The following is a 55,590-nucleotide window of genomic DNA, read 5'->3' as shown; positions in this document are numbered from 1 at the left end:
GCTGGATCGTCCGGCTCGCCCCGATCGGCATCATCGGCCTGATCGGCGCCGCGGTCTCGAACTACGGTGACGCCCTGTTCCGGCCGCTGCTGTCCACCACTCTCGCGGTGTACGTCGGCTGCTTGCTGGTGCTGCTGGTGGTCTACCCGATCCTGCTTCAGTTCGTGGCGAAGGTCAGCCCGCTGAAGTTCTTCTCGAAGGCCGGCACGGCGATCCAGTTCGCGTTCGCTTCGCAGTCTTCGGCCGCGACGCTGCCCCTCACCCGGCAGTCCGCCGTGAACCTGGGCGTCCAGCCCGCGTACGCCGCCTTCGCCACTCCGCTGGGCAGCGCCACGAAGATGGACGGCTGCGCCGCGGTGTTCCCCGCGATCGGCGCCATCTTCATCGCGAACCTGTCCGGCGTCTCGCTGAACATCTGGCAGTACGTGGGGATCGTCGTGGTCGCCGTGCTCGGCGCGCTGGCCACCGCGGGCACCACCGGCTGGCTGACCGCGCTGACCCTGACCACCGCGTTCATCGGGCTCGACGCGCAGCAGGTGGCACTCGGGATCGCGCTGATCTACTCGGTGAACCCGATCATGGACATGATGCGGACCGCGACCAACGTCGCGGGTCAGATCGTCGTGCCGGTGGTCGTCGCCCGGAGCGAAGGTCTGCTGGACGACGACGTGCTCAACTCGCCGACGGACCCTTCGCCGACTGCTAACGGCGAAGCGGCTACTTCCGCGAAGGAGCCTGCCACCGCGGGTGCGTGACGCTTTTACTGGTCCGTGAAGGCCCCCTTCACTGCGTCTAGCGCAGTGAAGGGGGCCTTCACGGACTTGGGCTCTCGCAGGTGGGGCGGTGACTGTGTGGAAATCGGGACACTCAACGTCGCTATTTCCACACACCCCTCCTCCCGTCAGAAGTGGTAGCAAAGGTCCCTTGCTCCCCCTCAGGGGCAGGCCCGCAGATCCGCCTTCGTAAGCCGTACATCCGGCCATCCCCGAAGCTCCGAGGGCGCGGTGTACCGGCGCGTACAGCCCACCGAGCCGCGCGCGACGTCGTAGACCTCCGCGAGCACAGGCGCCGCCTGGCATCGCGCCGAGCCGGACTGCGCGCCCGGGCATTCGTGCCGCACGACGATGACGTCCGCGATCCCGTCGGCGGTCACGTCGTTCAGGGCGACCGTCCCGGCGTCGGAGAAATAGGGCTTCCCGGTGTCCCGCCAGATCCCGCCACGCGCGACGAACAACTCGCCCGCCGAGCCGCCGCCCACTTCGCCACGCACCAGGCACACCGGCGTCGCGCCGTCGACGCACCGCAGAGAATCCCCCTTCAGGGTGACCCCCCGGTCGTTCAGCATCAGCGGGTACACGGTGTCCGCCCCGATCCGGACCACTCCCTGCTTGCCCGCGTCGTCGGCCAGCAGCACGACCGGCAGCCCGCCGACGGTCATCGCGCCGATCTCCCGGCAGGCCGAATCGCCGCAGTCGACGCCGGGCGCGCTCGGGGCACCGTCGGACACCGGGGGCACGCCGGGGTCGCCGGCGGGCGTGGGAGCGGCGGGACGGAGCAGGACCACGGTCACGATCACGCCCGCCGTCACCACCACCGCCAGCAGCGCGGTGAGCAGCACGGATCGCGGCGCCCGCGCTTCCTGAGTCCGCATATCCGAGAGCGTAAGTGATCTAGCGCAGAGTGCACGTCTATGTTGTTCCTGTGACGAACCCCGGACTGCCCAGCGCCCTGTTCCTCCCGACGGCGAAAAAGCCGAAGGACTACACGAGCGCGGAGATCGAACTCCGCGCGACCAAGGACGGCCGGATGGCGCTGATCGCCTTCAGTTCCGTGCAGCGACTGGTCGAGTGCTGCGGTCCGCATCAGCCGTGGGCGCTGGTCAAATCCGAGCACCTCGGCCGGGTCCACCAGGCCCAGCCGTACGACCTGATCGTGCTCGATTCCGACCTTCCGGAAGAACTGCGGCACCGCTCGGCGCTGGTATAAACAAAGGTCACTGGGTGGCCTTGCTCTCACTAATCGGGGCGGGAACTTCCGTAAACTGCTGCGGAGCCGCATCGGGGCGGCCCGACGTGCGAACGCAGGAGGTACGGCGTGACCGAGCAGGCCGGCACAGGTGGTCCGGTGACCAAGATCCTGATCGCGAACCGCGGGGAGATCGCGGTACGGGTGATCAGGGCGGCGAAGGACGCCGGGCTGACCAGCGTGGCCGTCTACGCCGACCCGGACCGTGACGCACCCCATGTCCGCCTCGCGGACGAGGCCTTCGCCCTCGGCGGTACCACCGCGGCCGAGAGCTACCTCGTCTTCGACAAGCTGCTCGACGCCGCCAAGCGGTCGGGCGCGGATTCGGTCCACCCCGGCTACGGGTTCCTTTCCGAGAACGCGGATTTCGCCCAGGCCGTGATCGACGCCGGGCTGACCTGGATCGGGCCGAGCCCGCAGTCCATCCGCGACCTCGGCGACAAGGTCACCGCCCGCCACATCGCGCTGCGCGCCGGGGCTCCGCTCGTTCCCGGCACCAAGGACCCCGTCGCGAACGCCGACGAGATCGTCGCCTTCGCCGACGAGCACGGCCTGCCGGTCGCGATCAAGGCGGCGTTCGGCGGCGGCGGCCGCGGGCTGAAGGTCGCCCGCACCCGCGAAGAGATCCCGGAGCTCTTCGAATCCGCGACGCGCGAGGCGATCTCCGCCTTCGGCCGCGGCGAATGCTTCGTCGAGCGCTACCTGGACAAGCCGCGTCACGTCGAGGCGCAGGTCCTCGCCGACCAGCACGGCAACGCCATCGTCGTCGGCACCCGCGACTGTTCGCTGCAGCGCCGCCACCAGAAGCTGGTCGAGGAGGCGCCCGCGCCGTACCTGACCGACGAGCAGCGCAAGCGCATCCACGAATCGGCGAAGGCGATCTGCAAGGAAGCCGGCTACTACGGCGCCGGGACCGTCGAGTACCTCGTCGCCGTCGACGGCACGATCTCGTTCCTCGAGGTCAACACGCGTCTTCAGGTCGAGCACCCGGTGTCCGAGGAGACCACGGGCCTCGACCTCGTGCGCGAGATGTTCCGCATCGCGCGCGGCGAGAAGCTGCGCATCACCGAGGACCCGGAACCCCGCGGCCACTCGATCGAGTTCCGCATCAACGGCGAGGACGCCGGTCGCGGCTTCCTGCCCGCTCCCGGCACCGTGACGAAGTTCGTCGCGCCGAGCGGCCCCGGTGTCCGCGTCGACTCGGGTGTCGAGTCCGGCAGCGTGATCGGCGGCCAGTTCGACTCGATGCTCGCGAAGCTGATCGTCACCGGTTCGGACCGGCGGAACGCGCTCGAGCGCAGCCGCCGCGCGCTGGCCGAGATGGTCGCCGACGGGATGGCGACGGTCCTGCCGTTCCACCGCGTGATCGTGGAAGACCCGGCCTTCGTCGGCGACGAGAACGGGTTCAGCGTGCACACCCGCTGGATCGAGACCGAGTTCGAGAACACCATCGAGCCGTTCGTGGCACCCGAAGCCGCCGAGGCCGAGGATGAGCCGCCGCGGCAGAACGTCGTCGTCGAGGTCGGCGGCCGCCGCCTCGAAGTGTCGCTCCCCGGAGGTTTCTCGCTCGACGCCGGCGGTGGCGGCGGGACGGCCGTGAAGGCCAAGCCGCGCAAACGCGCGGGCGGCACCAAGGCGGCGGTGAGCGGCGACGCGGTCACCGCGCCGATGCAGGGCACCATCGTCAAGGTCGCCGTCGAAGAGGGCCAGCAGGTCGAGGCGGGTGAGCTGGTCGTCGTGCTCGAAGCGATGAAGATGGAGAACCCGGTCACCGCGCACAAGGCGGGCACGGTCACCGGCCTGTCGGTCGAGGTCGGCGCCGCGGTGACGCAGGGCACCCAGCTGTTCGAACTGAAGGACTGACCACGGCCCCGGTGAGTCCACTGTGGACTCACCGGGAACGCCTGGTCAGCAGTACTGCTTCTCCACGTGGATGTCCTGGTCGGTACGGATCTGGTACCACCAGCCCGCCTTGCCCTTCCAGTCCTCGTCCCACCAGAAGCGGGGAAGGTCCAGGTGGACAGCGTCCCCTTGGCCTTGCACTTGACTCCCAGTCCTGGTTCTTCGGAGTCTTCTGGCCGGGCTTGAGGCGCCGCCATTCGGTGCCGGGCTTCGGGCCGTTCGAGTCGAACGACCGGATCGCCCAGATGTCGTGGCCGGACTTGTTGAGCACCGTGCCGCGGATCATGCCGACACAGCCGCCGCGCACCTCGGCTTCGCGGCGACCGCGATCCCGGCCGCCAGCGCGACCGCGACAACGCCTTTGCCCCGACGCGAAAACACTGACGGATGTCGTGGTTGACGAGGTCCCACCCGGCCTACCATCGGACGGGTGAGCGAGGTTCCGTCTCCGCGGCTGCGGATCAGCGATCAGGATCGGGAGTCCGCGCTGACCGCGCTCGGCGAGCACCTGAGCGTCGGCAGGATCGACATCGACGAGTTCGGCGACCGGTCCGCCCTGGTCACCGCCGCCAAGACGCGCGGCGACCTGTCCGAGGTCTTCGCCGACCTGCCCGAACCGCATCCGCGCTACGACACGCCCGGGATCGCCGTGAGCGAGCCGCGGAAGCCGGCGTCGCCGTGGGCGGGCATCTCCCCGCTGCAGCGGGTCATGGGCGCGCTCCTGCCGCTTCTGTTCATCGCCACCATCGTGTTCATCATCGGCACCGGCGCCACCTGGTGGTTGATCGCCATCCCGATCGGGATCAGCGCCGTCGGCGAGGGAATCTGGGGCAAGGGCTGGGAGAACTCCCACAAGAAGCTCGGGAAGCAGCGCCGACGGGAACTCGACGGCTGATCCGGCCGTAGACTCGGGTCGTGAGTGCCGAGAGACCGGACATGCGGCTGAGCGACGCCGAACGCCAAGACGCGCTCGAAGCGCTGGAAGAGCATGTCCGCACCGGCAGACTCGACCTCGACGAGTTCGGCACGCGGTCGGCGAAGGTCAGCGCGGCGAGGATGGTCAGCGAGCTCGAACCGCTCTTCACGGACCTGCCGTCGCCCCGCCCCGGCGCGCTGCTTCCCCTGCCTCCGATGCCCGGTGTCGCGCAGGCGTCCGCGAAGAACGAGGTCCAGCCGTCCAAATGGCTGACGGCCGGCGCGGTGCCGATCGCCGCGGCGGTCGCGATCGCGCTGTTCTTCTTCACCCGCGGGACGTTCCTCGTCTTCCTGCTGCCGCTGGCGGTCGCGCTGATCATGAGCCGCCGTCGCTGATCCCGGAACCCCACCGTCGAGCTTCGGAGGAATCGTCGTGGCCGAGGGGACCGTCCTCTGGTTCGACTCGGAGAAAGGCGTGGGTGCCGTCAGACCGGACGGCTGGGCCAGTCCCCCGGTCCCCGTTCACTACTCCGAGATCCAGATGCGGGGGTTCAAGGAACTCAACGCCGGTCAGCGCGTGTCGTTCGCGATCGAGCAGGGCCCGGGCGGACCGGTGGCGACCCACGTGACCCCGCTCAGCGGCCCGTGGCCCGGCGAACCTTGATCTCCGGCCGGGGTGGTTACCCTCGACGGGTGGAACCGGTGGAGATCAACGCGGGTGAGTACTACCTGCGGCAACTGCGGGCGGACAAGGCCCTCGACGACCGTCCGGCGCTGGTCGCGGCCTTCGCCGACCCGACGCACCGCAAGTACGTCTTGAACTATCGCCTGCGTGACCTCGACGAGGCGACCGAGTACGTCGCGCTGCGCGCCGCCCAGTGGGCGGGTGACGAGCGCTGTTCGTGGGCGGTGGCCGAGCCGACGACCGGGGATCTGCTGGGCGAGGTCGGTCTGCGGGACCTCGATCTCGACTCCGGATACGCGGAGGCGTCGGTCTGGGTGCGCGCGGCGTCGCGGGGCAAGGGGATCGCGAGCACCGCGCTCAACGCGGCCCTGCGCTTCGGTTTCGGTGGGCTCGGCCTGCGCGAGGTCAGCTACCGCTACGAAGAGACCAACGAGGTGTCCGCCTCGGTCGCCCGCAAATGCGGGTTCACCCTGGTCGGGCCCGAACTCGATCCGGCCCCGACCGGGGAACGCCTCATCCGCTGGCGCCGCACCGCCTGACCCCCTTACGCATTTCGTCCTCTGAACGCGGTAGTTGGTGATTCGAACTACCGCATTCAGAGGACGAAATGCGGGAGTCAGAAGGGGTAGGTGGGCGGCGGGTTCCGGACGGTGACCCAGCGGGTCTCGGTGAAGGCCTCGATATTCGCCGCCGCGCCGCCGAAGCGGCTTCCGGTGCCCGAAGCGGCGACGCCGCCGAAGGGGCTGTTCGCCTCGTCGCTGACCGTCTGGTCGTTGATGTGCACGATCCCGGTCGGGACGCGGTCGGCGAGCTCCAGTCCTTTGAGGACATCGCGCGTGACGATCCCCAGCGAGAGCCCGTACTCGCTCGCCGTCGCGAGGCGGACGGCCTCCTCCGCGTCGGAGAACCGCACGACCGGCGCGACCGGGCCGAAGATCTCTTCGGCCACCGCGGGCGCCGTCGGCGGCACGTCGGCCAGCACCGTCGCGGCGTAGAACAGCCGGTCGTACTCGGCGCCGGCGGCGACCCGCGCCCCCGCCGCGACACTGGCCGTGACCAGCTCGTGGATCTTGTCCCGCTGCCCGGCGTCGATGATCGGCCCGAGCGCGACCTCGTCCCGCGCCGGGTCGCCCACCCGCAACGCGGCCGCCTTCGCCGCCAGCCGCTCGACGAAATCGTCGTAGAGCCGCTCGTGCACCAGGTGCCGCCCGGTGGTCATGCAGATCTGGCCCTGGTGGAAGAAGGAGCCGAACGCGGCGACTCCGGCGGCTTCGTCGACGTCCGCGTCGTCGAGCACGATGAGCGCGGAGTTCCCGCCCAGTTCGAGATGTGCCCGTTTCAGGTGCTTCCCGGCGAGTTCGCCGACCTTGCGCCCGGCACCGGTCGACCCGGTGAACGAGATGACCCGGACCGCAGGATGCGTCACCAGCGTCTCGCCGACGTCGGCACCGCCCGGCAGCATCTGCAGCACACCCGGCGGCAGACCGGCTTCCTCGAAGATCCGCGCGAGGACCACGCCGCCGGTGACGGCGGTGCGCGGGTCCGGCTTCAGGATGACCGCGTTCCCCAGCGCGAGCGCCGGGGCGACCGAGCGGATGCCGAGGATGATCGGCATGTTGAACGGCGAGATCACCGTGACGACGCCGGCCGGGACGCGGCGTGCCATCGAAAGGCGCGGCTCTTCACTCGGCAGGAGTTCGCCGTACGGGCGCCCTGGCAGCGCCGCCGCTTCGTAGCATTCCTGCTCCGCGACGTGCAGCGAAAAGCCCGCGACACCCGGCACGGCGCCGACCTCGCGGACGTTCCACCAGCGGATCTCTTCGGCGTGCTCGGACCACAGCCGGGCGGCCTTACGCAGGACGGCGGCACGCTGCACGTGCGGCGTCGCCGCCCAGGCCCGCTGCGCCTCGGCCGCCGTTTCCGCCGCCTTCGCGGCATCCTCGGCCGAGGCGATCCCGATGCTTCCCAGCACCGCGCCGGTCGCGGGCTCCGTGACGTCACGGATGCCGCCGGTCCCGGGCACCCAGGAACCTCCGGCGAAGATCCGGTCCGTCCACGTCGACGAGTCGAGAAACTCCACAAGGCCGCCTTCCTCTCGGAAGGGCCGACGCTATGCCAGATTCACCGGATCAGGCAACGATCTCTGCGCGCTCGGCACACCACGCGGCAGGAACGGTCAACTCACCGGTTCGATGATCCCCGAGCGCGCTTCCGGCGCGGCCGAGCGCAACGCGTCGGCGGCCTCGTCGCTCGGCTGCGACTGGGACTTCCGTTCCGCGTCGACCCGCGCCTTGTACACCTCGACTTCGCGCTTCTCCTCGTCCTTCGACCAGCCGAGCACCTCGCCCACCAGCGTGGCGACCTGCGCGGCGCAGTCGACGCCGCGGTGCGCGTACTCGATCGAGATCCGCGTCCGCCGCGCGAGCACGTCTTCCAGGTGAAGCGCGCCCTCGTGGCTGGCCGCGTAGACGACCTCGACACCGAGGTAGTCCGGAGCGTGCTCCAGCGGCTTCAGCAGTTCCGGACGTCCTTCACCGAGCGCGAGGACCTCGTGGACCATCGAGCCGTACCGGTCGAGCAGATGGCGCACGCGATACGGGTGCAGCCCGTGCTCGCCGGCCAGATGGTCGGCCTGGTTGACCAGCGCGTGGTAGCCGTCGGCGCCCAGCAGCGGCACCTTGTCCGTGATGGACGACTGCGGCCTGCCCGGCAGGTCGACGGCCGCGGCGTCGACGGCGTCGGCCGCCATCACCCGGTACGTCGTGTACTTGCCGCCCGCGATCGCGACCAGTCCCGGCGCGACCCTGGCGACCGCGTGCTCACGCGAAAGCTTCGATGTCTCTTCGCTCTCCCCCGCGAGCAAAGGCCGGAGACCCGCGTAGACGCCTTCGATGTCGTCATGCGTCAGCGGTGTCGCGAGCACGGTGTTGACGTGTTCGAGGAGGTAGTCGATGTCGTGTTTCGTCGCGGCGGGATGCGCGAGGTCGAGGTTCCAGTCGGTGTCGGTGGTCCCGACGATCCAGTGGTTGCGCCACGGGATGACGAACAGCACGGACTTCTCGGTGCGCAGGATCATGCCCGATTCCGAGACGATCCGGTCGCGCGGGACGACGATGTGCACGCCCTTGCTGGCCCGCACGCGGAACCGGCCGCGGCCGCCCGAAAGGCGCTGCAGTTCGTCGGTCCACACACCGGTGCAGTTGACCACCGCGGAAGCGTGGATCTCGGTCTCGCGGCCGTCCTCGACGTCACGCACGCGGACCCCGGAAATGCGGTCCGCCTCGCGGAGGAAACCGACCACCTGGGTGGAGGTGCGCACCACGGCGCCGTAGTGCGCGGCGGTGCGGGCGACGGTCATCGTGTGGCGCGCGTCGTCGGCTTGCGCGTCGTAGTAACGGATCCCGCCGATCAACGCGGACCGCTTCAGCGCCGGGACCATCCGCAGCGCGCCCGCGCGGCTCAGGTGTTTCTGGCCGGGCACCGACCGCGCCCCGCCCATCGTGTCGTACATCAGCAGACCGGCCGCGGTGTACGGACGCTCCCAGACCCGGTGGGTCAGCGGGTACAGGAAGCTGACCGGCTTCACCAGATGCGGGGCGATCGTCGTCAGCATCAGCTCGCGTTCCCGCAGAGCTTCCCGCACCAGACCGAATTCCAGCTGTTCGAGGTAGCGCAGCCCGCCGTGGAAGAGCTTGCTGGACCGGCTCGACGTGCCCGAGGCGAGGTCGCGCGCTTCGACGAGGGCGACCCGCAGGCCGCGTGTCGCGGCGTCGAGCGCCGTGCCCGCCCCGACCACTCCGCCGCCGATGACGACGAGGTCGAACTTGTTCTCACCCAGCCGCTGCCAAGACTCTTCCCGCTTGAGCGGTCCCAGCCTGGCGGGGCTGTTTTCGGCTTCGCGCTGAGAGCTTGCCACGTGACATTCCTCCTTGTGCCGCTGTGGCTCCAGCATCGCACGATCGGCCGCGACCGGTCCGTTATGCGGGTGACACGTGTGGCGTAACCCTCGTCGATCTTGGAAGGATTGGTTCCCGCGACGCCTGGAAGGAACAAATACGCGACGGTAACGTGCCACGAACGTGGGTCGGCAAGGGCGCCGTAGCACACCGTGTTCGACCCTGCGCGGAATGTCCAAAGTGGAGGTCAAGCGGTGAGTGCAGGAGCCATATTCGTCTGGGAGCTGCTGGGAACGGCGGTCCTGATCCTGTTGGGTAACGGCGTGGTCGCCAACCACGTGTTGCGCAAGAACAACGGCCACAACGGCGGCGTCGTGATGATCACCCTCGGGTGGGCGTTCGCGGTCTTCGCAGGCGCGAGTATCGCCGCCCCCAGTGGCGCGCACATCAACCCCGCCGTCACGCTGGGCCTCGCCATCGCGGACAAGGTCGCCTGGGCGGACGTCCCGATCTACTTCGCCGGGCAGATGGTCGGCGCGATCCTGGGTGCCGTGCTCTGCTGGGCCACCTACAAACTGCAGTTCGACGACCACCCGCAGCGCGACGAGACACTCGGCATCTTCTCGACCGCCCCGCAGATCCCGAACAAGGCGTGGAACCTCGTCACCGAGATCATCGGCACCTTCGTGCTGGTCGCGTGGATCCTGCTCAGCCCGGTCTACGCCAACGCCACGGGTGAGGGCGGCACGCCGAACTTCGGCAACTCCGCGCTCGGTTACGCGGGCGTGGCGTTCGTCGTGCTGGTCATCGGCCAGTCGCTCGGTGGTCCGACCGGCTACGCCATCAACCCGGCCCGGGACCTCGGCCCCCGCATCGCGTACGCGTTCCTGCTGCCCATCAAGAACAAGGCGAACCCGAACTGGGGCTACTCCTGGGTCCCCGTCGCCGGCCCGCTGGTCGGCGCTTCACTGGCCGCCCTCCTGTTCCTCGCCGTCCACAACCTGACCTGAGACTGGAGCTTCGATGACTTCGTACGTAGCCGCGATCGACCAAGGCACCACGTCGACCCGCTGCATGATCTTCGACCACTCCGGCCGGGTGGTCGCCGTCGACCAGCGGGAACACGAGCAGATCTTCCCGAAGGCGGGCTGGGTCGAGCACAACGCCGAAGAGATCTGGGAGAACACGCGGGCCGTCGCCGCGGGCGCGCTGGCCAAGGGCGACCTGGTCGCGAGCGACATCGTCGCGGTCGGCATCACCAACCAGCGCGAGACCACGCTGGTCTGGGACCGCACCACCGGCAAACCGGTGTACAACGCGATCGTCTGGCAGGACACCCGCACCGACAAGATCGTCAGCGACCTGGGCGCGCTCGGCGGCGGGCAGGAGCGCTACCGCGCGAAGGTTGGCCTGCCGCTGGCGACCTACTTCTCCGGACCGAAGATCAAGTGGATCCTCGACAACGTCGACGGTGCCCGCGCGAAGGCCGAAGCCGGTGACCTGATCTTCGGCAACATGGACACCTGGGTGCTGTGGAACATGACCGGCGGGGTCGACGGCGGCGTGCACGTCACCGATCCGACCAACGCGTCGCGGACCATGCTGATGGACCTCGACACGCTGACCTGGGACAGCGAGATCGCCGAGGAGATGACGATCCCGCTGTCGATGCTCCCGGAGATCCGGTCGTCGTCGGAGACCTACGGCAAGGTCCGGGAAAAGGGCGCGCTGGCCGGGGTCCCGATCTCGGGAATCCTGGGCGACCAGCAGGCGGCGACCTTCGGGCAGGCGTGCCTCTCGCCGGGTGAAGCCAAGAACACCTACGGCACCGGCAACTTCATGCTGCTCAACACCGGCACCGAGAAGGTCATGTCGGACAACGGGTTGCTCACCACGGTCTGCTACAAGATCGGCTCGAACGACACGGTGTACGCGCTCGAAGGCTCGATCGCGGTCACCGGTTCGCTCGTGCAGTGGCTGCGGGACAACCTCGGCATGATCGGCTCCGCGGCCGAGGTCGAGCAGCACGCCCGCACCGTCGAGGACAACGGTGGCGCGTACTTCGTGCCGGCGTTCTCGGGTCTCTTCGCGCCGTACTGGCGCTCCGACGCCCGCGGCGCGATCGTCGGCCTCACCCGGTTCGTCAACAAGGGGCACATCTCGCGGGCGGTCCTGGAGGCGACGGCGTTCCAGTCGCGCGAAGTGATCGACGCGATGAACGCCGACTCCGGTGTCCCGCTGAAGTCGCTGAAGGTCGACGGCGGCATGGTCGTCAACGAGCTGCTCATGCAGTTCCAGGCCGACATCCTCGGCGTGCCGGTGATCCGGCCGGTGGTCAACGAGACCACCGCGCTCGGCGCGGCCTACGCGGCCGGGCTCGCGGTGGGCTTCTGGAAGAGCGAGGACGACATCCGCAACAACTGGGCGCAGGACAAGCAGTGGGACCCGTCGATGGACGAGGCCCGCCGCGAGTCCGAGTACCGGAACTGGAAGAAGGCGGTCACGAAGACCTTCGACTGGGTCGACGAAGACTGACCTGACGTCCGTGAAGGCCTCCTTGAGGGACCCTGCGTCCCTCAAGGAGGCCTTCACGGACTGGGCGCATTCAGAGGACTAAATGCGGTCAGCCGAAAGCGCCGCCACCGGTTTGCGGAGCACCGGCGGGCGTGACCTTCACCTGGGGCGGCGTGCCGCACGGCTTCGTCAACGCGGCCGGGACGACCGCGGCCGAGCTCGACGACGGCGGTTCGCTGGACGGGGGCTTGCTGTGCGTGGTCGTTTTCGGCGGTACGCAGACGATTTCGAACTCGGCGGTCGCCGTCCCACTGGCGCCGGGCAGGTGCGGCCAGCCGTCACAACGGAAACTCGCCTTGAACTTGCCGCTCTTCGCCGCGGCTTTCCCGTACCCGACGTAGCTGCCCGAGCCCGGCCGGCCGCCGGGCGTGACCGGTCCGGTCAGGCCCGCCGATGTCACGGCGGTGTAGGTGCCGTGGCAGTTGGCGATGAATGTCAGCGTCTGCCCCGGCGTGACCTTCGCCGGGCGGACCGACAGTTCCGGCGGCGGCGCGGTGGCCGACGCCTGAGGAGCGAGGAGTACTCCCGCCGTCATCGCGAGCAGACCGGCGCCCGCGACGATTCCCTTCATTCCCATGATCTTTCTCCCTCGATGCGAGCCCTCGCATCGAGAACACCATCGGGAAAGGGAATCGGTTGCCTTCAGCGCGCGAGCAACCGGGCGAAAACGATGATGTTGTCGAGATAGTTGCGCGACGCCTTGTCGAAGACCCCGCCGCAGGTGATGAGCCGTAGTTCCGGTTCGGCGGTGTCGCCGTAGACGGCGTCGGTGGGGAACTTGTCCTTCGCCACCCGCTCGACCTTCGTCACCGCGAACTCGGCCGTCGTGCCGTCCTTGCGAGCGACCGAAACCTTGTCCCCGGGCGCCAGTTCCTTGAGCCGGAAGAAGATGCCCTTCTGCTGGTTCCCGTCCACGTGCCCGAGGATCACCGACGGCCCGACCTCCCCCGGGGTCGGCCCGTGCACGTACCAGCCCGCCTGCAACGGCTGGGTCACCGGCGGTACCTCGATGGTGTTGTCCGCGTTGAGCCCGAGCGGGATCAGGCTGGACTTCGCCTCGATCTTCGGCACGTCGATCGACACCGGATCGGCCTTCGGCATCCCCGCGGCGGTCTCGGCCCCGGGCTCGGCGCTCGGCTCCACCGCGGTCCGCTCCGCGCTCGCCGGAGGCGCGGCCTGCTCCCCCGGGCCGGACAGGACGATCGCCAGGGTCGCCAGGACGGCCAGCAGGACGGCCGCGAGCACCAGCGGCGCCCGTCGCGACCATTTCGCTTTCATGTCCACCTCCCGGGGCACGCCACTCCTGGCAAACGCCGCACGCGGCCGGACGGTTGCCCCGCCCGGGTCACGAACTCAGGAAGCCATGCTGCCGTCACCCGCGTGAGCGGCACCTGAAGGCACCTCGCTCACCTGGCGGGGAGGAACGGTGAACGTTGCCGTATAAGACTTTCCGTTGCAGTTGACGGTCAACGGGTAGCTACCGGGCGCGGTACCGTCCTTGAGGGTGACCTCGGCACTGAGGTTCGCCGGGACGCCGATGAGCGGACCGTAGTCGTACTTCCCGATGCTCAGCACCGGCGAAGAGAACGTCGCCGCCTTCGGCGCTTTCAGGCCGCCACCGCCGGGGCATTGGGCCAGCGCCACGTTCGAGTCGCCGTGCACGTACTTGTTGACGAGCCCCAGTTCGTAGGCGGTGTCGTCGTTGAGCTGCACCTTGACACCGGGATCCGGCTCGGGTTCCTGAGCGAGACCGGCCGACGACCCCGCCAGCACCGCCGCACCGATCGCCACCACTCCGGCGAGAACCCTGCGAATCACGGAAGACCCCTAGCTGTCAACGAAACACCGACACGCGCTAGACGCGGGCGCCCCCGCGAGGGTTGCTTCGCCGGAGGCGATCAGTCCAAGTCGTCGTGGCGCATCAACTGGCGGCCCGCCTCGGTGATCGACCCCGACAGCGACGGGTAAACCGAAAATGTCAGTGCCAGATGTTCCACTGTGAGCTGGTTCTGGACGGCGAGCGCGATGGGAAGGATGAGTTCGCTCGCCGTCGGCGCCACGACCACCCCACCGACGACCACGCCGGTGGCGGGGCGGCAGAACAGCTTCACGAAACCGCGTCGCAGGCCTTCCATCTTCGCGCGGGCGTTCGTCGCGAGCGGGAGCATGATGGTGCGGGCGGGCACCTCACCCGAGTCGATCGCCTGCTGGCTGATGCCGACGGTCGCGATCTCGGGGTGGGTGAACACGTTGGCGGCGACGGTCTTGAGCTTGATCGGCGCGACACCCTCGCCGAGCGCGTGCCACATCGCGATGCGGCCCTGCATGCTGGCCACGGAAGCGAGCATGAGCACCCCGGTGCAGTCGCCCGCGGCGTAGATGCCGGGCGCGCTGGTGCGGGAAACACGGTCGACGCCGATGAAGCCGCCGGGGCCGGGCTCGATACCGACCTTCTCCAGGCCGATGTCGGTGGTGTTGGGCACCGAACCGACGGTCATCAGCGCGTGGCTGGCTTCGATCACGCGGCCGTCGGAGAGGTGGATCTCGACGCCCTTTTCGGTGCGCTCGACCTTGTCGGCGCGGGCCTGCTTGACGACCGTGGTGCCACGCTGCGAGAAGACCTCTTCGAGCACGGCGGCGGCGTCGGCGTCCTCGTGCGGGAGCACGCGGTCGCGGCTGGACACGACGGTGACCTTGACGCCCATCTCGGTGTAGGCCGAGGCGAACTCGGCGCCGGTGACACCCGAACCGATGACGGCCAGGTGCTCGGGCAGCTCGCGCAGGTCGTAGAGCTGGCGCCAGTCGAGGATGCGCTCGCCGTCCGGCACGGCGCCGGGCAGCACCCGCGGGGTGGCGCCGGTCGAGATGAGGACGACGTCGGCGTCGAGCACCTCGGTCGAGCCGTCGGGGGCGGTGACGGCGACCTTGTGCGTGGCGAGCCCGGCCTCTTCGTCGTCGAAGCGGGCCTGGCCGATGACGACGCGGACCCCCTCGCGCTGGACGCGGGCGCGGATGTCGGCGGACTGCGCGAGCGCGAGGCCCTTCACCCGGCCGTGGACGGTCGGCAGGTCGACGCTGGTGTCGGCCATGTCGGTGTTGATGCCGAGCTCGCGGAGGTCGTGCATGTTCGCCAGCGCGCCGGAGGAGGCGATGAACGTCTTCGACGGGACACAGTCGTAGAGCACGCACGCGCCGCCGAGGCCGTCACGTTCGACGATGGAGACGTCGGCTCCGTGCTGGGCCGCGACCAGTGCCGCTTCGTAACCGGCGGGGCCTCCGCCCATGATCACGATCTTGGTCACTGGTCTCCTCCTCGCAGCGGTGTCTGTGACTGCGTTTACCGTACGCGGGCGACCGTTGGGCGGATTGAGTGGCCGGACACGGCATGTACGTCCAGCCGGGTGACCGGCGGGTCGCTAGGCTGTCGCCGTGCCGTTGTATGCCGCGTATGGATCCAATATGGAGCCCTCCCAGATGTTGGAGCGCGCTCCCCACTCGCCCATGGCCGGCACCGGCTGGCTGGAGGGCTGGAGGCTGACCTTCGGGGGCGAAGACCTCGGCTGGGAAGGCGCGCTGGCGACCATCGTCGAAGACCCGGCCTCCCGGGTCTTCGTGGTGCTGTACGACGTCACCTCGCTGGACGAACCCAACCTCGACCGCTGGGAAGGCGGGGAGCTGGGCATCCACTCCAAGATCCGGCTCCGCGTGCAGACCATGGACGGCTCCGTGCTGGCGTGGCTGTACGTCCTGGACGCCTACGAGGGCGGCCTCCCGTCCGCGCGGTACCTCGGCGTCCTGGCCGACGCGGCCGAGGCCGCCGGCGCCCCCGCCGACTACGTCGACGCCCTCCGCACCCGCCCCTGCCAAGGCATCTCCGGCTGACCCCGCGAGTTACGCCTCCAATCACGCGAGTCGCGCCTCCGATCACGCGAGTTACGCCCCTAATCACGCGAGTCGCGCCGTACGACGCTCGAACGCTCCGCGTAAATCCGCCAGCAACCGCCGTGGATCCCGCAGATCGGCCGCTGTCGCACGGATCGTGATCCACCCGCGCGCCGCCATCCGGACGTCCCGCTCCGCGTCATAGGCCTGTCTGCCCTCATGTGCGGCATAGCCGTCGTACTCCAGGGCGATACGCAGCTCAGGCCACGCCAGGTCGAGCACGTACAGCTTCCGCCCATCGATGGTGGCCACCTCGTACTGGGCGACCGGAACCGGCAGCCCTGCCTCCGCGACGATCAAGCGAAGAATGCTCTCCGGCGGCGATTCGGCCTCGCCCGTCGCGTGCGCGAGCAGCATCTGTGCCCTGTGGATACCTCGTCGGTCCCGGCGGTCGAGAATGCGATCCCGGACGTTGGCGTGCAGGACTCCCCGGTGGTCCGGCGCGAGGTTGTGCAGGGCCTCTTCGAGCGCGGCGAACGCTGTTCGCTTGTCGCCGTCGCAGAGGTGGTCGGCCAGGGCGCGGTCCAACGGGAACACGGGAAGTCCGTCCAGTTCCAGCGCATCGGCCGGGTGGAATTCCGCCCTGTGCACCACCAGCCCAGACCTCGATTGGACTCGTCTCGAGTAGGGAACGGTCAGGTGGACGACCGTGCTGTCAGCAGCCGAAATCCCATGCAGGGCAAGAGAAGTAGCGCCGGAAAGCACTGCTGGTGGCCCGACCGCGAGCAGTGCCGCCTGTGCCAGAGTCGGCAACTTGAGCAGATCTGCCGCGTGAACTATCACGCCTCGCCACGGCTGTGCCAGCACACCACGCTTCAGCCCTTCGACGACGGCACGTCGCCCCAAGATCTTGTCGGCCTCGCTACGCAAGACCGCCCCATGTAGTCCTCCCCAGTTGATCACATCTTCGAGAATCGACGACGGGATCAGCCTTGGGAAGGGCGCGTTTCCCGCGCTGTGGATAACTCACCCAGGCTGTGGACAACTCTGTGCACGGGTGTTCGGGCCCGTTAGGACCGAACACCCGTGCACAGGGACGGAACTCGCGTGATTGAAGCCGTAACTCGCGTGATTGAAGGCGTAACTCAGGCCAGGGTGGCCAGGGCGGTGTGGACCAGCGTGCGGACACCGCACAGCAGCGAACGCTCATCGAGGGTGAAGGTCGGGCGGTGGATGTCGGCCATCGGGCCTTCACCGGACCAGACGCCGAGGCGTGCGAAGGCGCCCTGGACGTGCTCCAGGTACCACCCGAAGTCCTCGCCGCCGGACGACTGCTCGGTCCCGGCCACGGCGGTCTCGCCCAGCGCGGCCTCGACGCCGGCCCGCATCAGCGCGTGCGACTCCGGGTCGGAGACGACCGGCGGCACGCCGCGGCGGTAGTCGAGGGAGAACCCGACCCCGGTCGGCGCGAGTAGCGACTCCACCGAAGCCGCGACGAGCGGCTCCAGCATCGTCCAGACCTCGTGGTCGGCGGTGCGGAGCGTGCCACGCAGCACCCCGTCCTGCGGGACGGCGTTGGCGGCCTGTCCGGCGTGCACCGCGCCCCAGACCAGCACGGTCCCGGACCGCGGGTCGACGCGCCGCGAGAGCACCGCGGGCAGCGACGTGATCACGGTGCCCAGCGCGTGCACCAGGTCCGCGGTCAGGTGCGGCCGCGACGTGTGCCCGCCCGGCGAAGTGAGCCGCAACTCGATGAGGTCGGCGGCCGAGGTCAACGCGCCTTCGCGCAGGCCGACCTTGCCGACCTCGAGCCGCGGGTCGCAGTGCAGCCCGTAGATCCGCTCGACGCCTTCCATCGCACCCGCGGCGATCATGTCCAGCGCGCCGCCGGGCATGACCTCCTCGGCGGGCTGGAAGATCAGCCGCACGCGGCCGGGCAGCTCCGGCGCACCGGCCAGCGCCCGCGCCGCGCCCAGCAGGATCGCGGTGTGCGCGTCGTGCCCGCACATGTGCGCGGCGCCGTCGGTCTTGGAGGCGTACGGGAGCCCGGTCGCCTCGGTCAGCGGCAGGGCGTCCATGTCGGCGCGCAGCGCGACGCAGCGGTCTCCGCTGCCGATGTCGCAGACCACGCCGGTGCCCGTGGGAAGCACCCACGGCTTGAGCCCGACCGAGCGGAGCAGGGACATGACCAGTTCGGTCGTGGCGAACTCGTGGCGGGAGAGCTCCGGGTGCGCGTGGATGTGACGACGCCACGCGACGACGTCGGTGGCGTTCGCGCGGAGCCAGTCGTCGAGCCAGAAGGGGCCGCGCCCGGCGCCGAGATCATGCACAGGTGCCATGCTGACGCCGGCCTCGGAGATCAGCGCGGTGGACGCCTCTATAGGGGCAACGACGCGACCCTCGGGGTCGCCTGGAATGTCCGGACGTGAATCGAGCACCGTCACGCCGCACCTCCTCCCGCGACACTGTCACCTTCGTCTACCACCGTACGAGTGGTCGCTGAAGGCACGCTGGGTGCCGTTCGATCTGTGATACGCATTTGCGGTAGATCGTGCACCATGCAGATGACAAGCCGCTCGTCGAGTGATCGAGGCGGAGACGGCCGGTAGTGGATCTGCGATGAACGGCTGCGAGAGTTCGGCCCGGGCTAAGCGGAGAGTCCTTCTACTTACCGGTCGCGGTTCAGGACTTCTTTTTCTTGGACCGGGCGCGGCGGCCGAGGATCACCAGACCGAGCAGGATCGCCGCGGCGACGCCCGCGATGATCTTCCTCTTGGTCTCCTGGCTGTTGGCCTTGTCGGTCTCGGCGGGGTCGAGAACCGGCCCCGGAGGCGCCTGCGACGGCACCTCGTGCACGGCCGCCGCCTGCGCGATCACCGGCGCCTGGATCTCCGACAACGGCGCAGCCTGCGCGACCGGCGCGCAGACGACCAGCCCGGCGGCGACGAGTCCGGCAAGCTGCCCGAGACGAGACCTTTTCGGCATGACTCCCTTTCGACGGCGTGGCGCGAACCCGATTCTGCACTCTGCCGGGTTCCGGCGTCAGCCGCCACGCGGAGGACCGGAGAACGCCTCCAGAATCCGTTGCGCGGCCAGCGTCGGGGTCAGTTCACCGTCCCGGACCGCCCGTTCGACGTCCGGAACGACCGCTCGCACGTCCGGATGCGAAGCGAGCCGTCCGAGGAGCTGCTCGCGGACCATCGACCAGGTCCACTCCACCTGCTGCCGTCGTCGCCGTTCGTCCAGTTCACCCGAAGCGGTCAACACGTCGCGGTGACGGCCGATTTCGGCCCAAACCTCGTCGAGGCCGACATCGGTGAGCGCGCTGCAGGTCAGCACCGGCGGCGTCCACTCGGCGTCCCGCCCGTAGATCATCCGCAGCGCGCCGGCGAGCTCGCGGGCCGCACGTTTCGCGTCGCGTTCGTGGTCGCCGTCGGCCTTGTTGACCGCGATGACGTCCGCCAGTTCGAGGACACCCTTCTTGATGCCCTGCAGCTGGTCGCCGGTGCGGGCCAGGGTCAGGAACAGAAAGTGGTCGACCATGTTCGCCACGGTCACCTCGGACTGCCCGACGCCGACGGTCTCGACCAGCACGATGTCGTATCCGGCCGCTTCCATCAGCACGATCGTCTCGCGGGTCGCCCGCGCGACGCCGCCGAGCGTGCCCGAAGTCGGCGAAGGGCGGATGAACGCCTTCGGGTCCACCGCGAGCCGCGCCATCCGGGTCTTGTCGCCCAGGATCGAGCCGCCGGTCCGCGTCGACGACGGGTCGACGGCCAGCACGGCGACCTTGTGCCCGGCCCCGGTCAGATCCGTGCCGAGCTGGTCGATGAAGGTCGACTTGCCGACACCGGGAACGCCGGTGATGCCGACGCGCCGCGCGCCGCCCGCGTGCGGGAGCAGCTCGACCAGCAGCTCCTGCGCCTGCGCCCGGTGGTCCTCCCGGTTGGACTCGACGAGCGTGATCGCCCGCGACAGCAGGCCGCGGTCACCCGCGAGGACACCTTTGGCCAGCGCCCCGACGTCGATCTTGCGCGGCAAGGTTCAGGACTCCTGGGCGGTCAGCTGTCCGATGAGGTCGATCGCGGCTTCGGCGATCACCGTGCCGGGGCCGAAGATCGCCGCCGCGCCCGCCGCGCGCAGCTCCTCGTAGTCCTGCGGCGGGATGACGCCGCCGACCACGACGATGATGTCCTCACGGCCCTGCTCGGCGAGCTCGGCGCGCAGCGCGGGGACCAGCGAAAGGTGCCCGGCCGCCAGCGAAGAGACGCCGATGACGTGCACGTCGGCCTCGATCGCCTGCCGTGCGACCTCGCCGGGGGTGGAGAACAGCGGGCCGACGTCGACGTCGAAGCCGATGTCGGCGAAACCGGTCGCGATCACCTTCTGGCCGCGGTCGTGGCCGTCCTGGCCCATCTTCGCGACCAGGATCCGGGGACGGCGGCCTTCCTCCTCGGCGAACTTCTCGACCAGTTCGCGCGCCTGCTCGACGTTCTCGGCCTTGCCGACCTCCTCGCGGTACACACCGGAGATGGTACGAATCTGGCCGGAGTGCCGCCCCCAGATCTTCTCCAGCGAGTCGGAGATCTCGCCGACCGTGGCCTTGGCCCTGGCGGCGTCGATGGCCAGCGCGAGCAGGTTCCCGTCGGACTGGGCGCCCGCCGTGAGCCGCCGCAACGCGTCCTGAGTGGCGTCCTCGTCCCGCTCTTCGCGCAGCCGACGCAGTTTCTCCAGCTGCTGCGCGCGCACACCGGCGTTGTCGACCTTGAGCACGTCGATCTGTTCATCGTCGGTGACCTGGTACTTGTTCACGCCGATCACCGGCTGGCGGCCGGAGTCGATCCGCGCCTGCGTCCGCGCCGCGGCCTCTTCGATCCGCAGCTTCGGGATACCGGCGTCGATCGCCTTCGCCATCCCGCCCGCCTGCTCGACCTCGGTGATGTGGCCCCACGCCTTGCGCGCGAGGTCGTAGGTCAGCTTCTCGACGAACGCGCTGCCGCCCCACGGGTCGATCACGCGCGTGGTGCCGGATTCCTGTTGCAGCAGCAGCTGTGTGTTCCGCGCGATCCGCGCGGAAAAGTCGGTCGGCAGCGCCAGCGCCTCGTCGAGGGCGTTGGTGTGCAAGGACTGCGTGTGCCCCTGGGTCGCCGCCATCGCCTCGACGCAGGTGCGGACGACGTTGTTGTAGACGTCCTGCGCGGTCAGCGACCAGCCCGACGTCTGTGAGTGGGTCCGCAGACTCAAAGACTTGGAGCTCTTGGGCTCGAAACCCTTCACCAGCTTCGCCCACAGGAGTCGTGCCGCGCGGAGCTTCGCGACCTCCATGAAGAAGTTCATCCCGATCGCCCAGAAGAAGGACAGCCGGGGCGCGAACTTGTCGACGTCCAGCCCGGCTTCGACGCCGGCGCGGATGTACTCGACACCGTCCGCGAGCGTGTACGCCAGCTCCAGATCGGCGGTCGCCCCGGCCTCCTGCATGTGGTAGCCGGAGATGGAGATCGAGTTGTACTTCGGCATGTTCCGCGAGGTGAACGAGAAGATGTCCGAGATGATCCGCATCGACGGCTGCGGCGGGTAGATGTAGGTGTTGCGGACCATGAACTCCTTGAGGATGTCGTTCTGGATGGTCCCGGCCAGTTTGTCCGGCGTGACCCCCTGTTCCTCGGCCGCGACGACGTACAGCGCGAGCACCGGCAGGACGGCGCCGTTCATGGTCATCGAAACGCTCATCTTGTCGAGCGGGATGCCGTCGAAGAGCTGGCGCATGTCGTAGATCGAGTCGATCGCGACACCCGCCATGCCGACGTCACCGGCGACGCGCGGGTGGTCGGAGTCGTAGCCGCGGTGCGTCGCGAGGTCGAAGGCGACCGAAAGACCCTTCTGCCCGGCCGCGAGATTCCGGCGGTAGAAGGCGTTCGACTCCTCGGCGGTGGAGAAACCCGCGTACTGGCGGATGGTCCACGGCTGGTTGACGTACATCGTCGGGTACGGCCCGCGCAGATACGGCGCGATACCCGGATACGTGCCGAGGAAGTCCACACCGGACAGATCGTCGGCGGTGTAGACCGGCTTGACGCCGATGCCTTCCGGCGTCTCCCACGCGAGCGCGTCCGGGCCCTTGCCGGTGGCGGCGTGCAGTGCTTCGGTCCACTGAGGACGGTCTGCGGGGTCGGGGCCGCCCAGCTCGATTCCGGCGAAGTTCGGGATGGTCATCACTGCACTCCGAGCTCGGTCAACGTGCCGGTCAGGATTTCCAGGGCGTCGCAGCCCGTGTACAGGTAGCCCGTGACGTCCGGGTGGTCGCCGGGTTTCCCGGCGAGCAGCACCGACGTGGCACCGGCTTCCTTCAGGGCCTTCGCGACGCTGTCGGCTTCCTCCGCGTAGGAGGTGTTGCTCCCACAGAGGCAGGCGATCTTCGTTCCGCTGGCCCGGAATTCCGCGACGATGTCCTCGGGCGCACCGGGGTTCACGGCCTCGATGCCGCCCGCCTGGAACAGGTTCGCCGCGAAACTCGCCCGCGCGGTGTGCGCCGCGACCGGGCCGAGCGTGGCGAGGAAGACACGGGGACGGCTCGGATGCGCGTCCGCCCGGTCCCGCAGGGCCTCGAACGCTTCGGCGTACCGGTGCCGGGGCAGGCCGCCGCCCGGCAGGTCTTCGACGGCGTCACGGACGACCGCTTTTTCCGTCAGGTTGGGGAATTCGCTGACGCCGGTGATCGGATCACGCCGGGTCGCGAGCCGCTTCGACCGCTTCTCCCAGGTCTCGGCGAGCCGTGCGGCGAGCGCGCCGGAGGCCAGCTCGGCCTCGATCCCGCCCGCCGCCTCGATGGCGGTGAACTCGCGCCATGCGGCCTTGGCCAGGTCTTCGGTGAGGTTTTCGACGTACCAGGAGCCGCCCGCCGGGTCGATGACACCGGCCAGTTTGGACTCCTCCAGCAGCACGGCGTGCGTGTTGCGCGCGATCCGCGCGGAGAACGCGTCCGGCTGGCCGATCGCGGCGTCGAACGGAAGCACGGTGATCGCGTCCGCGCCGCCGACCCCGGCACCGAAACAGGCGAGCGTGGTCCGCAGCATGTTCACCCACGGGTCACGCTGGGTCAGCATCGCGGGCGAGGTGACCGCGTGCTGCCGCATGCCGGACGCCTTGCCGCCTGAGACCTCCGTGACGCGGGCCCACAACCGCCGCGCGGCACGGAACTTGGCGATCGTGAGGAACTGGTCGGCCGTGGCGGCGAGCCGGAATTCGATCTGCCCGGCCGCGGTGTCGACGTCCAGCCCCGCTTCGGTGAGCGCCCGCAGGTAGGCGACACCCGCGGCGATGGTCGCGCCGAGTTCCTGCGCGTCCGAGCCACCCGCCTCGTGGAACGGCAGGCCGTCGGCGACGATCGTCCGCACCTTCGGGTGACTGACGGCGACCCGCGCCGCCAGTTCCGCGGCGGGGGCGAGCGGTCGCGCCGAACCGGTGCGCGCGGCCGACCCGATCGGGTCGGCGCCGAGGGTCGCGGTGACGCCGCTCGCCGGGATCTCGCGTTCGGCGAAAAGGGTGAACAGCTCGTTCGCGGCGGCTTCGTATTCGTCACCCGCGTCGAGGACGACGGGCGCGAGGTCGACGTAGACCTCGTTCAGCGCGTCGCCCAGCTCGGCGACGGGGACGCCGGTCGCGCCGGCCCGCAGCCAGATGGAGCTGACGCCGCCTTCGAGGTCGGCGAGGATCGCGGCGTTCGTGGCCTTGGCGTCGCGGCGCGCGTACCGGGCACGGATGTCCCAGCCGGTCGTCACCGCGCCCTCGGGCCGGGCGCTTCTCACGAACGGCGGAAGACCGGGGAAACCGGTTCCCTCGACGGCGTCTTCGGCCGTGTAGAGCGGCTGGATCTCCAGGCCGTCGTACGTCCGGGTGACGAGCTTGCCTTCGGGCAGGCCGTCGAACGACTCGTCGATGGCGCCGCTCTTGCGCAGCACGCCGGCCACGAGTTCCCGCCACTGGTCCCGGCTCGCTTCCGGGAACTCCGCCGCGAGCTCCAGCTCCTCGGGCGCGTCGGGCTCGCCGCGGGTCGGCACTGACTCCGTCTCGGCCACTTCCGTCATAGCCATCGATGCTAACGGCCCTCAAGTGGCGTCACCTGTGACGCTAGTCGCGCCGAAGGGGTGGCGATTTCGCGTGATCGGCCGGACGACACGCGTGACTCGATGGACGACACGCTCGCAGCCGGGTTCTGCCTTGAGTCGTCCGTCTGATCACGTGTGTCGTCCAGTCAGTCACGTGTGTCGTCCGTCCAGTCACGCGAAACCACCCGACGGGGTTCCGCACCGGTGCTGTTCACTCCGACAGGGCACGGCGCATGGGTCCCTCACACGGGCATACGCCACAATTGGGCCGTGCCGTCCGACACCCCCGAGCCCAGCGAGAGTCCCGGCGACGAGAAGCGTGTGGTCGCCGGCCGATATCGGTTGCGCTCGGTCATCGGATCCGGGTCGATGGGCACGGTCTGGTCGGCCTACGACGAGTTCCTGCACCGTCCCGTCGCGGTCAAAGAGGTCCGTCTCCCGCCCGGCGTCCCGGCGTCGCAGGCCGACGAGCTGCGCGAACGGACCCTGCGCGAAGCCCGCGCGATCGCCGTCCTGAGTCACCCGAACGTGATCATCCTGCACGACGTCGCGCGGGAGAACGACGAGCCGTTCGTGGTCATGGAGCTGCTGCCGTCGCGCAGTCTCGCGCACATCCTGCGCGACCACGGGCCGCTGACGGTCGAGCAGGCGGCGGCGGTCGGTATCGCGGTGGCGTCCGCGCTCGAAGCCGCGCACGCCGCCGGCATCACCCACCGTGACGTCAAACCGGGCAACGTCCTCGTCGCGGGTGACGGCCGCATCAAGCTCACCGACTTCGGTATCGCGCGCAACGTCTCCGAAGCCACCATGACCCGGACCGGGATGATGCTGGGCTCGCCCGCCTACATCGCGCCCGAGGTCGCGTCCGGCGGCGCCGTCGTCCCCGCCGCCGACCTGTGGGGGCTCGGCGCGACGCTGTTCGCCGCCATCGAGGGTTCGCCGCCCTACGACGCCGACGGCGACCCGCTCGAAACGGTCGGCAAGGTCGTCAACGGGAAGGTGCCGAAGCCCGGCCCCGGTCCGCTGGCCGACGTGATCGGCGCGCTCATGAAGAAGGAGCCGTCGAAGCGGATCACCCTGCGCGAGGTGCGGCGCCGGCTGTACCCGTTGCAGGCCAAGACGCTCATCGACCTCTTCCCCGCCGAGCTGTTCCACACGCCCGACGGCAAGAAGACCACCGCGCACCTCGACGCGACCGACACCCAGGTGATCAAGCCGGTCGCACCGGAAAAGCCGGGCGAGGGCACGAGTTCCGAGCTCGCCGCCGACCCCGGCCCGCTGCCGTTCCTGAACCAGCCCGCGCCGGCGCCTCCCGTCGAACTCCCGCCGATGCCGACCGTCACACCGCCACCGCCCCGCCCGCCAGGCCGGTCCACGGTGGCCACGGTGGTGCTGGCGCTCGCGTCGATCGTCCTCTTCCTGCTGGCCGCGGGCGGCGGGTTCGTACTGGCCAGGGCCGTCGGCGGGCAGGACCTGCGGCCACCGGAGAAGCTGCAGCAGGGCGACACGATCGTCACTCAGCCGCCGCCGAAACTGATCACACAGCAGGGTGACGCCAGCACGGTGAACGGCCTCAAGGGCGGCCGGTTCACCATCGGTGTGCCGGAAGGCTGGCTGAAGTTCGTCGCGCCGCACGTCACCCGGGGGGTGCCGAGCACCGTGGTCCAGTACGTCTCGCCGGACGGCCGCCAGGTCATCCGGGTCGAGCGGCTGAGCGGTTTCCTGGCCGACAGCCCGCCGCCCGCCTACTTCAGCTGGCTGAAGAGCCAGCATCCGGAGATCGCCCCGATCGGCGACCCCGCCACCGTGCCCGGCCGGGGCGAGGGCAGCCAGCGGTACACCTACCGGACGACCGAGCGCGCCGCCGGGAGCCGCGACGCAGTGAACGAGAGCATCACGCGCACGACCTACATGGACCTGTTCAGCGGCGGCACGGATCTGTGGATCCTCGCGGTGACGTCGCCGATCGAGCAGGAGAACTCGGCGAAGACCGGGATCTTCGAACCGGTGGCGCTTTCGTTCATCGTCGACGGCTGAAGTAGGCCTTCGAGGCACGCTGCTGCGCCAGCCTCCGCAACACCGAGAGCAGCCTGTCCCCGAGCACCGTCTCCACGACGGCGATCTCGATGATCTGCTCCAGCGACTCGATCCCATCGATCCCTTCGAGGTCCAGGTCGGCGGTCCGGTCGGCGATCTCGGCGTAGGCGTCGAGCTTGTCGAGGTACCAGCCGTGCCCGACCTCGCGGATCGTGCACAGGACGCCGACCAGGGCCTGGACGACCAGGTCGTCCTCGTCCTTGCAGGGCCAGCCGCGGCGTTCGGTGAGGTCGCGGACCGTGGCGAGCGCCCATGCCCTGGCTTCGTCGTCGGCGACCTGCCGGGAGGTGGTGATGCCCTGCTGGGCGATGCCGAGGACGTGGTGCGGGCTGGCTTCCCCGGCGTCGACCGCGGCGAGCACCTCGCCGACCGTCGCGAGCGACAGGCCACCGACCTCCATGAGTGCCCTGATCAGTTTGATCCGCTGGACATGCCCGTCGTCGTACTTCGCCTGATTGGGGCTGGTCCGCTCACCCGGCGGGAGCAGCCCTTCCCGCAGGTAGTACTTGATCGTGGCGACCGGGAGCCCGGCTTTCTCGCTCAGTTCGGCCATCCGCACGCGTGCGTTCTCCGATCTCGGGGACGGTTCCAGGGTCAACCCTGAAGACTTCTCAGGATGGATAGTTTAGCTTCCCATAACGGAGAGCTTGACTATCCATTCTGGGAGGATCCATGACCATCTTGACCGATCTCCGCGAGAGAACCCGCACCTGGCACCGCGGTTCGTATCGCCTGGCTCAGGCCTTCGCCGTGATCACCGTGCTGTGCGTCCTGGCCATGCTGATCGACCAGCGGACGCTGAACGGCGCGCCGCTCTGGGCGAAACCGTTCAAGTTCGCCGTCTCCGCCATGCTCTACTTCTTCACCTGGAGCTGGCTCGTCTCGCTGCTGCCCAAGTTCCGGCGGACGGCGAACTGGCTGGCGAACGCGCTCGTCGTGATCTTCGCGGCCGAGTACGCGCTGGTGATCTTCCAGGCCGCCCGCGTCCGCGCGAGCCATTTCAACAACGCGACCCCGCTGGACAACACGATCTTCCAGGTCATGGGCGGGATGATCGCCGTGCTGTGGCTGGTCAACCTCCTGCTGACGATCGCCGTCCTGTCCACCCGCATCCCCGACCGCGCGACGGCGTGGGCGGCCAGGATCGGTGCGATCCTGGGCATGATCGGGATCTCGCTGGCGACGCTGATGAGCGGCCCCACCCCGGACCAGCAGGCCGTGCTCGACGCGACCGGCCAGTCCGCGATGATCGGGGCGCATACCGTCGGGCTCCCCGACGGCGGTCCCGGCCTGCCCATTCTCGGCTGGAGCACGGTCGGCGGCGACCTGCGGATCCCGCATTTCCTCGGCCTGCACGGGCTACAGGCACTCCCGCTGCTCGCGCTTGCCCTCGGCGTCCTGGCGGCGCGCTACCCGCGGCTTCGCGACGACGTCCTCAGGCTGCGGCTCGTGGTGATCGCCGGCGTCGGCTACGCGGGTCTTCTCGCTCTGCTGACCTGGCAGGCGCTACGCGGCCAGTCGATCGTCGCCCCCGACTCCCAGACCCTGACCGCCTTCGCCCTGCTCGTGGCGGGCGTCGCAGTTAGCGGGCTAATCGCGATCGGGCGGCCCTCGCGGGAGCTGGAGGCCGCGCTCCGATGAACGTCGAGACGCTGTTCACCTGGACCTTCCCGCTGGCGACGCCGTTCTGGCTGCTGATGATCTTCCTGCCGGGCTGGACGTGGACCCGCCGGATCATGTCCTCGCCCTGGACGCCGCTGCTGCCGCTGATCCCGTACTTCGTGCTCGCCATCGCACATCTCGGCGAACTCTGGACGGCGGTGAGCAGGCCCGACCTCGACGTGCTCGCCGCCTTCACCGGCACGCCGTACGGGGCGGCCACGATCTGGGCCCATCTGATCGCCTTCGACCTGTTCATCGCCCGCTGGATGTACCTCGAATCCCGCGAGCACCGGATCCACCCGCTGGTGACCGGCCCGATCCTGGCGCTCACGATCTTCCTGTCCCCGTTCGGGCTGGTGGCGTTCCTGCTCGTGAGAACCGTCCGGATACGCTCGTCGCATGAGTGAGAACGAGGTCGCGGCGGCCGCCGCCATCGCCGAACGCACCGGCGTCGAGAAGCACGACATCGCCGTCGTGCTCGGTTCGGGCTGGCGCCCGGCGGCGGACGTCATCGGCGAGCCCGAGGCGGAGATCCCGCTGGGCGAACTGCCCGGATTCGTCGCGCCGGGCGCGGTCGGGCACGGGGGGACCGTCCGGTCGGTCCGCGTCGGCGAGAAGCGCGCGCTGATCCTGCTGGGCCGCACGCATTTCTACGAGGGCAAGGGCATCGACCCGGTCGTCCACAACGTGCGCACCGCCGCGGCGGCCGGCGCCAGGACGGTGCTGCTGACCAACGCCGCGGGCGGCCTGCGCGAGGGCTTCCGCGTCGGGCAGCCGGTGCTGATCTCCGACCACCTGAACCTGACCGCGCGCTCGCCGATCGTCGGCGCGAACTTCGTCGACCTGACCGACCTGTACGCGAAGCGGCTGCGCGACATCGCCCGCGAGATCGACCCTTCGCTGGAAGAAGGCGTCTACGCGGGACTGACCGGCCCGCATTTCGAGACGCCGGCGGAGATCCACATGCTGCGGACGCTCGGCGCCGACCTGGTCGGCATGTCGACGGTGCTGGAGGCCATCGCCGCCCGCGCCGCCGGGGTCGAGGTGTTCGGGCTTTCGCTGGTGACCAACCTGGCGGCCGGGATGACCGGGGAACCGCTGAACCACGAAGAGGTCCTGGAGGCGGGGCGCCAGTCCGCCACCCGGATGGGCACCCTACTCAAGGAACTCGTCGCCCGCGCCTGACAACCCTTTGCGCGTGAAGGCCCCTTCCCTCGGCTGAGCCGAGGGAAGGGGGCCTTCACGCGCTTCTCAGGAGGCGAACTCGGGAAGCTGCTGGGCGACCTCCTCGGGTGACGGCATCGCCGCGACCTCGTCGGCGATTTTCCGCGCCGCGCCGAGCACCGTTTCGTCGGTGAGCAGCTTTCGCGCCCGCTCGAAGATGACGTCCTCGACGGCGTCGTCACCGAGCAACTGCGCGCCGACACCGGCCGCGACCACGGCTTCCGCGTTCGTGAACTGGTCCGCGCCCTGCGGCAGCACCAGCTGCGGCAACCCGGCGCCGAAGGCCCCCATCGTCGTCCCGCTGCCGCCGTGGTGGACCACGAGGTCGACGTGCGGCAGGAGATCGACCTGCGGCACCCACGCCTCGACGCGGACGTTGCCGGGGACTTCACCCAGCTGCTCCGGCTGCACCGTCGGCCCCGCCGCGACGATGACGTCCGCGTCGATCCGCGCCAGGCCTCCGATGGCCCGCTTCAACACGTCTTCGTCACCGAAAGCGGTGCCGAGGGTGAGATAGATCAGCGGGCGGCTCTCGTCCCGCCCGGCCACACCCGCCGGGAGGTCCCCCGGCTCCGCCCAGCCGACGGGACGCAACGGGATCCGGTTCGCTTCCGCCAGGAAATCGGGCGCCTGCACCGATTCCGGGCAGATGTCGACGACAGGGTCGCCGAAGGACGGCAGGTTCACACCCTCGAAACCGACTTCCGCCGCGAATTCCGCGAGACGGCCGTAGATGACGTCCATGACATCATCCGGCGAGAACCGGCCGAAACCGTGCCCGATCGCGGGGATTCCGGCGAGCCGGGCGGCGATGGCGCCCCCGGCGTTGCCGCTTTCGTAGACGACGAGATCGGGCCGGTGCCGTTCCAGCAACGGTGTGAGATCGGCGACGAACCGCCGCGGCAGCACGTTTCCGAACACCTGCCCGATGACCGGGTGGAAGGACTCGGGAGGGGCGTCCTTGGCCCGGGGCTGAGCGTCGGGGCCGAAGAACGAGGCGAACGCCTCGCGCATGCCGAATCCGGCGCTTTCCGAGGCCAGCCCGGCCTTTTCGACCACCGGGAGCATGTCGTCACCCGTGGCGAACAGGACGTCGTGCCCGGCGTCGCGAGCGGCGACGGCGAGCGGTAGTAGGGGATAGAGATGACCATGACTCACCAGAGAAGTGAAGATCAATCGCACCCTCCCCAACGTACCCGTAGGCTGACTCGGTGACGACTTCCTTGACTCCGGAGCTGCGGGATCGGGCGTTCCGCTGGATCGCCGACGACCCGGACGACGATTCCCGCGTCGAGCTGCAGAACATCCTCGCGCGCGCGATGGGCGGCGAAGCCGGTGCGGCGGACGAACTCGCGGACCGGATGGCGGGCCCGCTCGAATTCGGCACCGCCGGGCTGCGCGGCCCGGTGCGCGCGGGCCCCAACGGGATGAACGTCGCGGTCGTCACCCGGACCACGGCCGGGGTCGCGGCCTGGCTGAGGACGCAAGGACATTCGGGCGGGGTCGTGGTGGTCGGCCGCGACGCGCGGCACGGTTCGGAGGCCTTCGCCAGGGCCGCCGCCGAGGTGCTGACGGCCGCCGGGTTCGCGGTGAAGACGCTGCCCGGCCCGCTGCCCACCCCGGTGCTCGCGTTCGCCGTGCTGGAACTCGGCGCGGTCGCGGGTGTCCAGATCACCGCGTCGCACAATCCCCCGGCCGACAACGGCTACAAGCTTTACGACGCGTCGGGCGGCCAGATCGTCCCGCCCTCGGACGGCCTGATCGAGCGGGCCATCGAAGCCGCTCCCCCGGCGATCAGCGTGCCGCGCGAGCCCGGCGCCGAAGTACTGGGCGACGAGCTCCTGGACGCGTACCTCGCGAAGGTCGCGCTTCTGCCGCGCGGCCCCGAACGCGGGGTCAAGGTCGCCGCGACGGCGTTGCACGGCGTCGGCGCGGACACCCTGCGCGCCGCGTTCGAACGCGCCGGTTTCGGCGATCTCCACCTGGTCACCGAGCAGGCCACACCCGATCCCGACTTCCCGACGGTCGCCTTCCCGAATCCGGAAGAACCGGGCGCGACGGACCTTTTGCTCGCGCTGGCGTCCGAAGTGGACGCGGACCTGGCGATCGCGCTCGACCCCGACGCCGACCGCTGCGCGCTGGGCGTGCGCGAACGGGACGGTTCGTGGCGGATGCTGCGCGGCGACGAAACCGGCGTTCTCCTCGGCTCACACATTCTGTCCACTATGGACAGCCCGGACCCTCTGGTGGCCACGACGATCGTGTCGTCGTCGATGCTCGGCGAAGTCGCGAAGGAATCCGGGGCGCGCTATGCGGAGACCTTGACCGGCTTCAAATGGCTGGTCCGCGCGGGCGAAGGGCTCGTCTTCGCCTACGAAGAAGCCCTCGGCCTCTGCGTGAACCCCGGTTTCGTACGCGACAAGGACGGCATCGCCGCCGCCGTGCTCGCCGCGGCGTTGACCGCTTCGCTACGCGCGGTGGGCCGCGGGCCGCTGGACGTCCTCGACGAACTGTCCGTGAAGCACGGGGTGCACGTGACGGATCAGGTCTCGTTGCGGGTCACCGATCTGTCGGTGCGGGAGCGGCTGATGGCGGACCTGCGCGCCACTCCCCCGGCGTCGCTGGGCGGCACCGCCGTCACGATGGAGGACCTCCTGCCCGACGCCGACGTCCTCCGCCTGACCGGCGAGGGCCTGCGTGTCGTGATCAGGCCGTCCGGGACCGAGCCGAAGCTGAAGGCGTACCTGCAGATCAAGGAGCCGGTCGCCGGCGACCTCGGCGAGGCACGAACCGCCGCGGACGCTCGGCTGTCCGCGCTGCGAGCCGACATCGAGGCCCGGCTGGTGTGACATGCCGAAGCTGCTGATCGTCCACCACACGCCGTCGCCCTCGACGCAGGCGATGTTCGAGGCCGTGCTTTCCGGCGCGAATCATCCGGACATCGAGGGCGTCGACGTCGTGCGCCGCGCGGCGCTGGGCGCGACCGTGCCCGACGTCCTGGAGGCCGACGGCTATCTGCTCGGCACCCCGGCGAACCTGGGGTACATGTCCGGCGCGCTGAAGCATTTCTTCGACACCGTCTACTACCCGTGCCTGGATTCCACGCGGGGGCGGCCGTTCGGGTTCTTCGTGCACGGCAACAACGACACCTCCGGCACCGTGCGCGGGATCGAGGCCATCACCACCGGGCTCGGCTGGGAAAGCGCGGCTTCCCCGGTGCTCGTCACCGGCGAACCGGGCAAAGCGGATCTGGAAGCCTGTTTCGAACTGGGCGGCACCCTGGCCGCCACCCTGATGCCCTGACCCCTGACGCGTTTCGTCCTCTGAATGCGGTAGTTGGCCATACGAACTACCGCATTCAGAGGACGAAACGCGGGGGGAAAAAAGTAAGGGGCCTGTCACCGGAAGCCCTGGGGGTCGACCTCCGGCAACAGGCCGAGACCAAGGGTTCGCCGTGACGGCGATCGACCTTGGCCGCCTCAGCGTACTACATCCGGCACGATCTTGTGCACCCACCGGGAAAAACGGCTCTCACTCCGGCGTCCGTACACCCCCAGGGCACGGATTCCGGAGTGAGAGACCGGACACGGCACGAAACCGCTTGACAACTGTAAACCACTGCATACATACGCTGTCAACAGCTGCGGACAGGCTGTATCGCGTTACACTCCCACTACGGAACGGGACCAGTGAACGGATGGGGGGTCATGTCGCCGTACCAGACCTTCGCCCAGAAACTGAGCGCGCTGATCGATTCGGCGCGCGCGAACGAAGGCGCCCCGCACAGCTACCGCGAGCTCTCCGCGGCGATCGATCGCGCCGGCGGGCCCACCATGTCGCCCGCGTACCTCCAGCAGCTCGCCACGGGCAAACGCGTCAATCCGAAGATCCACTACGTGGAGGCGCTGGCGAAGCTGTTCGGCGTCCCGATCACCTATTTCTTCGAAGACCAGGAACCGCAGCCCGTCGGAGAGGCGAAGCTCATGGCCATGCGCGCACAGGAGCTCTCCCCGCAGGGCCGTCGCCAGGTCATGGACCTGCTGGAGCTCGTCGAGCGGTACGAACGGTCCGAGCGCGACCAGCCGGACGAAAGCCGATGAAGGAACGCGAGCTCCGCAAGCGCTGCCGCAAGATGCTGAACAAGCTCGACATCGAGCCGCCGCTCGACGTCGGCGTGCTCTGCGAGCGGCTCGGCGAACAGCGTGGCAGGCCGATCCGGCTGATGCCGTACCCGCTGGAGGTCCCCGGCCCGTTCGGCTGCTGGATCGCCACCGGTTCGGCGGACTACATCTTCTTCCAGCAGGAGACCACGAAGTCCCACCAGGATCACATCATCCTGCACGAACTCGGGCATATGCTCGCCGATCACCATCCCGGCGGCGACGCCGAACCCGCCGACTTCCTGCGCGGCCCCGCCCCCGGCCTCGACGGCGACGCGGTACACCGCGCTTTACGCCGCACCTCCTACGATGAGGCGCACGAATGGGAAGCCGAGACCGTGGCGACCATCATCCTCGAATGGGCGTCGGTCTTGAACTACACGATTCCCCGTCGCGCCGACGACGATGACGTCCGCCGTGTCCAAGGCGCGCTGGGCGACCATCAAGGGTGGCTGTGACCTCACTGTTCTCCCCCATCAACGTCGTGGCGATGGTGCTGTTCGCGACCGCGCTCGCCTGGCGGATCTACCAGACGTACCGAGCACCCCGGCTGCTGCCGAACTGGGCGATCACCGTCACGATCGTCTGCGTCGCGGGCTCCTTCCTCGCCCAGCAGAAGGTGATCGTCGGCTGGCTCGACGGCCTGACAGGCAAGGGCACCGGCCGCCTGGTCAACAACATCATGCTCGCCATCGGGGTATGCGCGCTGTTGATCGTCTTCCTCGGCTCCGCGCTGGGCCCGCGCCGTCCGAAGCGCGTCCTGTTCGAACTGATCCCGCTGTCCGGCGCGATCGCGCTGATGCTGGTCGCCATGTCCCTCACCCCGCCGGAGGTACGCGGGCTCGCACTGAGCCCGAAGCTCGTGCACATCCCCGGCGTGGCGCTGTTCTACCTGGGCGCCGGGATCTACCTGATCTACGGCCTTTGCGCCTGTGCCTGGTGGATCTTCCGCTACATCCGCACCGCGGACCGGCATCTGAAGACCGGGCTGAAGCTCAGTGCCGCCGGGCTGATCTGTCTTTCCGCCGGCAGTGTCTTCCGCGCGCTCTACATCGTGATCGCCTGGGCGTTCGGGCCGTCGATCCCGCTTCTGCTCACCGTCGCCGTCCCGCTGGTACTCCTCGGGATCGTGCTCTTCCTGGCCGGGATCACCTATCCCGGTGTCCGCGCGCGGTTCGCCGCGCTGCGGCGCCGTCGCCAGCACCGGCGCCACCACGACGAGCTCACCCCGTTGTGGACCGCGCTGGCCGGGATCTACCCGAACATCGTGCTCCGGACCACCCCACAGGGCAGGTGGGAGCGGTGGCGCCCGCGCACGGTCCACCGCCGGTACTACCGCCGCGTGATCGAGATCCGGGACGGGCTCGTGCAGCTGAGCCCTTATCTGGAAACCGATCTCACCGCGCTCGCCGCCGATGATCCGCAGGCGGCGGCGGAAGCGCTGAAGACGGCGATCGCCAGGCAGACCGCGGGCGAGGAGACCGACGGGCGGGCGAAACTCGTGCTGCCGGGCGGCGCCTCCGACATCGAATCCGACGTCCGGCCGCTACTCGCCCTGTCCGCCGCCGTCTCCAGGAGCGACGCATGACGACACAGCTTTTGCTGACGGCCCGCCGGATCTTGCCGCGTCCGAGCACGCCGGTCGAAGACGGCGCGGTCCTCGTCGAGGACGGCCGGATCCTCGCGGCGGGCGCTCGCGCCGAGGTCGTGGCCCAGGCGGCACCGGACGCCGAAAGGCTCGACTTCCCCGGGGCGACGCTGCTGCCCGGCCTGTTCAACGCCCACGTGCACCTGGCGTTCGACGCCTCCCGCGAGATGCTGCCGAACTTCCTGGCGAGCGGTGACGACGCCCTCCGCGCGGGCGCCAAGGACCGGTTGGGACAGCTGCTGCGCAGCGGTGTCACGACGGTGCGGGATCTCGGCGATCGCGACGCGCTGGGCGCCCGGGTCCGGGCGGAACTCGAAGCCGAAGGCGCCGCCGCTCCGCGCCTGCTGACCGCGGGGGCGCCCCTGACCGTCCTCAAAGGACACTGCCATTTCTTCGGCGGCGAGGTCGACGGCGACGACGCGATCCGGGCACTGATCGACGCCAACGCGGCCGACGGCGCGGACGTGATCAAGGTGATGGCCAGCGGCGGCCAGATCACCGAGGGCGGCGCGGACATGTGGGAATCCCAGTTCGACGTCCGGACGCTGCGCCTGATCGTCGAGCACGCGGCGCGCCACGGACTCCCGGTCGCGGCGCACGCCCACGGCTCCGACGCGATCGAGGCGTCGGTCGAGGCGGGTGTCCGCACGATCGAGCACTGCACCTGGATGACCGGGCCCCAGCGCCAGGACCGGCGTGAAGGCGTCGCCAAGCGCATGGCCGCCGAGGGCGTCGCGGCGTGTTCGACGAGCAGCCGCAATTGGCGGATGCTGGCCGAGCGCATGGGCGAGGAACTCGCGAAGACCGTCTACGGACGGCTGTCCTGGCTGGAGGAACTGGGGGTCCCGCTGCTGTCGGGGACGGACGCCGGGCTGCCCGGCTCGGTCTTCGACGATCCCGTCGGCGCCCTCGAACTCTACGAATGGCTCGGTTTCGGCAGACGCCGGATCCTCGAGATCGCGACCGAGGACTCCGCCGCCGGACTCGGCCTCGGCGACGTCACCGGGCGGCTCGCCCCCGGTTTGAGCGCCGACGTCCTGGTGGTCGACGGCGATCCGCTCGCCGATCTCTCCGCGCTCCGGAACGTGCGCCTGGTCCTCTCGCGCGGGGTGGTCGCGAGCGGCTCGGCTTAGGCCGCGACGTGCCGTTGCGAAAGCCACTTTCGCAACGTTGAAGGTTGCGAAAGTGGCTTTCGCAACACCCCCTCGGGCTCGGGCGACACCACCGCTGACAGAGTTTCGTGACAGCGTTTTAAAACAGTGTTATCGTTGCCTTCCCGAACCACGAAAGGAACCACCATGGAAGGCCCGATCAGGCTCTTCACCGTCATCGCGCTCGTTTCACTGCCGACGGTGATGTACGGCGGCTACGCGCTGATGGGTGTCCTGCGCGACCGGAAACTGACCGAACACCAGCGCGGAATGTTCCGCGCGGGCCACGCGCACGCCGGTGTCCTGCTGGTTCTCGCGTTGGTCGCGCTGCAGATCCTCGGGCAGACCGGGCTTCCGGGCACCGCGCGGTGGATCGTCTGCTTCCTGCTGCTGTTCGGTGTGCTCGCCCAGTCCGGCGGCTTCTTCCTGCACCTGGCACCGGGCAAGGGCAAGCTCGGCGGGCGGGTCACCAGCGCCGGGGCGGTGCTGCTCGGAGCGGCGATCCTGACCACCGCGTACGGCGTCGCCTTCGCTGGTTAAGCTTGTTGACGTGCCTGAATACCTGCCGACAGCCCCCGCCAAGGGGACCCGCGACTTCCTGCCCGCCGAGATGTCCGTCCGGACGCAGGTGTTCGGCCATCTCTACGACGTGCTCGAACTCCGCGGTTTCCTCCGCTACGACGGGCCGATCCTCGAACCCGCCGAGATCTACGAGCGGAAGTCCGGGCAGGAGATCGCGGACCAGCAGCTGTACACGCTGACCACCAAGGGCGGCGAGCGGCTGGCGCTGCGCCCGGAGATGACGCCGTCGGTCGCCAGGATGATCGCGGGCAACGCCAAGTCGCTGCAGTTCCCGGTGCGCTGGTACAGCCACCCGAACTGCCACCGCTACGAGCGGCCGCAGCGTGGGCGGGTCCGCGAGCACTGGCAGATCAACGCGGACATCTTCGGTTCGGACAGCGCGAACTGCGAGATCGAGATCTTCGAGCTCGTCCACGACATGATGGCCGCGCTCGGCGCGACCCCGGACATGTTCGGAGTGCGGGCCAACGACCGGAACTTGCTCTCGTCGGCGCTCACCGACATCGTCGGCGTGACCGCGGAGCAGCTGCCGCAGGTGTTCACCCTGGTGGACCGCTGGGAGAAATCGGACCGGACGAAGCTGAGCGACACCGCGGCCGAAATCGGGCTGGCCGACAAGCAGTTCGAGAAGCTGACCGAGATCCTGACCTCCGGCGCGGCCTTGCTCGACGAGCTGCCGGACCAGGTCAAGGAGAACTCGAACCTGGTCAAGGTGCTGAACAGCGGCGCCGCGGACCTGATCACGTTCGATCCGATGATCGTGCGCGGGCTCGCGTACTACACGTCGACCGTGTTCGAGGTCTTCGACACCTCCCCGGAGAACCGTCGCGCCCTCTTCGGCGGCGGCCGGTACAGCGACCTGGCGTCGTTGTTCACCTCGCAGCAGATCCCCGGGATCGGCTTCGGCATGGGCGACGTCACGCTGATCGACTTCCTCGACACCCACGGCCTCACCCCGCAGCCGCGCAGTGAGGTCGACGTCGTGGTGATCCCCGTGATCGAAGAGCTCACCGACGCCTCACGCGAGGTCGCCGGGCGGCTCCGGAAGGCCGGGCTGCGCACGTCCACGCCCGTCGAACTCCGCAAGCTGGGCAAGGAACTCACCCGGGCCGACAAGGCCGGGGCGCGGGCCGTGGTGATCGTGGGCCAGGAGGACTGGGACGCCGGGAACGTGACGGTTCGCGGGCTCGCGACCCGCGAGCAGCAGACCGTGGCCGTCGACGGCGTGGTCGACGCGGTCAATTCTCTGCTCTGACAACGAAAAAAGCCGGCGCCCCCTGTGATCGGGGCGCCGGCTTTTTCGTGTTCAGCGGGACAGCAGGCGCATGGCCGCTTCGGGGTAGCGCTCCCCCGCGACCGCGTCGGCGGGCACCGCCTCCTCGATCGCCGCCACGTCTTCGGCGGTCAGCTTCAAGCCGACGGACGCCACGTTCTCTTCGAGGTATTTGCGGCGCTTGGTACCTGGGATCGGCACGACGTCGTCACCCTGCGCCTGCACCCAAGCCAGCGCCAGCTGACCGGCGGTGACGTCCCTCTGCTCGGCCAGCGCCCGCAATGCCTCGACGATCGCCATGTTGCGCTCGAAGTTGCCCTCGGCGAAACGAGGCTGGGTCGCCTGACGGAAGTCACCCTCCGCGAAGTCCTCTTTGGACTTGAAGCGGCCGGTGAGGAAACCGCGGCCCAGCGGGGAATACGGCACCAGCCCGATGCCGAGCTCACGGCAGACCGGGACGACCTCGTTCTCGATGTCGCGCGACCAGAGCGACCATTCCGTCTGCACCGCCGTCACCGGATGCACGGCGTGCGCCTGCCGGATGGTGTCCGGACCGGCCTCGGACAGCCCGATGTGCCGGATCTTCCCCTGCTCGACCAGCGAGGACAGGGCGCCCGCGGTCTCTTCGATCGGCACCTGCGGGTCGACGCGGTGCTGGTAGTAGAGGTCGATGTGGTCGACGTTCAGCCGGCGAAGCGAAGCCTCGACCTGTTGGCGCACATAGAACTCGTCGCCCCGGACCCCGCGCTTCGAGGGGTCCGCCTCGTCGCGCACGATGCCGAACTTGGTCGCCAGCACGACCTGGTCCCGTTTGCCCGCGAGGGCACGGCCGACCAGTTCCTCGTTGCGGCCGAAGCCGTACATGTCGGCGGTGTCGATCAGGGTGACGCCCAGCTCGATCGCGCGGTGGATCGTCGCGATCGATTCGGTGTCGTCACCTTGGCCGTAGAACTCGCTCATGCCCATGCAGCCGAGCCCCTGCGCGCCTACTTCCAGCGTGCCGAGCCTGCGGGTGGGCAGGGTGGAACCCGTCATGATTTCGTCTCGCAATTCTCTCGGTTCTACTTACCGGCGGCGCGGGCGAGCCGCTCCGGGTAACGCTCACCGGCGAACGCCTCGACGGGCGCGGCCTTTTCGATGGCTTCGATGTCCACTTCGGACAGTTTCAGGTCCGCCGCGGCGGCGTTCTCTTCGAGGTACTTGCGGCGCTTGGTGCCCGGGATCGGCACGACGTCGTCACCCTGCGCCTGCACCCAAGCCAGCGCCAGCTGACCCGCGGTGACACCCTTCTGCTCGGCCAACGCGCGCAACGCCTCGACGATCGCCATGTTGCGCTCGAAGTTGCCCTCCGCGAACCGGGGCAGCCCGCGGCGCATGTCGTCCGCCGGAAGGTCCTTCACCGACGTCACGCCGCCGGTGAGGAAACCGCGGCCCAGCGGTGAGAACGGCACGATGCCGATCCCCAGCTCGCGAACGGTCGAGAGGATCTCGCCTTCGATGCCGCGGGTCCACAGGGACCACTCGCTCTGCAGCGCGGTCACCGGGTGGACGGCGTGGGCGCGACGGATCGTCTCGGCACTCGCCTCGGAGATCCCGGCGTAGCGGATCTTGCCCTCCTGAACCAGCTCCGCGAGCGCGCCCCAGGTCTCCTCGACCGGCGTGCCCGGGTCGACGCGGTGCTGGTAGTAGAGGTCGATGTGGTCGACGTTCAGCCGGCGAAGGGACTCTTCGCAGCTCTGCTTGACGTACGCCGCGTCGCCGCGCGCGGACATCCCGCCGTCCTTGTCCCAGACGATGCCGAACTTGGTCGCCAGCACGACCTGGTCCCGCTTGCCCGCGATCGCGCGGCCGACCAGCTCTTCGTTCGCTCCGGCGCCGTAGACGTTCGCGGTGTCGAGCAGGGTCACGCCCAGCTCGAGGGCACGGTGGACGGTGGCGATCGACTCCGTGTCGTCGTCGCGGACGCCGTAGGCCTGGCTCATCCCCATGCAGCCGAGCCCCTGCGCCCCGACCTCCAGGCCGCCGAGCCTCCTGGTGCTGATCACGCTGAAATTCCCTCCACGGTGGCTCCGGTGCCGAGCACCTTGCGTTCCACCTGGTCGTAGTGGTCGATCTTGTAGTCGAGGATGTCGAGGCAGGTCTGCAACTCGGCGATCCGGTCGGCGACCGATTTGCGCTGGTCGACGAGGATGGCCTTGCGCCTTCCCGCGCTCGCCGCCCCGTGGTGGCGCAGGGAGGCGTACTCCCGCATCCGCTTGATGGGCATGCCGGTCAGGCGGAGCTTGGTCAGGAACGCCAGCCACCCGAGATCGTCATCGCTGTAGGCGCGGCGCCCGGCCGCGTCCCGCGCCGGAGGCTCGACGAGTTTGATGCGCTCGTAGTACCGGAGAGTGTCGATGGACAGTCCGCTACGTCGCGCGGCTTCCGCTATCGAGTAGCTCATGCGAACGACACTACGACCTGGAGTGCGCTCCAGGTCAACTCCGAATCCGAGCGATTGATAACAGTGTTGCGATACTCTCTGCGCATGCCCCGTCCCAGGACGCACGACGAGAACCTCCGGCTGAAACTGCTGGACCGCGCCGGTGAGCTCATCTCGGCCGACGGTCCCAAGGCGCTGAGCCTCCGCAAACTGGCCGCCGACGTCGGCACGTCCACCACCGCGGTCTATTCGCTCTTCGGCGGGAAAACGGACCTCGTCAGCGCCCTGTTCACCGAGGGCTTCCGCCGCTTCGGCCGCCGGATGTCCGGGGTCACGCCGAGCGGCGACCCGGTCGAGGACCTGGTGCGGCTCGGCGTCGCGTACCGGGAAAGCGCGCTGGCCGACCCGCATCTCTACGCGATCATGTTCACGAAGTCGGTGCCGGGTTTCGAACCGGCGGAGGAGACGTCCGAGCAGGCCCGCGCCACGATGGCGCCGCTGGAGGGGACGATCCGCAAAGCCGTCGCCGACGGTGTCTTCCTCGACGTGCCGCCCGAGGTCATCGCCGTGAGCTGCTGGGGCATCGTGCACGGCCTCGTGTCCCTGGAGCTGAACGGGAACCTTCCGGAGCAGTACACCGTGAGCACGGCTTACGAGACCGCGCTGCGGGCGAACGCCGCGGGCTGGCTGCGGCGGTGACCTGCGTTTAGCGGGCTAATCGCGATCCGGGTGAGCGCGGATCGCGATTAGCCCGCTAAACGCAGGTCAGTAGAGCGGAAGGGGCCCCTCGTGGAGCGTCTTCCCTTCGGCATCGAGGACGACGACGCCCACCTGAGTGTTCGGGTCCATCGCCCCGGGGAGCTCCGGCCGCCAGACCGCGAAAGTCCCGTCAGTGACCGTCGCGTCGACCTTCTTGCCCGCCCCGAAATCGAGCTTCACCGTGGTCGCGGTCCGCGGCACGATCCCGATGAACGGACTCTTCGCGCTGCCGGCCCCGCCCTGCTCGGAGCCGCCGAGCGTTCCGGTCGAAAGTTTGCGCACCGGCCGCTGCTCGGTGCTCACATCGGAGAAGAGGCGGTAGTACTCGCTCGTCCCGTCGTGATATCCGAGCCCGCCCTGGCAGACGACGAACCTGTCGCCGAGCCGGGCGACGACCACCTTGACGTCATCGCCTTCGAGCAGCGTCCCCGTCTCGTACACGTCCACGTCGGGCAGCGGTTCGGCCGCCCCCTCCACGCAGGTCTGGAAGAACTTCCCCGCCGGTGTGCCCCGGTCCGGCACCACGGGCGGGACGCGATCGATCTCCGTCACAGCCGGTTCGGGCGCGGGCCGCAGGGCGTGCGGCGCGACGGTGACACCGTTGCCCGGCTCCCCGGTGTACGGCCCGACCGAGTACGTGGTCCGCGACGGTTTGGACTGCGAAAGCACCACGAACAGGTTCCCGTTCCGGAAGATCGGCACCTCGGACGAGGCCGTCGAATCGGCGGTCCGGCTGAAGATCTCCATCTTCTCCCAGCCCGGGTCGGCCACCCCGGCGACCGTTCCGGCGCGGCTCGTCAGCAGCGCCGCGGTCTTGGTCCCCGTGGCGTAGGACGGGACGGTGCCCGGGTCGGACACCGTCACCGTGATCGACGTCGTTTCACAGAAGAAGGTCTTGTCGCCCGCGCGTACCGCGACGACCGTCACGGACGTCCAGGAAGGGGCGACGGTGAATTGCGGCACCCATTCGTCACGGGCGGGGAAGCTCGCGGCCTTGCCCCGGGTCTGGAGGGCCGTCCAGCACCGGTTCATCGCCTCCTCGGCCTTCGGCCGGTCGAGGGAGAAGTCAGGGTTCGCGACGACGGGCCCCTGCCCGTCCGGTTCCCGGATGAGCACGGTCGTGACCAGAGCGCCGGCCAGGACCAGGACCACGGCGGCCGCGGCGACGGCGATCGGCCATCGCCGCCGTTCGGGTTTTCCCATTCCCTCCCGCAGGGACAGCCGCAGGTTGTCGAGCACTTCCGGGGGGAGTTCGCGCCTGCCGGGCAGGCCGAGGTCGTCGGTCATTTCTCCTCCAGGGCGGCCCGCAGCTGCGTACGGGCCCGCGAGATGTGGGCGCGAACGGTCACCTCGGCCACGCCGAGCGATTCGGCGGCGTCGGCGAAGGAGAGATCGCCGAGCAGGCAGAGTTCGACGGCTTGCCGCTGCGATTTCGGCAGCTTCGCGACCAAGGCGAGCACCTGCCGAAGGCGGTCTTCGCCGTCCAGCTGATCGACGACGGTGTCGGCGTGATCCGACACCGAGCTGGGCTCCGGCAGCCGCCGGACGAGCCGGAGCCGTCGCCCGGTGCTGCGGTGTTCGCTGCGCGCGAGGTTCCCCGTGACGGTGTACAGCCAGGGCAGCGCGCTGTCGCGGACGAGCGTGATGTCCGCCCGGCGCCGCCAGGCGGTGAGGAAGGTCGCCGACGTCAGGTCTTCTGCCGACGCCCAAGACCCGGTGAGCCGGTACGCGTGGTTCCACACCGACCGGACATGCCGTTCGAACAGCTCGGTGAACGCCGGGTGATCACCGCCCGCGGCCGCCCGCCAAAGCTCCGTGTCGGTCCTGTCGGGAGGAGATTCGCACGAGTCCACCGGCACCCCCACCGTTCCGGTCACTGTTCTGGTCACATCTGTCAGTGACCGGCAACGGCGGAGTTGTTGCGAACCGGCCGGATCGCGTTTAGCCCGCTAAACGCGATCCGGCGGCATCAGACGGCCCCGTACTGCCTGTCCCCCGCGTCCCCGAGCCCGGGCACGATGAACCCGGAGTCGTTCAGCCGCTCGTCGATGCTCGCGGTCACCACCCGCAGCGGCAGCCCGGTCTTCTTCAGATGCTCGATGCCCTCGGGCGCCGCCAGCGCGCAGATCGCCGTGACGTCGGTGGCGCCCCGGTCGGTGAGCAACCGGATCGTGTACTCCATCGACCCGCCGGTCGCCAGCATCGGGTCGAGCACCATCACCGGCCGGTCGGCCAGCGATTCGGGCAGCGACTCCAGATACGGCGTCGGCTTGAGTGTCTCCTCGTCACGCGCGAGACCGACGAAACCCATCTGCGCGTCCGGGATCAGCTTGTGCGCCTGGTCCGCCATCCCGAGCCCGGCCCGCAGCACCGGCACGAGCAGCGGCGGGCTCGCCAGCGCGTAGCCGTCGGTGCGCGCCACCGGCGTGTGGATCCGCTCGATCCGCACCGGCATGTCGCGCGTGGCTTCGTAGACCAGCATGACGGTCAGTTCGTGCAGCGCCGCGCGGAAGGCGGCGCTGTCGGTGCGCGCGTCGCGCATGGTGGAGAGCCTGGCCTTGGCCAGCGGGTGATCAACGACGTGCACATCCATGCCGGTCAATTTAGCCCGTCACGCCTGCCGCGCGAACCAGCCGACCCAGCGGCGCTGCCAGGGCGTCTCCACCGAACGCTTGTCGTGGTTGGCCCGCGCCCACGCCACCGCCTCGTCCGCGCTCAACCCGGAAAGGGTGGCGAGACAGGACAACACCGTGCCGGTCCGCCCCACTCCGCCGTAACAGGCGACCTCGACGCCTTCGCCCGCCGCCGCCCGGGTGTGCAGGTCGACGATCCGGCGCCGCGCGTCCGCCCAGTCCGTCGGCAGCAGGAAGTCGGGCCAGCGGATCCACGACCGCTCCCAGTCCATTTTGTGATCGTGTTTCCGGCGCAGCTTCGCACCGCCCAGATAGAGTCCGAAATCCGGCGAGGGACCATCTGGCCAGGGGCGACCCAGGCCCCGTCCTCGCACCTTGATCCCGTCCGGCAGCTCGACGGCGCCGGGTAGTGAGTTCCCCATCACGGGAGGATGCCACTGTCGACCATAAGATGGACGCTTGCCCCTCTCCTCGGCGCTAGGCTCCTCCAGGTGAGTGAAGAACCGGCCCTGCCGGGCCCCGAACAGATGCGCATCTCCGACGCCGACCGCGAGCAGGTCGCCCAGGTGCTGCACGCGGCGATGTCCGAAGGGCGCATCACCATCAACGAGCTGGAAGAACGGCTCACCGTCGTCTACGCGGCCAAGACCGTCGGAGACCTCAAACCGGTCACCGCGGATCTGCCCCAGCATTCGCGGTCGGCGATCGAGCCGGCGACCTCGCGCGCGCTGGGCCTGCCCGACGACCGCATCGGCGGGCATCCGGGCTCCGGCGCCTCGATCGCCGTCATGTCGGGCGCGTCGCGCAAGGGCAGCTGGGTCGTCCCGCCGCAGCACAACAGTTTCGCGTTCTGGGGCGGCGCCGAGCTCGACCTGCGGCACGCGCGGTTCGCCGAGAAGCATTCGACGATCACCGCGGTCGCGATCATGGGCGGGATCGACATCATCGTGCCCGACGACATCAACGTGGACGTCACCGGAATCGGCTTCATGGGCGCGTTCGAGCTGGAGGACCGCGCGGGGACTCCCCCGGCGCCGCCGACGGCGCCGACCGTGAAGATCACCGGTCTGGCATTCTGGGGTGGCGTCGTCGTGAAGCGGAAACCGCGTAAGAAGGACGTACCCGAACTGGAAGCCTGACCTGAACTGGGGGGGTTCACCACATGCGCCGAAGTTTCGTCGCTATCGCTTGTGCCGCACTGCTTTCCGCCACCGCTTTCCCGGCGGTGGCCGCCGAGAACGCCGATCCACGCCAGGCCGCGATGGACGCGGCGGTCGCCGCGGGCATCCCCGGCATGGTCGCCGTGTCCGACGGATTCCGCGGCGTCAGCGGCGTCGCGAACATCGACCGGCCGGGCAAGCCCGACGCGTCGGGCCGCTGGCGGATCGCGAGTGTGTCCAAGGTGTTCGTCGCGACGCTGGTCTTGCAGCTCGTGGCCGAAAAACGCGTCGGGCTGGACGAGCCCGTCCAGCGCTACTTGCCGGGGCTGTTGCCGTATCCGGAGCCGATCACCGTCCGCCAGCTGCTGCAGCACACCAGCGGGCTCCCACGCGACCTGGCGCCCGAAGACTCCTGGGCGACCGGGCCGGAGATCGACACCGAACGTTTCGAGCACTTCGACAGCGACGACCAGATCCGCCTGAGCGTGTCGAAGCAGCCGTTGCAGTTCAAGCCCGGCGCGGGCTGGGCGTACTCCAACACCGGCTACAACGTGCTCGGCCTGCTGGTCGAGAAGGTCACACGGAAGCCGCTGGAACGCGCGCTCGCCGAGCGCGTCACCGGGCCGCTGCACCTGCGCGACACCTCGCTCCCCCGCGACTTCCCGTTCCTGCTCCGCCCGGCCGCCCGCGGCTACGAGCAGCTGTACGACGCGCCACGCGGCCTCACCGACGTCACCACTTACAACTACTCGCGCTACTTCGGCGCGGGCGGCATGGTGTCTTCGGCCAAGGACCTGAACCGCTTCTTCGAGGCGTTGTTCGGCGGGCGCCTGCTGCCCACCGATCTGGTGTCGGAGATGAGGAAGACCGTCCCGGTGGGCGGCGGCATGGAGTACGGGCTCGGCCTGATGAAGCTGAATCTCAAGGCGGCGGGGGCCTGCGCCGAGGACATCTCCGTCTGGGGCCACGGCGGCGACCTCCCGGGGTTCGCCACCCTCAGCTTCCACGACGACTCCGGCAAGAACATCTCCACGCTGGCCACCGTGGACCTCACCGCGTCGCCGGACGCCGCGCTCAAGCGTCAGCTGCCGATGATCTCCGAGTTCTGTGCCCCGGTGGTGCCCTCGACCAGGGCGGTCGCCCAGGCCCCGGTGCCCAGCCTGTAGGCCGCTTACACTCACCCGTATGACAGCTACGACCAGCTCGTCAGCGGCGACGGCAACCCCGTCGCCGCTGGCGGACGCGACTCGCGACGAGGCGAGCCTGCGCCGGTTCCTGCACGGGCTGCCTGGTGTCGACCAGGTCGGCGTCGAGCAGCGGGCGGCGGGACTCGGCACGCGCAGCATCAAGAAGGCCGCCAAGCTCTGGGCGATCGACACCGCCATTTCGATGGTCGACCTGACGACCCTTGAAGGTGCCGACACCCGGGGCAAGGTCCGCGCGCTCGCCGCGAAGGCCATGCGGCCGGATCCGGAACGCCCGGACACCCCGCGGGTCGCGGCCGTGTGCGTGTACCCGGACATGGTCGAGACGGCTGTCGAGGCGCTTCGCGGCACCGGCATCCACGTCGCGAGTGTCGCCACCGGTTTCCCGGCCGGCCGCACGAGCCGCGAGATCAAGCTGGCCGACACCAAGATCGCCGTCGACGCCGGCGCCGCCGAGATCGACATGGTGATCGACCGAGGCGCGTTCCTGGAAGGCCGGTACCTGGAGGTCTTCGAGGAGATCCAGGCCATCAAGGCCGCCTGTGGCAGCGCTCACCTCAAGGTCATCCTCGAAACCGGCGAGCTCGCCACCTACGACAACGTCCGCCGCGCGTCCTGGCTCGCGCTGCTGGCGGGCGGCGACTTCATCAAGACCTCCACCGGCAAGGTCTCGCCCGCCGCGACGCTGCCGGTCACCCACGTGATGCTGCAGGCCGTCCGCGACTGGTTCGTCCAGACCGGTGAACTGCGCGGCGTCAAACCGGCCGGTGGCATCCGGACGACGAAGGACGCGATCAAGTACCTGGTCGCGGTGCACGAGGTCGCCGGCGAGCAGTGGCTGAACCCGGATCTGTTCCGGTTCGGGGCGTCCAGCCTGCTCAACGACCTCCTGCTGCAGCGCCGCACCCAGGCCGACGGCCACTACAGCGGTCCCGACTACGTGACGGTGGACTGATCCATGGGCATCTTCGAGTACGCGCCCGCGCCCGAATCGCGCGACCTCGCGAACCTCAAACCGCATTACCGGCCGTTCGTGAACGGCGAATTCGTCGACGGCTCCGGTGAGCCGCTCAAGACGATCAACCCCGCCACCGAAGAGGTGCTCGCCGAGGTCGGCACCGCGTCGGTGTCCGATGTGGACACCGCGGTGAAGGCCGCGCGCAAGGCGTACGACAGTGTCTGGTCCAAGATGCCGGGCTCCGAACGCGCCAAGTACCTGTTCCGCATCGCGCGCCTGATCCAGGAGCGGTCGCGGGAGCTGGCCGTGCTGGAAAGCCTCGACAACGGCAAGCCGATCAAGGAATCGCGCGACTCCGACGTGCCGACGGCCGCCGCGCACTTCTTCTATCACGCCGGCTGGGCGGACAAGCTCGACTACGCGGGCTACGGCCCGAACCCCAAGCCGCTCGGCGTCGCGGGCCAGGTCATCCCGTGGAACTTCCCGCTGCTGATGCTGGCGTGGAAGATCGCGCCCGCGCTGGCCACCGGCAACACCGTGGTGCTCAAGCCCGCGGAGACCACGCCGCTGACCGCGCTCGTGTTCGCGGAGATCTGCCAGCAGGCCGAACTCCCGCCCGGCGTGGTGAACGTCCTGCCCGGCGCCGGCGACATCGGCGCCGCGCTGGTGGGCCACGGCGACGTGAACAAGGTCGCCTTCACCGGATCGACCGAAGTCGGCAAGGCCATCCAGCGCCAGATCGCGGGCACCGCGAAGAAGCTGACGCTGGAGCTCGGCGGCAAGGCGGCGAACGTCGTCTTCGATGACGCCCCGCTGGATCAGGCCGTCGAGGGGATCGTCAACGGGATCTTCTTCAACCAGGGCCACGTCTGCTGCGCGGGCTCGCGCCTGCTGGTGCAGGAGTCGATCGCCGAGGAGCTGCTCGAGAAGCTGCGCTACCGCGTCTCGACGCTGCGGCTGGGCGACCCGCTGGACAAGAACACCGACATCGGCGCGATCAACTCCGCCGAGCAGCTCGCGAAGATCAAGGGACTCGTGGAGTCCGGCGACGCCGAGGGCGCGCAGCGCTGGACCAGCCCGTGCCCGGTGCCGGAACGCGGTTTCTTCTTCGCTCCCACCGTGTTCTCCGATGTTCAGCAGTCGATGCGCATCGCCCGCGAGGAGATCTTCGGGCCGGTGCTTTCGGTGCTGACCTTCCGCACCCCGGACGAGGCCGTCACCAAGGCGAACAACACGCCGTACGGGCTTTCGGCCGGAATCTGGACCGAGAAGGGTTCGCGCATTCTCTGGATGGCGAACCAGCTCCGCGCCGGCGTCGTCTGGGCCAACACGTTCAACCGCTTCGATCCCGCCGCGCCGTTCGGCGGTTACCAGGAGTCGGGTTTCGGCCGCGAAGGCGGACGCACCGGACTGGAGGCCTACCTCGATGTCTGACCGTATTTCGGTGGCGAAGACCTACAAGCTCTACATCGGCGGCAAGTTCCCCCGCTCGGAATCCGGCCGCGTGTACCCGGTCACCGACACCAAGGGCAAGTTCCTGGCGAACGCCTCGCACGCGTCCCGTAAGGACGTCCGCGACGCGGTTTCCGCCGCCCGCAAGGCTTTCGGTGGCTGGTCGGCGGCGACCGCGTACAACCGCGGCCAGGTGCTGTACCGGGTGGCGGAAATGCTGGAAGGCCGCCGCGATCAGTTCGTCGCGGAGGTTTCGGCGTCCGAAGGCGTCGCGGCGAAGAAGGCACAGTCCCTTGTGGACGCTTCGATCGACCGCTGGGTCTGGTACGCGGGCTGGACCGACAAGATCGCGACCGTGCTCGGCGCGGCCAACCCGGTCGCGGGCCCGTACTTCTCCTTCACCGTGCCGGAACCGACCGGTGTCGTGGGTGTGCTGGCGCCGCAGGAGTCGTCGTTGCTGGGCCTGGTGAGCGTGCTGGCCCCGGTGCTGGCGACGGGTTCGACCGCGGTGGTCGTCTCCAGCGCGGACCGGCCGCTACCCGCGATCACCCTTTCGGAGGTCCTGGCGACGTCCGACCTGCCCGGCGGGGTCGCGAACATCCTGACCGGCCGCGCGTCGGAGCTGGGCTCGTGGCTCGCGTCGCACGGCGACGTCAACGCCCTCGACCCGACCGGTGCAGAGCCGTCCGCGCGGGCAGACCTGGCGCGCGAGGCCGCGGGGACCGTGAAGCGGGTGCTGACCGTTCCGGACGCCGAGCCGGACTGGACCGCGGATGCCGACATCGCGCGGCTGCGGCGGTACCTGGAGGCCAAGACCGTCTGGCACCCGCTGGGCGTCTAAGCCGCCCGGTTCGCGCAGTTGGACACCTGAAGTCCGTGAAGGCCTCCTTCCCTACTTTGAGGGTAGGGAAGGAGGCCTTCACGGCGGTCGGGTCGCGCCGGCGTTGCGAAAGCCACTTTCGCAACGTTGAAGGTTGCGAAAGTGGCTTTCGCAACCACCGCCCCCGTATCACCGGCCGGCCAAGACCTCACGGATCGAGATCGGCCCCGGTCAGCGCCCGTCCCGGCAATGACTCGTTCGAGCCGGCGGCCCGCAGGCCGTCGATCATGATCCCGATGCATCGCCGCGTCGACATCCGCGCGACCTCCTCGCCCTTGCCCGGCATCTGCCGCAGCAACGTCGCGAACAGGATCGCGACGTCACCGGTGGCGACGTCCGTCCGGAGCTTGCCCTCCGCCTGCGCTCCGCGGACGAAAGCGTCCATCACCAGCAGCAACTCGTCACGCAGGGCCTTGATCGCGGGATCACTCTTCAGGATCGCCAGCGCCCGGGGCGACACCATCGCGAGCTGGATGCTCAGCTGCAATTCCATCGACTGGTGCAGCAGCCGGATCAGCGCCTCCCAATCCGAGGCCTCCTGATCCCTCGCGGCCTTCGCGTCCCTCAGGACCCGATCGAAGTTGTCGACGGCGACCGCCCGGATCAACGCGTCACGGTCCGGGAACCGCCGGTACAGGGTGCCGACGCCGACACCGGCCGCCCGCGCGATCTCCTCCATCGGGACCTCGGCGCCTTGGGCGGCGAAGATGACTCTCGCGGCGGCCAGGATCTGATCCCGGTTCCGGCGCGCGTCGGCGCGCAAGCGGGTCTCGGGGTCGGCTGTCATGATCCTCGCCTCTCGAAGGGTCCTTCAGGGCCGTGATTCTCGCACGTAAGGGCGTGCCCTTCACGCTTCCCGGGAAACCACCCCTTCGCGAGTGGACGACCAGCCTCCGCTTGAGTACCTTGGTGACATAAGCGGAATGAATCCATCCGCATACATTTTTGGGGCCCCCTGTCCGATTTCGCCCGAACCCACCCGACATCTGGGGAAGGACAACCCGATGACTGACGTCGAGGAAACCACCGCGACCTTGCCGCTGGCCCGGAAATGCCCGTTTTCACCACCGCCCGAATACGAGCGGCTTCGCCGGGAAAGTCCGATTTCCCGGGTCGGCCTTCCGTCCGGCCAAACGGCTTGGGCGCTCACCAGGCTCGAAGACATCCGCGAAATGCTGAGCAGCCCGCATTTCAGCTCCGACCGGCAGAGTCCTTCGTTCCCACTGATGGTCGCGCGGCAGATCCGCCGTGAGGACAAGCCGTTCCGCCCGTCCCTCATCGCGATGGATCCACCGGAACACAGCCAGGCCAGGCGTGACGTCGTCGGCGAATTCACCGTCAAGCGCATGAAAGCGCTTCAGCCGCGCATTCAGCAGATCGTCGACGAACATCTCGACGCCCTGCTCGCGGGCCCCAAACCCGCCGACCTCGTCCAGGCGCTTTCCCTGCCGGTTCCGTCCTTGGTGATCTGCGAACTGCTCGGCGTCCCCTATTCGGACCACGAGTTCTTCCAGTCCTGTAGTTCCAGGATGCTCAGCCGGGAGGTCACCGCCGAAGAACGGATGACCGCGTTCGAGCAGCTCGAAAACTATCTCGACGAACTCGTCACCAAGAAGGAGGCGAACGCCACCGAGGACGACCTCCTCGGCCGCCAGATCCTGAAGCAGCGGGAGGCAGGCCACGGCGAACACAGTGACCTTGTCGGGCTGGCGTTCCTCCTGCTCATCGCCGGACACGAGACCACGGCGAACATGATCTCGCTCGGCACGGTGACCCTGCTGGAGAACCCCGATCAGCTGGCGAAGATCAAGGCGGACCCGGGCAAGACCCTCGCCGCGATCGAGGAACTCCTTCGGGTCTTCACCATCGCCGAAACGGCGACCTCACGGTTCGCCACGGCGGACGTCGAGATCGGCGGCACGCTCATCCGCGCGGGTGAAGGCGTGGTCGGCCTGAGCAACGCGGGCAACCACGATCCGGACGGCTTCGAGAACCCGGAGACCTTCGACATCGAACGCGGCGCGCGGCATCACGTCGCCTTCGGATTCGGGGTGCACCAATGCCTCGGCCAGAACTTGGCGAGGTTGGAACTCCAGATCGTCTTCGATACGTTGTTCCGGCGAGTACCGGGCCTCCGGATCGCCGTTCCGGTCGACGAACTGCCGTTCAAGCACGATTCGACGATCTACGGCCTCCACGCCCTTCCGGTCACCTGGTAGGAGGAGCCATGAAGATCATCGCGGACACCGGGAAGTGTGTGGGCGCGGGCCAGTGCGTGCTCACCGACCCCGATCTGTTCGATCAGAGCGAGGACGACGGGACGGTCCTCGTGCTGAACGCCGAGCCCGAAGGCGCCGAGGCGGAAGAGAACGCCCGCACCGCCGTGCATATTTGCCCGGGGCAGGCATTGTCGCTCGCTTGAGCGGTGAGGCCAGTCCGTGAAGGCCTCCTTGAGGGACCCAGAGTCCCTCAAGGAGGCCTTCACGGACTTCAGCGGAGCAAGGACGCCGGTGGCGTGGCTACTTGACCGCGCCCATCGACAGCCCCCGCACCAGGTGGTTCTGCGCGATCCAGCCGACGATCATCACCGGCAGCGACGCGAGCAGCGCGGCCGCCGAAAGCTGCGCCCAGTACAGGCCCTCGCTGGTGATGAAGCCGACCAGGAACACCGGCACCGTCCCGGCCCGCGCGGCGGTGAGGTTGACCGAATAGAAGAACTCGGTCCACGAGAAGATCACGCAGATCAGCGCGGTCGCGGCCACCCCGGGCGCGACCACCGGCATGATGATCTTCCGCAGCAGGATCGGCAGCGTCGCCCCGTCGATCCGTCCCGCCTCGATCATCTCGTGCGGCACCTCCAGGAAGAACGACCGCATCATCCAGATGGCCAGCGGCAGGTTCATCGAGGTGTACAGGATGATCAGCGCCCACACGTTGTCCAGCAGCTGGGTGTTCTGCGAGATCACGTAAAGCGGGATGATCGCCGCCACGATCGGCAGCATCTTCGTCGACAGGAAGAAGCCGAGCGCGTTGCTCGTCCCCTTCACCGGCGCCAGCGACAGCGCGTACGCCGCCGGGATTCCCAGCAGCAGCACGAAAAGCGTCGACACGACGGTCACGAACGCCGAGTTCGACAGGTACGGCAGGAAGCCGCGTTCGAGCACGCCCGCGAACTGGTCGAGCGTCGGGCTGAACACCAGCCGCGGCGGGTCGGTGTAGGCGTCGGCCTCCTGTTTGAAGGCCGTGAGGATCATCCACAGCAGCGGGAACACGAACAGGATCGCGATCACCCAGGTCGCGACCGTCAGCGCGCCGGGGCCGAAACGGCTTTTCATTTCGCGCCTCCCTGTACCGAGAACGTGCGGAACATCAGCCGCAGCGCGAAGGTCGCGACGATCATCGTCAGGATCACGACGATCACCCCCATCGCGGACGACTGCCCGATGTCGAAACCTTGGAACGCCCGCTGGTAGATGTAGAACGGCAGGTTCGTGCTGGCCGTCCCCGGGCCGCCTTGCGTCATCAGGAAGATCGCGTCGAAGCTGTTCACGATGTAGATCGCGCCCAGCAGCGTCGCCAGCTGCAGGAACCGGCTCAGATGCGGCAGCGTGATCGCGGTGAACGTCCGCCAGCGGCCGGCGCCGTCGACCGACGCGGCCTCCAGCACGTCCTTCGGCTGGCTCTGCAACCCGGCCAGGATCAGCAGCATCATGAACGGCGTCCACTGCCAGACGATCTGGGCCATCACGGCGGCCAGCGGGAACTCCGAAAGCCAGTCGACGTCGGTGCCGAACACGAAGTGCAGCAACCCGTAGGTCGGGTCGAACATCGTCGTCTTCCACAGCAGCGCGCCCGCCGCGGGCAGGATCAGGAACGGCGTGATCAGCAGGGTGCGGACCACCCCGCGCCCGAGGAACTTGCGGTCCAGCAGGATCGCCAGCCCCAGGCCGAGCAGCAGCGAGAAGAACACGCACACGACCGTCAGCACCACGGTGTTCAGCAGCGCGCCGAGGAACGTCGAGTCGGCGAAGACGTCGATGTAGTTCTGCAGCCCGACGAAGTGCCTTGAGCCAGGACGCACCAGGTTCCACGACTGGAACGAGTAGATCACCGTCAGCACGAAGGGCAACTGCGTCACGGCGACGACGAACAGCAGCGCGGGCAGAAGCGGCAGTCGTCGTTTGAACGGCGTATCCGTGCCACGCTTCGGAGCTGCCTTCTTCGTATGGGCGGGCTCCGGGCGGGCAGGAGCGGAGATCGTGGCCATCACTGCACCTCCTGATACGACTTGCCGACGGTCTGCGCGTACTCCTGCGACTGCTCGAGTGCTTCGTCCACGGTGATCTGCCCCGCGATCGCCGCCGAAAGCTGCTGGCTCACCCGGGTGCCGAGATCCTGGAACTCGGGGATGCCGACGAACTGGATCCCGGGGTAGGGCACCGGATTCACCATCGCCTTGCGCTGGTCGGCGTCCGCGATCCCGTCCAGCGTCGGCTGCGCGTAGGCCTTGGCGGCCTCACGGTATTGGGGGATGTCGTAGGTCGATTTCCGCACGCCCGGCGGGACGCGGTTCCAGTCGCCGAACTCCTTGGCGACCCGCTGCACATAGGCCTTGTCGGTCATCCAGGACATGAACTTGAAGGCGGCTTCTTTGTCCTTGGCGACCTTGGGGATCGCCAGCGCCCACGTGTAGAGCCACCCGCTCGACTGCGTCTTCTCCACCGGCGCCGGGGCGTAGCCGGACTTGCCGACGACCTTGCTGGCCGAAGGGTCCTCGTTCGTACCCGCCATGACCGTGGCGTCGTACCACATCGCGGCCTGGCCCTGGGTGTATCGCGTTCCGCACTCCGAGAAGCCCGCGCTCGACGCGCCGACCTCGCCGTGGTTCCGCACGAGGTTGACGTAGAACTCGGCGGCGGCCTTGAACTCGGGGCTGGTCAGCTTCGCGTTCCAGTCCTTGTCGAACCACTGCGCGCCGAAGGTGTTGGCGACCGTGGTGAACGGCGCGAGGCTCTCACCCCAGCCGGGCTTGCCGCGCAGGCAGATCCCGGCGACGCCCTTGGCCTTGTCGTCGAGTTTCGCGGCGTACTCGGCGATCTGCGTCCACGTCGGCTTGGCGGGCATGGTGATCCCGGCCTGCTCGAACAGATCCTTCCGGTAGGCCAGGAACGACGACTCACCGTAGAACGGCACCGCGTAGAGGGATCCGTTGTACGACAAGGACTCCTTGATGCTCGGGATGAAGTCGTCCGCGTCGTAGGACGGGTTCGCCGCGATATGCGGGCCGAGGTTTTCGAGCCAGCCGTTCGCGGCCCACTGCGGCGCCTCGTAGTTGCTGATCATGACGACGTCGAACTCGCCGCCTTCGGTGGCCGTCGACGCGGTGATCTTCGCGCGTGCCTGGTTTTCCGGCAGCGACACGAATTTGAGGCTGACGCCGGGATTCGCCCTCTCGAACTCGCCGGAAAGCTCGATGGCGTCCTTCATCTGCGGGTTCGCGACGATCGCGACGACGAGCGTCCGGTCACCGGTCCCGAGCGCGCCCGCACCGGCACATCCGGTGAGGGTCAGCAAGAGGACCGAGAGCAGAGCGGCTGCTTTACGCACCTTCGCCTCCCGGTATGACCTGCACCTTCAGGCCGGCGCCGCTGCGCATGAGGGCGAGAGCGTCGGGGTACTGCTCCAGCGGCAGGGTGTCGGTGAGCAGCGCGGCGGTGTCGACGGCGCCGTCCGCCACCAGGTCGAGCGCGGCGCCGAAGCTGTTCATGACGGCCATCGAGCCGACGACGGTGATCTCGTCGTTGTAGATCCGGAACGGCGAAAGCGCGACGCGTGCTTCGGCGGGCGCGACGCCGAAGACCAGCAGGCGGCCTCCGCGCTGAAGCGAGTCGAAAGCGGCTTCGATGGCGGGCGCGGCGCCGGTGCAGTCCGCGGCGGCGTCGAACTTCTCGTCGTCGAGGTCTTTCACGTCGCCCGCGACCGCGGCCGCGCCGAGGTCCATCGCCCGGCCGAGGCGTGAGGTGTTGCGGTCGACCACCGTGACGTGCGCGCCCGCGCGCTGCAGCAACTGCTGCATGATCAGCCCCATCGTGCCCGCGCCGACGACCAGGAACCGCTCCCCCGCCTCGACGCCGATGCGGCGCACGCCGTGGACCGCGCAGGAGACCGGCTCGACGAGGGCGCCCTGTCCCCAGGTCATCGTGTCCGGCATGCGGTAGCAGTTCGCCGAAGGAACGGCGACGTACTCGGCGAAAGCGCCGTCGACGGTGTCGCCGGTCGCGTTCCAGTTCTCGCAGAGGTTGCCGCGGCCGGACCGGCAGGGCTTGCAGTAGCCGCAGAA

58 protein-coding genes (2 of these 58 only partly in view) are annotated in these 55,590 nt (G+C 69.0%); 30 read left to right on the top strand and 28 right to left on the bottom strand.

Annotated features, from left to right (window positions below; translation table 11 throughout):
• Positions 1-755 carry the 3' portion of a dicarboxylate/amino acid:cation symporter gene (locus ACZ3HL_RS21600; RefSeq protein WP_465417224.1) on the top strand. The gene continues 607 nt to the left of window position 1, outside the view, so the window shows 755 of its 1,362 coding nt (coding positions 608-1,362); the start codon falls outside the window, past its left edge; it ends in the stop codon at positions 753-755.
• Between the two features lie 179 nt (positions 756-934).
• Here ACZ3HL_RS21600 and ACZ3HL_RS21595 read toward each other — a convergent pair whose 3' ends face one another.
• Positions 935-1,618: a hypothetical protein gene (locus ACZ3HL_RS21595; RefSeq protein WP_465533178.1), complete on the bottom strand. Its 684-nt coding sequence runs from the start codon at positions 1,616-1,618 to the stop codon at positions 935-937.
• Positions 1,619-1,701: 83 nt separating this feature from the next.
• Here ACZ3HL_RS21595 and ACZ3HL_RS21590 point away from each other — a divergent pair, with 83 nt between their 5' ends.
• Positions 1,702-1,986, top strand: a complete 285-nt coding sequence (locus ACZ3HL_RS21590; RefSeq protein WP_465417226.1) for an SAV_915 family protein — start codon at positions 1,702-1,704, stop codon at positions 1,984-1,986.
• 108 nt (positions 1,987-2,094) lie between these two features.
• Complete coding sequence (locus ACZ3HL_RS21585) at positions 2,095-3,888, top strand: acetyl/propionyl/methylcrotonyl-CoA carboxylase subunit alpha (protein ID WP_465417228.1); 1,794 nt, start codon at positions 2,095-2,097, stop codon at positions 3,886-3,888.
• Positions 3,889-3,933: 45 nt separating this feature from the next.
• Here the strand turns inward: ACZ3HL_RS21585 and ACZ3HL_RS21580 are convergent, their stop codons facing one another.
• Positions 3,934-4,068 (bottom strand): hypothetical protein, encoded by a 135-nt coding sequence (locus ACZ3HL_RS21580; RefSeq protein WP_465533064.1) that lies wholly within the window; start codon positions 4,066-4,068, stop codon positions 3,934-3,936.
• A 289-nt stretch (positions 4,069-4,357) separates the two neighbouring features.
• Between ACZ3HL_RS21580 and ACZ3HL_RS21575 the strand changes: the two genes are divergently transcribed.
• The 4 genes from ACZ3HL_RS21575 to ACZ3HL_RS21560 are packed head-to-tail and all read left to right on the top strand — an operon-like array spanning position 4,358 to position 6,066.
• Complete coding sequence (locus ACZ3HL_RS21575) at positions 4,358-4,822, top strand: DUF1707 SHOCT-like domain-containing protein (RefSeq protein WP_465417232.1); 465 nt, start codon at positions 4,358-4,360, stop codon at positions 4,820-4,822.
• Between the two features lie 41 nt (positions 4,823-4,863).
• Positions 4,864-5,238 carry a DUF1707 SHOCT-like domain-containing protein gene (locus ACZ3HL_RS21570; RefSeq protein ID WP_465417370.1) on the top strand — a complete coding sequence of 125 codons (375 nt, stop codon included), beginning with the start codon at positions 4,864-4,866 and terminating at the stop codon, positions 5,236-5,238.
• Between the two features lie 37 nt (positions 5,239-5,275).
• On the top strand, positions 5,276-5,506 hold the full coding sequence (locus ACZ3HL_RS21565; protein ID WP_465533062.1) for a cold-shock protein: 231 nt from the start codon (positions 5,276-5,278) through the stop codon (positions 5,504-5,506).
• A gap of 29 nt (positions 5,507-5,535) precedes the next feature.
• Positions 5,536-6,066 (top strand): GNAT family N-acetyltransferase, encoded by a 531-nt coding sequence (locus tag ACZ3HL_RS21560; protein WP_465533060.1) that lies wholly within the window; start codon positions 5,536-5,538, stop codon positions 6,064-6,066.
• Positions 6,067-6,143: 77 nt separating this feature from the next.
• Here the strand turns inward: ACZ3HL_RS21560 and ACZ3HL_RS21555 are convergent, their stop codons facing one another.
• Entirely contained in the window at positions 6,144-7,607 is a 1,464-nt protein-coding gene (locus ACZ3HL_RS21555; RefSeq protein WP_465533058.1) for an aldehyde dehydrogenase family protein, read from the bottom strand.
• 96 nt (positions 7,608-7,703) lie between these two features.
• On the bottom strand, positions 7,704-9,443 hold the full coding sequence (locus tag ACZ3HL_RS21550) for a glycerol-3-phosphate dehydrogenase/oxidase (protein ID WP_465533056.1): 1,740 nt from the start codon (positions 9,441-9,443) through the stop codon (positions 7,704-7,706).
• A 234-nt stretch (positions 9,444-9,677) separates the two neighbouring features.
• On the opposite strand from ACZ3HL_RS21550, the gene ACZ3HL_RS21545 reads away from it, so the two are divergent.
• Positions 9,678-10,433, top strand: a complete 756-nt coding sequence (locus ACZ3HL_RS21545; protein ID WP_465417243.1) for an MIP/aquaporin family protein — start codon at positions 9,678-9,680, stop codon at positions 10,431-10,433.
• Positions 10,434-10,446: 13 nt separating this feature from the next.
• The gene (glpK, locus tag ACZ3HL_RS21540; RefSeq protein ID WP_465533054.1) at positions 10,447-11,958 is read left to right on the top strand and encodes a glycerol kinase GlpK; all 1,512 of its coding nucleotides are present in this window, start codon (positions 10,447-10,449) and stop codon (positions 11,956-11,958) included.
• Positions 11,959-12,046: 88 nt separating this feature from the next.
• On the opposite strand, the gene ACZ3HL_RS21535 is transcribed toward glpK, so the two are convergent.
• From ACZ3HL_RS21535 to ACZ3HL_RS21520, 4 genes are all read right to left on the bottom strand, one after another.
• Positions 12,047-12,574: a hypothetical protein gene (locus ACZ3HL_RS21535; protein WP_465533052.1), complete on the bottom strand. Its 528-nt coding sequence runs from the start codon at positions 12,572-12,574 to the stop codon at positions 12,047-12,049.
• 65 nt (positions 12,575-12,639) lie between these two features.
• Positions 12,640-13,275: a class F sortase gene (locus ACZ3HL_RS21530; protein ID WP_465533051.1), complete on the bottom strand. Its 636-nt coding sequence runs from the start codon at positions 13,273-13,275 to the stop codon at positions 12,640-12,642.
• A 75-nt stretch (positions 13,276-13,350) separates the two neighbouring features.
• Positions 13,351-13,791: a hypothetical protein gene (locus tag ACZ3HL_RS21525; protein WP_465533176.1), complete on the bottom strand. Its 441-nt coding sequence runs from the start codon at positions 13,789-13,791 to the stop codon at positions 13,351-13,353.
• Between the two features lie 104 nt (positions 13,792-13,895).
• On the bottom strand, positions 13,896-15,299 hold the full coding sequence (locus tag ACZ3HL_RS21520) for an NAD(P)H-quinone dehydrogenase (protein ID WP_465533049.1): 1,404 nt from the start codon (positions 15,297-15,299) through the stop codon (positions 13,896-13,898).
• A 127-nt stretch (positions 15,300-15,426) separates the two neighbouring features.
• Here ACZ3HL_RS21520 and ACZ3HL_RS21515 point away from each other — a divergent pair, with 127 nt between their 5' ends.
• Positions 15,427-15,879 (top strand): gamma-glutamylcyclotransferase family protein, encoded by a 453-nt coding sequence (locus ACZ3HL_RS21515; RefSeq protein WP_192746686.1) that lies wholly within the window; start codon positions 15,427-15,429, stop codon positions 15,877-15,879.
• 63 nt (positions 15,880-15,942) lie between these two features.
• Here ACZ3HL_RS21515 and ACZ3HL_RS21510 read toward each other — a convergent pair whose 3' ends face one another.
• The 6 genes from ACZ3HL_RS21510 to ACZ3HL_RS21485 all read right to left on the bottom strand — a co-directional run bounded on the left by ACZ3HL_RS21510 (position 15,943) and on the right by ACZ3HL_RS21485 (position 23,963).
• Complete coding sequence (locus ACZ3HL_RS21510; protein WP_465533174.1) at positions 15,943-16,785, bottom strand: DUF559 domain-containing protein; 843 nt, start codon at positions 16,783-16,785, stop codon at positions 15,943-15,945.
• A 239-nt stretch (positions 16,786-17,024) separates the two neighbouring features.
• The gene (locus ACZ3HL_RS21505) at positions 17,025-18,323 is read right to left on the bottom strand and encodes an amidohydrolase (RefSeq protein ID WP_465417253.1); all 1,299 of its coding nucleotides are present in this window, start codon (positions 18,321-18,323) and stop codon (positions 17,025-17,027) included.
• Between the two features lie 238 nt (positions 18,324-18,561).
• The gene (locus tag ACZ3HL_RS21500; protein WP_465533047.1) at positions 18,562-18,864 is read right to left on the bottom strand and encodes a hypothetical protein; all 303 of its coding nucleotides are present in this window, start codon (positions 18,862-18,864) and stop codon (positions 18,562-18,564) included.
• A 57-nt stretch (positions 18,865-18,921) separates the two neighbouring features.
• On the bottom strand, positions 18,922-19,920 hold the full coding sequence (meaB, locus tag ACZ3HL_RS21495) for a methylmalonyl Co-A mutase-associated GTPase MeaB (protein WP_192746690.1): 999 nt from the start codon (positions 19,918-19,920) through the stop codon (positions 18,922-18,924).
• A 3-nt stretch (positions 19,921-19,923) separates the two neighbouring features.
• Positions 19,924-22,092: a methylmalonyl-CoA mutase gene (gene scpA / locus ACZ3HL_RS21490; protein ID WP_465533045.1), complete on the bottom strand. Its 2,169-nt coding sequence runs from the start codon at positions 22,090-22,092 to the stop codon at positions 19,924-19,926.
• Complete coding sequence (locus ACZ3HL_RS21485; protein WP_465533043.1) at positions 22,092-23,963, bottom strand: methylmalonyl-CoA mutase family protein; 1,872 nt, start codon at positions 23,961-23,963, stop codon at positions 22,092-22,094. The genes scpA and ACZ3HL_RS21485 overlap by 1 nt, the downstream gene beginning before the upstream one ends.
• Before the next feature lie 291 nt (positions 23,964-24,254).
• Here ACZ3HL_RS21485 and ACZ3HL_RS21480 point away from each other — a divergent pair, with 291 nt between their 5' ends.
• Positions 24,255-26,021, top strand: coding sequence for a serine/threonine-protein kinase (locus ACZ3HL_RS21480; RefSeq protein ID WP_465533041.1), 1,767 nt, complete (start codon positions 24,255-24,257; stop codon positions 26,019-26,021).
• Here ACZ3HL_RS21480 and ACZ3HL_RS21475 read toward each other — a convergent pair.
• Complete coding sequence (locus ACZ3HL_RS21475; protein WP_465533039.1) at positions 26,005-26,634, bottom strand: MerR family transcriptional regulator; 630 nt, start codon at positions 26,632-26,634, stop codon at positions 26,005-26,007. The two genes, ACZ3HL_RS21480 and ACZ3HL_RS21475, sit on opposite strands and share 17 nt — an antisense overlap.
• A gap of 119 nt (positions 26,635-26,753) precedes the next feature.
• Between ACZ3HL_RS21475 and ACZ3HL_RS21470 the strand changes: the two genes are divergently transcribed.
• From ACZ3HL_RS21470 to ACZ3HL_RS21460, 3 genes are read left to right on the top strand one after another with little or no spacing between them, the layout of a single operon-like run.
• Complete coding sequence (locus ACZ3HL_RS21470) at positions 26,754-27,722, top strand: hypothetical protein (protein WP_465533037.1); 969 nt, start codon at positions 26,754-26,756, stop codon at positions 27,720-27,722.
• A complete protein-coding gene (locus ACZ3HL_RS21465) occupies positions 27,719-28,150 on the top strand; it encodes an ABA4-like family protein (protein ID WP_465533035.1) in 432 nt (143 codons plus the stop codon). Before ACZ3HL_RS21470 ends, ACZ3HL_RS21465 begins: the two co-directional genes overlap by 4 nt.
• Positions 28,143-28,928: a purine-nucleoside phosphorylase gene (locus ACZ3HL_RS21460; RefSeq protein WP_034304710.1), complete on the top strand. Its 786-nt coding sequence runs from the start codon at positions 28,143-28,145 to the stop codon at positions 28,926-28,928. Before ACZ3HL_RS21465 ends, ACZ3HL_RS21460 begins: the two co-directional genes overlap by 8 nt.
• 66 nt (positions 28,929-28,994) lie before the next feature.
• Here the strand turns inward: ACZ3HL_RS21460 and ACZ3HL_RS21455 are convergent, their stop codons facing one another.
• Entirely contained in the window at positions 28,995-30,149 is a 1,155-nt protein-coding gene (locus tag ACZ3HL_RS21455) for a glycosyltransferase (RefSeq protein WP_465533033.1), read from the bottom strand.
• A gap of 29 nt (positions 30,150-30,178) precedes the next feature.
• On the opposite strand from ACZ3HL_RS21455, the gene ACZ3HL_RS21450 reads away from it, so the two are divergent.
• The 8 genes from ACZ3HL_RS21450 (at position 30,179) to hisS (ending at position 37,763) form a co-directional block, all read left to right on the top strand.
• Entirely contained in the window at positions 30,179-31,816 is a 1,638-nt protein-coding gene (locus tag ACZ3HL_RS21450; protein WP_465533031.1) for a phospho-sugar mutase, read from the top strand.
• Position 31,817: 1 nt separating this feature from the next.
• Positions 31,818-32,270: a flavodoxin family protein gene (locus ACZ3HL_RS21445; protein WP_192746698.1), complete on the top strand. Its 453-nt coding sequence runs from the start codon at positions 31,818-31,820 to the stop codon at positions 32,268-32,270.
• A 404-nt stretch (positions 32,271-32,674) separates the two neighbouring features.
• Entirely contained in the window at positions 32,675-33,067 is a 393-nt protein-coding gene (locus ACZ3HL_RS21440) for a helix-turn-helix domain-containing protein (protein ID WP_465417276.1), read from the top strand.
• Positions 33,064-33,585, top strand: a complete 522-nt coding sequence (locus ACZ3HL_RS21435) for a hypothetical protein (protein ID WP_016331300.1) — start codon at positions 33,064-33,066, stop codon at positions 33,583-33,585. The genes ACZ3HL_RS21440 and ACZ3HL_RS21435 overlap by 4 nt, the downstream gene beginning before the upstream one ends.
• Positions 33,582-34,715, top strand: a complete 1,134-nt coding sequence (locus tag ACZ3HL_RS21430; protein ID WP_465533172.1) for an MAB_1171c family putative transporter — start codon at positions 33,582-33,584, stop codon at positions 34,713-34,715. The genes ACZ3HL_RS21435 and ACZ3HL_RS21430 overlap by 4 nt, the downstream gene beginning before the upstream one ends.
• Positions 34,712-35,908, top strand: coding sequence for an amidohydrolase family protein (locus ACZ3HL_RS21425; RefSeq protein WP_465533029.1), 1,197 nt, complete (start codon positions 34,712-34,714; stop codon positions 35,906-35,908). The genes ACZ3HL_RS21430 and ACZ3HL_RS21425 overlap by 4 nt, the downstream gene beginning before the upstream one ends.
• Positions 35,909-36,073: 165 nt before the next feature.
• Positions 36,074-36,466 carry a hypothetical protein gene (locus ACZ3HL_RS21420; RefSeq protein ID WP_465533027.1) on the top strand — a complete coding sequence of 131 codons (393 nt, stop codon included), beginning with the start codon at positions 36,074-36,076 and terminating at the stop codon, positions 36,464-36,466.
• 10 nt (positions 36,467-36,476) lie between these two features.
• Positions 36,477-37,763, top strand: coding sequence for a histidine--tRNA ligase (gene hisS, locus ACZ3HL_RS21415; RefSeq protein WP_465533025.1), 1,287 nt, complete (start codon positions 36,477-36,479; stop codon positions 37,761-37,763).
• 51 nt (positions 37,764-37,814) lie between these two features.
• On the opposite strand, the gene ACZ3HL_RS21410 is transcribed toward hisS, so the two are convergent.
• Genes ACZ3HL_RS21410 through ACZ3HL_RS21400 form a run of 3 tightly spaced genes read right to left on the bottom strand, consistent with a single transcriptional unit; the run spans position 37,815 to position 40,224 of the window.
• Complete coding sequence (locus ACZ3HL_RS21410) at positions 37,815-38,816, bottom strand: aldo/keto reductase (protein ID WP_465533023.1); 1,002 nt, start codon at positions 38,814-38,816, stop codon at positions 37,815-37,817.
• A gap of 26 nt (positions 38,817-38,842) precedes the next feature.
• Positions 38,843-39,826, bottom strand: coding sequence for an aldo/keto reductase (locus ACZ3HL_RS21405; RefSeq protein WP_465533021.1), 984 nt, complete (start codon positions 39,824-39,826; stop codon positions 38,843-38,845).
• Positions 39,823-40,224, bottom strand: coding sequence for a MerR family transcriptional regulator (locus tag ACZ3HL_RS21400; protein WP_126735239.1), 402 nt, complete (start codon positions 40,222-40,224; stop codon positions 39,823-39,825). Before ACZ3HL_RS21400 ends, ACZ3HL_RS21405 begins: the two co-directional genes overlap by 4 nt.
• 84 nt (positions 40,225-40,308) lie before the next feature.
• Here ACZ3HL_RS21400 and ACZ3HL_RS21395 point away from each other — a divergent pair, with 84 nt between their 5' ends.
• On the top strand, positions 40,309-40,902 hold the full coding sequence (locus ACZ3HL_RS21395; RefSeq protein WP_465533019.1) for a TetR/AcrR family transcriptional regulator: 594 nt from the start codon (positions 40,309-40,311) through the stop codon (positions 40,900-40,902).
• A gap of 66 nt (positions 40,903-40,968) precedes the next feature.
• Here the strand turns inward: ACZ3HL_RS21395 and ACZ3HL_RS21390 are convergent, their stop codons facing one another.
• The 4 genes from ACZ3HL_RS21390 to ACZ3HL_RS21375 all read right to left on the bottom strand — a co-directional run bounded on the left by ACZ3HL_RS21390 (position 40,969) and on the right by ACZ3HL_RS21375 (position 44,017).
• Positions 40,969-42,249, bottom strand: coding sequence for a hypothetical protein (locus ACZ3HL_RS21390; protein ID WP_465533017.1), 1,281 nt, complete (start codon positions 42,247-42,249; stop codon positions 40,969-40,971).
• Complete coding sequence (locus tag ACZ3HL_RS21385; protein ID WP_465533170.1) at positions 42,246-42,839, bottom strand: RNA polymerase sigma factor; 594 nt, start codon at positions 42,837-42,839, stop codon at positions 42,246-42,248. The genes ACZ3HL_RS21390 and ACZ3HL_RS21385 overlap by 4 nt, the downstream gene beginning before the upstream one ends.
• A gap of 92 nt (positions 42,840-42,931) precedes the next feature.
• The gene (upp, locus tag ACZ3HL_RS21380) at positions 42,932-43,555 is read right to left on the bottom strand and encodes a uracil phosphoribosyltransferase (protein ID WP_034304667.1); all 624 of its coding nucleotides are present in this window, start codon (positions 43,553-43,555) and stop codon (positions 42,932-42,934) included.
• Between the two features lie 18 nt (positions 43,556-43,573).
• Positions 43,574-44,017: a protein-tyrosine phosphatase family protein gene (locus tag ACZ3HL_RS21375; RefSeq protein ID WP_465417295.1), complete on the bottom strand. Its 444-nt coding sequence runs from the start codon at positions 44,015-44,017 to the stop codon at positions 43,574-43,576.
• 105 nt (positions 44,018-44,122) lie between these two features.
• Between ACZ3HL_RS21375 and ACZ3HL_RS21370 the strand changes: the two genes are divergently transcribed.
• From ACZ3HL_RS21370 to ACZ3HL_RS21350, 5 genes are read left to right on the top strand one after another with little or no spacing between them, the layout of a single operon-like run.
• On the top strand, positions 44,123-44,734 hold the full coding sequence (locus ACZ3HL_RS21370; protein WP_034304666.1) for a DUF1707 SHOCT-like domain-containing protein: 612 nt from the start codon (positions 44,123-44,125) through the stop codon (positions 44,732-44,734).
• 23 nt (positions 44,735-44,757) lie between these two features.
• Positions 44,758-45,921, top strand: coding sequence for a serine hydrolase domain-containing protein (locus ACZ3HL_RS21365; RefSeq protein WP_465533015.1), 1,164 nt, complete (start codon positions 44,758-44,760; stop codon positions 45,919-45,921).
• 19 nt (positions 45,922-45,940) lie between these two features.
• Positions 45,941-46,915 (top strand): deoxyribose-phosphate aldolase, encoded by a 975-nt coding sequence (gene deoC / locus ACZ3HL_RS21360; RefSeq protein ID WP_192746710.1) that lies wholly within the window; start codon positions 45,941-45,943, stop codon positions 46,913-46,915.
• Positions 46,916-46,918: 3 nt separating this feature from the next.
• Positions 46,919-48,352, top strand: a complete 1,434-nt coding sequence (locus ACZ3HL_RS21355; protein WP_465533013.1) for an aldehyde dehydrogenase family protein — start codon at positions 46,919-46,921, stop codon at positions 48,350-48,352.
• The gene (locus ACZ3HL_RS21350; RefSeq protein WP_465533011.1) at positions 48,345-49,211 is read left to right on the top strand and encodes an aldehyde dehydrogenase family protein; all 867 of its coding nucleotides are present in this window, start codon (positions 48,345-48,347) and stop codon (positions 49,209-49,211) included. Before ACZ3HL_RS21355 ends, ACZ3HL_RS21350 begins: the two co-directional genes overlap by 8 nt.
• 187 nt (positions 49,212-49,398) lie before the next feature.
• On the opposite strand, the gene ACZ3HL_RS21345 is transcribed toward ACZ3HL_RS21350, so the two are convergent.
• Positions 49,399-50,037 (bottom strand): TetR/AcrR family transcriptional regulator, encoded by a 639-nt coding sequence (locus ACZ3HL_RS21345; protein WP_465533009.1) that lies wholly within the window; start codon positions 50,035-50,037, stop codon positions 49,399-49,401.
• A 217-nt stretch (positions 50,038-50,254) separates the two neighbouring features.
• Here ACZ3HL_RS21345 and ACZ3HL_RS21340 point away from each other — a divergent pair, with 217 nt between their 5' ends.
• Positions 50,255-51,469 carry a cytochrome P450 gene (locus ACZ3HL_RS21340; RefSeq protein ID WP_465533007.1) on the top strand — a complete coding sequence of 405 codons (1,215 nt, stop codon included), beginning with the start codon at positions 50,255-50,257 and terminating at the stop codon, positions 51,467-51,469.
• A gap of 8 nt (positions 51,470-51,477) precedes the next feature.
• Positions 51,478-51,672 carry a ferredoxin gene (locus tag ACZ3HL_RS21335; RefSeq protein WP_465417308.1) on the top strand — a complete coding sequence of 65 codons (195 nt, stop codon included), beginning with the start codon at positions 51,478-51,480 and terminating at the stop codon, positions 51,670-51,672.
• 97 nt (positions 51,673-51,769) lie between these two features.
• Here the strand turns inward: ACZ3HL_RS21335 and ACZ3HL_RS21330 are convergent, their stop codons facing one another.
• The 4 genes in view from ACZ3HL_RS21330 to ACZ3HL_RS21315 are tightly spaced (each overlapping or abutting the next) and all read right to left on the bottom strand, a layout consistent with a single transcriptional unit that may run on beyond the window.
• A complete protein-coding gene (locus tag ACZ3HL_RS21330) occupies positions 51,770-52,585 on the bottom strand; it encodes a carbohydrate ABC transporter permease (protein WP_465417310.1) in 816 nt (271 codons plus the stop codon).
• On the bottom strand, positions 52,582-53,517 hold the full coding sequence (locus ACZ3HL_RS21325; protein ID WP_465417312.1) for a carbohydrate ABC transporter permease: 936 nt from the start codon (positions 53,515-53,517) through the stop codon (positions 52,582-52,584). The genes ACZ3HL_RS21330 and ACZ3HL_RS21325 overlap by 4 nt, the downstream gene beginning before the upstream one ends.
• Positions 53,517-54,857: an ABC transporter substrate-binding protein gene (locus ACZ3HL_RS21320; protein ID WP_465533005.1), complete on the bottom strand. Its 1,341-nt coding sequence runs from the start codon at positions 54,855-54,857 to the stop codon at positions 53,517-53,519. The genes ACZ3HL_RS21325 and ACZ3HL_RS21320 overlap by 1 nt, the downstream gene beginning before the upstream one ends.
• Positions 54,850-55,590, bottom strand: partial view of a zinc-dependent alcohol dehydrogenase family protein gene (locus ACZ3HL_RS21315; protein ID WP_465533003.1) — the 3' portion only. The gene runs 264 nt beyond the window's last position; 741 of the gene's 1,005 nt are visible here — the last part of the coding sequence; the start codon falls outside the window, past its right edge — the gene reads right to left on this strand; it ends in the stop codon at positions 54,850-54,852. Before ACZ3HL_RS21315 ends, ACZ3HL_RS21320 begins: the two co-directional genes overlap by 8 nt.

It is taken from the genome of Amycolatopsis sp. NPDC000009 (assembly GCF_055563465.1).
The sequence above is the reverse complement of the archived record's forward strand: the minus strand, read 5'-3'. Positions and strand labels throughout refer to the sequence as shown.

Excerpts from the sequence above, each read along its gene's own strand:
- ACZ3HL_RS21390 (WP_465533017.1), bottom strand. The coding sequence starts at position 42,249 with ATGACCGACGACCTCGGCCTGCCCGGCAGGCGCGAACTCCCCCCGGAA.
- ACZ3HL_RS21530 (WP_465533051.1), bottom strand. The coding sequence starts at position 13,275 with ATGAAAGCGAAATGGTCGCGACGGGCGCCGCTGGTGCTCGCGGCCGTC.
- ACZ3HL_RS21330 (WP_465417310.1), bottom strand. The coding sequence starts at position 52,585 with ATGAAAAGCCGTTTCGGCCCCGGCGCGCTGACGGTCGCGACCTGGGTG.
- ACZ3HL_RS21470 (WP_465533037.1), top strand. The coding sequence starts at position 26,754 with ATGACCATCTTGACCGATCTCCGCGAGAGAACCCGCACCTGGCACCGC.
- ACZ3HL_RS21370 (WP_034304666.1), top strand. The coding sequence starts at position 44,123 with ATGCGCATCTCCGACGCCGACCGCGAGCAGGTCGCCCAGGTGCTGCAC.
- ACZ3HL_RS21400 (WP_126735239.1), bottom strand. The coding sequence starts at position 40,224 with ATGAGCTACTCGATAGCGGAAGCCGCGCGACGTAGCGGACTGTCCATC.
- ACZ3HL_RS21535 (WP_465533052.1), bottom strand. The coding sequence starts at position 12,574 with ATGGGAATGAAGGGAATCGTCGCGGGCGCCGGTCTGCTCGCGATGACG.
- ACZ3HL_RS21335 (WP_465417308.1), top strand. The coding sequence starts at position 51,478 with ATGAAGATCATCGCGGACACCGGGAAGTGTGTGGGCGCGGGCCAGTGC.
- ACZ3HL_RS21340 (WP_465533007.1), top strand. The coding sequence starts at position 50,255 with ATGACTGACGTCGAGGAAACCACCGCGACCTTGCCGCTGGCCCGGAAA.
- ACZ3HL_RS21475 (WP_465533039.1), bottom strand. The coding sequence starts at position 26,634 with ATGGCCGAACTGAGCGAGAAAGCCGGGCTCCCGGTCGCCACGATCAAG.
- ACZ3HL_RS21410 (WP_465533023.1), bottom strand. The coding sequence starts at position 38,816 with ATGACGGGTTCCACCCTGCCCACCCGCAGGCTCGGCACGCTGGAAGTA.
- ACZ3HL_RS21395 (WP_465533019.1), top strand. The coding sequence starts at position 40,309 with ATGCCCCGTCCCAGGACGCACGACGAGAACCTCCGGCTGAAACTGCTG.
- ACZ3HL_RS21420 (WP_465533027.1), top strand. The coding sequence starts at position 36,074 with ATGGAAGGCCCGATCAGGCTCTTCACCGTCATCGCGCTCGTTTCACTG.
- upp (WP_034304667.1), bottom strand. The coding sequence starts at position 43,555 with ATGGATGTGCACGTCGTTGATCACCCGCTGGCCAAGGCCAGGCTCTCC.
- ACZ3HL_RS21570 (WP_465417370.1), top strand. The coding sequence starts at position 4,864 with ATGCGGCTGAGCGACGCCGAACGCCAAGACGCGCTCGAAGCGCTGGAA.
- ACZ3HL_RS21355 (WP_465533013.1), top strand. The coding sequence starts at position 46,919 with ATGGGCATCTTCGAGTACGCGCCCGCGCCCGAATCGCGCGACCTCGCG.
- ACZ3HL_RS21435 (WP_016331300.1), top strand. The coding sequence starts at position 33,064 with ATGAAGGAACGCGAGCTCCGCAAGCGCTGCCGCAAGATGCTGAACAAG.
- ACZ3HL_RS21365 (WP_465533015.1), top strand. The coding sequence starts at position 44,758 with ATGCGCCGAAGTTTCGTCGCTATCGCTTGTGCCGCACTGCTTTCCGCC.
- ACZ3HL_RS21345 (WP_465533009.1), bottom strand. The coding sequence starts at position 50,037 with ATGACAGCCGACCCCGAGACCCGCTTGCGCGCCGACGCGCGCCGGAAC.
- ACZ3HL_RS21500 (WP_465533047.1), bottom strand. The coding sequence starts at position 18,864 with ATGCCGAAAAGGTCTCGTCTCGGGCAGCTTGCCGGACTCGTCGCCGCC.
- ACZ3HL_RS21465 (WP_465533035.1), top strand. The coding sequence starts at position 27,719 with ATGAACGTCGAGACGCTGTTCACCTGGACCTTCCCGCTGGCGACGCCG.
- glpK (WP_465533054.1), top strand. The coding sequence starts at position 10,447 with ATGACTTCGTACGTAGCCGCGATCGACCAAGGCACCACGTCGACCCGC.
- ACZ3HL_RS21325 (WP_465417312.1), bottom strand. The coding sequence starts at position 53,517 with ATGGCCACGATCTCCGCTCCTGCCCGCCCGGAGCCCGCCCATACGAAG.
- ACZ3HL_RS21485 (WP_465533043.1), bottom strand. The coding sequence starts at position 23,963 with ATGACGGAAGTGGCCGAGACGGAGTCAGTGCCGACCCGCGGCGAGCCC.
- ACZ3HL_RS21440 (WP_465417276.1), top strand. The coding sequence starts at position 32,675 with ATGTCGCCGTACCAGACCTTCGCCCAGAAACTGAGCGCGCTGATCGAT.
- ACZ3HL_RS21445 (WP_192746698.1), top strand. The coding sequence starts at position 31,818 with ATGCCGAAGCTGCTGATCGTCCACCACACGCCGTCGCCCTCGACGCAG.
- deoC (WP_192746710.1), top strand. The coding sequence starts at position 45,941 with ATGACAGCTACGACCAGCTCGTCAGCGGCGACGGCAACCCCGTCGCCG.
- scpA (WP_465533045.1), bottom strand. The coding sequence starts at position 22,092 with ATGACCATCCCGAACTTCGCCGGAATCGAGCTGGGCGGCCCCGACCCC.
- ACZ3HL_RS21350 (WP_465533011.1), top strand. The coding sequence starts at position 48,345 with ATGTCTGACCGTATTTCGGTGGCGAAGACCTACAAGCTCTACATCGGC.
- ACZ3HL_RS21460 (WP_034304710.1), top strand. The coding sequence starts at position 28,143 with ATGAGTGAGAACGAGGTCGCGGCGGCCGCCGCCATCGCCGAACGCACC.
- ACZ3HL_RS21375 (WP_465417295.1), bottom strand. The coding sequence starts at position 44,017 with ATGGGGAACTCACTACCCGGCGCCGTCGAGCTGCCGGACGGGATCAAG.
- ACZ3HL_RS21425 (WP_465533029.1), top strand. The coding sequence starts at position 34,712 with ATGACGACACAGCTTTTGCTGACGGCCCGCCGGATCTTGCCGCGTCCG.